The 57,671-nt window shown below is 47.6% G+C and carries 59 protein-coding genes (2 of these 59 cut by a window edge); 28 read left to right on the top strand and 31 right to left on the bottom strand.

The window, feature by feature from the left end; all coding sequences use genetic code 11:
• Positions 1 to 548, bottom strand: the 5' portion of a protein-coding gene (locus DI392_RS12340; protein ID WP_109320293.1) for a glycosyltransferase family 9 protein. Its footprint begins 487 nt before the window's first position; 548 of the gene's 1,035 nt are visible here — the first part of the coding sequence; the start codon lies at positions 546 to 548; the stop codon falls past the left edge of the window.
• A gap of 136 nt (positions 549 to 684) precedes the next feature.
• Here DI392_RS12340 and coaD point away from each other — a divergent pair, with 136 nt between their 5' ends.
• Positions 685 to 1,182, top strand: coding sequence for a pantetheine-phosphate adenylyltransferase (gene coaD, locus DI392_RS12335; protein WP_109320206.1), 498 nt, complete (start codon positions 685 to 687; stop codon positions 1,180 to 1,182).
• A gap of 51 nt (positions 1,183 to 1,233) precedes the next feature.
• Here the strand turns inward: coaD and DI392_RS12330 are convergent, their stop codons facing one another.
• The 6 genes from DI392_RS12330 to radC form a co-directional block, all read right to left on the bottom strand.
• Positions 1,234 to 3,219 (bottom strand): LTA synthase family protein, encoded by a 1,986-nt coding sequence (locus tag DI392_RS12330; protein WP_109320205.1) that lies wholly within the window; start codon positions 3,217 to 3,219, stop codon positions 1,234 to 1,236.
• A gap of 32 nt (positions 3,220 to 3,251) precedes the next feature.
• Positions 3,252 to 4,061 carry a bifunctional DNA-formamidopyrimidine glycosylase/DNA-(apurinic or apyrimidinic site) lyase gene (mutM, locus tag DI392_RS12325; protein WP_109320204.1) on the bottom strand — a complete coding sequence of 270 codons (810 nt, stop codon included), beginning with the start codon at positions 4,059 to 4,061 and terminating at the stop codon, positions 3,252 to 3,254.
• 16 nt (positions 4,062 to 4,077) lie between these two features.
• On the bottom strand, positions 4,078 to 4,542 hold the full coding sequence (locus tag DI392_RS12320) for a hypothetical protein (protein WP_109320203.1): 465 nt from the start codon (positions 4,540 to 4,542) through the stop codon (positions 4,078 to 4,080).
• A gap of 110 nt (positions 4,543 to 4,652) precedes the next feature.
• On the bottom strand, positions 4,653 to 4,820 hold the full coding sequence (gene rpmG / locus DI392_RS12315) for a 50S ribosomal protein L33 (RefSeq protein WP_004728408.1): 168 nt from the start codon (positions 4,818 to 4,820) through the stop codon (positions 4,653 to 4,655).
• Positions 4,821 to 4,833: 13 nt separating this feature from the next.
• Positions 4,834 to 5,070, bottom strand: a complete 237-nt coding sequence (rpmB, locus tag DI392_RS12310) for a 50S ribosomal protein L28 (RefSeq protein ID WP_109320202.1) — start codon at positions 5,068 to 5,070, stop codon at positions 4,834 to 4,836.
• A 274-nt stretch (positions 5,071 to 5,344) separates the two neighbouring features.
• On the bottom strand, positions 5,345 to 6,019 hold the full coding sequence (gene radC, locus DI392_RS12305; RefSeq protein WP_109320201.1) for a RadC family protein: 675 nt from the start codon (positions 6,017 to 6,019) through the stop codon (positions 5,345 to 5,347).
• Between the two features lie 215 nt (positions 6,020 to 6,234).
• Here radC and coaBC point away from each other — a divergent pair, with 215 nt between their 5' ends.
• The 4 genes from coaBC (at position 6,235) to DI392_RS12280 (ending at position 9,735) form a co-directional block, all read left to right on the top strand.
• A complete protein-coding gene (gene coaBC / locus DI392_RS12295) occupies positions 6,235 to 7,458 on the top strand; it encodes a bifunctional phosphopantothenoylcysteine decarboxylase/phosphopantothenate--cysteine ligase CoaBC (protein ID WP_109320199.1) in 1,224 nt (407 codons plus the stop codon).
• Positions 7,459 to 7,576: 118 nt separating this feature from the next.
• Positions 7,577 to 8,032: a dUTP diphosphatase gene (gene dut / locus DI392_RS12290; RefSeq protein WP_109320198.1), complete on the top strand. Its 456-nt coding sequence runs from the start codon at positions 7,577 to 7,579 to the stop codon at positions 8,030 to 8,032.
• A 129-nt stretch (positions 8,033 to 8,161) separates the two neighbouring features.
• Complete coding sequence (gene slmA, locus DI392_RS12285) at positions 8,162 to 8,752, top strand: nucleoid occlusion factor SlmA (RefSeq protein WP_109320197.1); 591 nt, start codon at positions 8,162 to 8,164, stop codon at positions 8,750 to 8,752.
• 29 nt (positions 8,753 to 8,781) lie between these two features.
• Positions 8,782 to 9,735, top strand: a complete 954-nt coding sequence (locus DI392_RS12280; RefSeq protein WP_425445695.1) for a Kdo(2)-lipid IV(A) acyltransferase — start codon at positions 8,782 to 8,784, stop codon at positions 9,733 to 9,735.
• Positions 9,736 to 9,815: 80 nt separating this feature from the next.
• Here DI392_RS12280 and pyrE read toward each other — a convergent pair whose 3' ends face one another.
• Complete coding sequence (gene pyrE, locus DI392_RS12275) at positions 9,816 to 10,457, bottom strand: orotate phosphoribosyltransferase (protein ID WP_109320195.1); 642 nt, start codon at positions 10,455 to 10,457, stop codon at positions 9,816 to 9,818.
• A gap of 64 nt (positions 10,458 to 10,521) precedes the next feature.
• Positions 10,522 to 11,238 carry a ribonuclease PH gene (gene rph, locus DI392_RS12270; RefSeq protein ID WP_109320194.1) on the bottom strand — a complete coding sequence of 239 codons (717 nt, stop codon included), beginning with the start codon at positions 11,236 to 11,238 and terminating at the stop codon, positions 10,522 to 10,524.
• A gap of 172 nt (positions 11,239 to 11,410) precedes the next feature.
• Here rph and DI392_RS12265 point away from each other — a divergent pair, with 172 nt between their 5' ends.
• The 16 genes from DI392_RS12265 (at position 11,411) to recG (ending at position 28,861) form a co-directional block, all read left to right on the top strand.
• Positions 11,411 to 12,277 (top strand): YicC/YloC family endoribonuclease, encoded by an 867-nt coding sequence (locus DI392_RS12265; protein WP_109320193.1) that lies wholly within the window; start codon positions 11,411 to 11,413, stop codon positions 12,275 to 12,277.
• Positions 12,278 to 12,472: 195 nt separating this feature from the next.
• Positions 12,473 to 13,726 (top strand): tyrosine-type recombinase/integrase, encoded by a 1,254-nt coding sequence (locus tag DI392_RS12260; protein ID WP_109320192.1) that lies wholly within the window; start codon positions 12,473 to 12,475, stop codon positions 13,724 to 13,726.
• 340 nt (positions 13,727 to 14,066) lie between these two features.
• Positions 14,067 to 14,264: a helix-turn-helix transcriptional regulator gene (locus DI392_RS12255; protein WP_109320191.1), complete on the top strand. Its 198-nt coding sequence runs from the start codon at positions 14,067 to 14,069 to the stop codon at positions 14,262 to 14,264.
• 299 nt (positions 14,265 to 14,563) lie between these two features.
• Entirely contained in the window at positions 14,564 to 14,749 is a 186-nt protein-coding gene (locus tag DI392_RS12250) for a hypothetical protein (RefSeq protein WP_109320190.1), read from the top strand.
• A gap of 12 nt (positions 14,750 to 14,761) precedes the next feature.
• Positions 14,762 to 17,323 carry a DUF5906 domain-containing protein gene (locus DI392_RS12245; RefSeq protein WP_109320189.1) on the top strand — a complete coding sequence of 854 codons (2,562 nt, stop codon included), beginning with the start codon at positions 14,762 to 14,764 and terminating at the stop codon, positions 17,321 to 17,323.
• Positions 17,324 to 17,465: 142 nt separating this feature from the next.
• The gene (locus DI392_RS12240; RefSeq protein WP_109320188.1) at positions 17,466 to 17,666 is read left to right on the top strand and encodes a hypothetical protein; all 201 of its coding nucleotides are present in this window, start codon (positions 17,466 to 17,468) and stop codon (positions 17,664 to 17,666) included.
• A gap of 67 nt (positions 17,667 to 17,733) precedes the next feature.
• Positions 17,734 to 18,351: a hypothetical protein gene (locus DI392_RS12235; RefSeq protein ID WP_109320187.1), complete on the top strand. Its 618-nt coding sequence runs from the start codon at positions 17,734 to 17,736 to the stop codon at positions 18,349 to 18,351.
• Between the two features lie 62 nt (positions 18,352 to 18,413).
• The gene (locus DI392_RS12230; protein WP_109320186.1) at positions 18,414 to 19,421 is read left to right on the top strand and encodes a major capsid protein; all 1,008 of its coding nucleotides are present in this window, start codon (positions 18,414 to 18,416) and stop codon (positions 19,419 to 19,421) included.
• A 70-nt stretch (positions 19,422 to 19,491) separates the two neighbouring features.
• Positions 19,492 to 19,851 (top strand): hypothetical protein, encoded by a 360-nt coding sequence (locus DI392_RS12225; protein WP_109320185.1) that lies wholly within the window; start codon positions 19,492 to 19,494, stop codon positions 19,849 to 19,851.
• Positions 19,844 to 21,190 (top strand): S49 family peptidase, encoded by a 1,347-nt coding sequence (locus DI392_RS12220; protein WP_109320184.1) that lies wholly within the window; start codon positions 19,844 to 19,846, stop codon positions 21,188 to 21,190. Before DI392_RS12225 ends, DI392_RS12220 begins: the two co-directional genes overlap by 8 nt.
• 10 nt (positions 21,191 to 21,200) lie before the next feature.
• Positions 21,201 to 21,800 carry a tyrosine-type recombinase/integrase gene (locus DI392_RS12215; protein ID WP_109320183.1) on the top strand — a complete coding sequence of 200 codons (600 nt, stop codon included), beginning with the start codon at positions 21,201 to 21,203 and terminating at the stop codon, positions 21,798 to 21,800.
• A 1,012-nt stretch (positions 21,801 to 22,812) separates the two neighbouring features.
• A complete protein-coding gene (gene gmk, locus DI392_RS12205; RefSeq protein ID WP_109320181.1) occupies positions 22,813 to 23,433 on the top strand; it encodes a guanylate kinase in 621 nt (206 codons plus the stop codon).
• A gap of 86 nt (positions 23,434 to 23,519) precedes the next feature.
• Positions 23,520 to 23,792: a DNA-directed RNA polymerase subunit omega gene (rpoZ, locus tag DI392_RS12200; RefSeq protein ID WP_100801344.1), complete on the top strand. Its 273-nt coding sequence runs from the start codon at positions 23,520 to 23,522 to the stop codon at positions 23,790 to 23,792.
• A gap of 72 nt (positions 23,793 to 23,864) precedes the next feature.
• Positions 23,865 to 25,985, top strand: a complete 2,121-nt coding sequence (spoT, locus tag DI392_RS12195) for a bifunctional GTP diphosphokinase/guanosine-3',5'-bis pyrophosphate 3'-pyrophosphohydrolase (RefSeq protein ID WP_109320180.1) — start codon at positions 23,865 to 23,867, stop codon at positions 25,983 to 25,985.
• A gap of 1 nt (position 25,986) precedes the next feature.
• Positions 25,987 to 26,673: a tRNA (guanosine(18)-2'-O)-methyltransferase TrmH gene (gene trmH, locus DI392_RS12190; RefSeq protein WP_109320179.1), complete on the top strand. Its 687-nt coding sequence runs from the start codon at positions 25,987 to 25,989 to the stop codon at positions 26,671 to 26,673.
• Between the two features lie 109 nt (positions 26,674 to 26,782).
• Positions 26,783 to 28,861: an ATP-dependent DNA helicase RecG gene (gene recG / locus DI392_RS12185; RefSeq protein ID WP_109320178.1), complete on the top strand. Its 2,079-nt coding sequence runs from the start codon at positions 26,783 to 26,785 to the stop codon at positions 28,859 to 28,861.
• Between the two features lie 33 nt (positions 28,862 to 28,894).
• Here the strand turns inward: recG and envZ are convergent, their stop codons facing one another.
• The 3 genes from envZ to greB form a co-directional block, all read right to left on the bottom strand.
• Positions 28,895 to 30,208 carry a two-component system sensor histidine kinase EnvZ gene (gene envZ / locus DI392_RS12180; protein WP_109320177.1) on the bottom strand — a complete coding sequence of 438 codons (1,314 nt, stop codon included), beginning with the start codon at positions 30,206 to 30,208 and terminating at the stop codon, positions 28,895 to 28,897.
• A 2-nt stretch (positions 30,209 to 30,210) separates the two neighbouring features.
• On the bottom strand, positions 30,211 to 30,930 hold the full coding sequence (gene ompR, locus DI392_RS12175) for an osmolarity response regulator transcription factor OmpR (protein ID WP_109320176.1): 720 nt from the start codon (positions 30,928 to 30,930) through the stop codon (positions 30,211 to 30,213).
• 134 nt (positions 30,931 to 31,064) lie between these two features.
• A complete protein-coding gene (greB, locus tag DI392_RS12170; protein ID WP_109320175.1) occupies positions 31,065 to 31,544 on the bottom strand; it encodes a transcription elongation factor GreB in 480 nt (159 codons plus the stop codon).
• A gap of 146 nt (positions 31,545 to 31,690) precedes the next feature.
• On the opposite strand from greB, the gene DI392_RS12165 reads away from it, so the two are divergent.
• Positions 31,691 to 34,027 carry a Tex family protein gene (locus tag DI392_RS12165; protein WP_109320174.1) on the top strand — a complete coding sequence of 779 codons (2,337 nt, stop codon included), beginning with the start codon at positions 31,691 to 31,693 and terminating at the stop codon, positions 34,025 to 34,027.
• A 209-nt stretch (positions 34,028 to 34,236) separates the two neighbouring features.
• Here DI392_RS12165 and DI392_RS12160 read toward each other — a convergent pair whose 3' ends face one another.
• A complete protein-coding gene (locus DI392_RS12160; protein ID WP_109320173.1) occupies positions 34,237 to 34,707 on the bottom strand; it encodes an ATP-dependent Lon protease in 471 nt (156 codons plus the stop codon).
• On the opposite strand from DI392_RS12160, the gene DI392_RS19610 reads away from it, so the two are divergent.
• On the top strand, positions 34,706 to 34,855 hold the full coding sequence (locus DI392_RS19610) for a hypothetical protein (RefSeq protein WP_181388418.1): 150 nt from the start codon (positions 34,706 to 34,708) through the stop codon (positions 34,853 to 34,855). The two genes, DI392_RS12160 and DI392_RS19610, sit on opposite strands and share 2 nt — an antisense overlap.
• 21 nt (positions 34,856 to 34,876) lie before the next feature.
• Here DI392_RS19610 and bioH read toward each other — a convergent pair whose 3' ends face one another.
• Positions 34,877 to 35,644: a pimeloyl-ACP methyl ester esterase BioH gene (bioH, locus tag DI392_RS12155; RefSeq protein WP_109320172.1), complete on the bottom strand. Its 768-nt coding sequence runs from the start codon at positions 35,642 to 35,644 to the stop codon at positions 34,877 to 34,879.
• Positions 35,645 to 35,730: 86 nt separating this feature from the next.
• On the opposite strand from bioH, the gene DI392_RS12150 reads away from it, so the two are divergent.
• Positions 35,731 to 36,453 (top strand): ComF family protein, encoded by a 723-nt coding sequence (locus DI392_RS12150; RefSeq protein ID WP_109320171.1) that lies wholly within the window; start codon positions 35,731 to 35,733, stop codon positions 36,451 to 36,453.
• 129 nt (positions 36,454 to 36,582) lie between these two features.
• Positions 36,583 to 37,176, top strand: a complete 594-nt coding sequence (gene nfuA / locus DI392_RS12145) for a Fe-S biogenesis protein NfuA (protein ID WP_181388417.1) — start codon at positions 36,583 to 36,585, stop codon at positions 37,174 to 37,176.
• 66 nt (positions 37,177 to 37,242) lie between these two features.
• On the opposite strand, the gene hemN is transcribed toward nfuA, so the two are convergent.
• From hemN to DI392_RS12125, 4 genes are all read right to left on the bottom strand, one after another.
• Positions 37,243 to 38,616, bottom strand: coding sequence for an oxygen-independent coproporphyrinogen III oxidase (hemN, locus tag DI392_RS12140; RefSeq protein ID WP_425445692.1), 1,374 nt, complete (start codon positions 38,614 to 38,616; stop codon positions 37,243 to 37,245).
• A 262-nt stretch (positions 38,617 to 38,878) separates the two neighbouring features.
• Complete coding sequence (locus DI392_RS12135; protein ID WP_109320168.1) at positions 38,879 to 39,397, bottom strand: DUF2489 domain-containing protein; 519 nt, start codon at positions 39,395 to 39,397, stop codon at positions 38,879 to 38,881.
• A gap of 5 nt (positions 39,398 to 39,402) precedes the next feature.
• The gene (yihI, locus tag DI392_RS12130; RefSeq protein ID WP_109320167.1) at positions 39,403 to 39,978 is read right to left on the bottom strand and encodes a Der GTPase-activating protein YihI; all 576 of its coding nucleotides are present in this window, start codon (positions 39,976 to 39,978) and stop codon (positions 39,403 to 39,405) included.
• Positions 39,978 to 40,616: a class I SAM-dependent methyltransferase gene (locus DI392_RS12125; protein WP_109320166.1), complete on the bottom strand. Its 639-nt coding sequence runs from the start codon at positions 40,614 to 40,616 to the stop codon at positions 39,978 to 39,980. The genes yihI and DI392_RS12125 overlap by 1 nt, the downstream gene beginning before the upstream one ends.
• Before the next feature lie 148 nt (positions 40,617 to 40,764).
• Here DI392_RS12125 and yihA point away from each other — a divergent pair, with 148 nt between their 5' ends.
• Positions 40,765 to 41,430 carry a ribosome biogenesis GTP-binding protein YihA/YsxC gene (gene yihA / locus DI392_RS12120; RefSeq protein ID WP_109320165.1) on the top strand — a complete coding sequence of 222 codons (666 nt, stop codon included), beginning with the start codon at positions 40,765 to 40,767 and terminating at the stop codon, positions 41,428 to 41,430.
• Positions 41,431 to 41,930: 500 nt separating this feature from the next.
• On the opposite strand, the gene spfP is transcribed toward yihA, so the two are convergent.
• From spfP to hemB, 3 genes are all read right to left on the bottom strand, one after another.
• Complete coding sequence (gene spfP / locus DI392_RS20080) at positions 41,931 to 41,978, bottom strand: small protein SpfP (RefSeq protein ID WP_438356636.1); 48 nt, start codon at positions 41,976 to 41,978, stop codon at positions 41,931 to 41,933.
• Between the two features lie 193 nt (positions 41,979 to 42,171).
• Positions 42,172 to 44,970 (bottom strand): DNA polymerase I, encoded by a 2,799-nt coding sequence (polA, locus tag DI392_RS12115; RefSeq protein ID WP_109320164.1) that lies wholly within the window; start codon positions 44,968 to 44,970, stop codon positions 42,172 to 42,174.
• Between the two features lie 606 nt (positions 44,971 to 45,576).
• The gene (gene hemB / locus DI392_RS12110) at positions 45,577 to 46,611 is read right to left on the bottom strand and encodes a porphobilinogen synthase (protein ID WP_109320163.1); all 1,035 of its coding nucleotides are present in this window, start codon (positions 46,609 to 46,611) and stop codon (positions 45,577 to 45,579) included.
• 127 nt (positions 46,612 to 46,738) lie between these two features.
• Between hemB and DI392_RS12105 the strand changes: the two genes are divergently transcribed.
• Positions 46,739 to 47,500 carry a TatD family hydrolase gene (locus DI392_RS12105; protein ID WP_109320162.1) on the top strand — a complete coding sequence of 254 codons (762 nt, stop codon included), beginning with the start codon at positions 46,739 to 46,741 and terminating at the stop codon, positions 47,498 to 47,500.
• 23 nt (positions 47,501 to 47,523) lie between these two features.
• On the opposite strand, the gene tatC is transcribed toward DI392_RS12105, so the two are convergent.
• From tatC to rmuC, 7 genes are all read right to left on the bottom strand, one after another.
• Positions 47,524 to 48,264: a twin-arginine translocase subunit TatC gene (gene tatC / locus DI392_RS12100; RefSeq protein ID WP_109320161.1), complete on the bottom strand. Its 741-nt coding sequence runs from the start codon at positions 48,262 to 48,264 to the stop codon at positions 47,524 to 47,526.
• 44 nt (positions 48,265 to 48,308) lie between these two features.
• A complete protein-coding gene (tatB, locus tag DI392_RS12095; RefSeq protein ID WP_109320160.1) occupies positions 48,309 to 48,680 on the bottom strand; it encodes a Sec-independent protein translocase protein TatB in 372 nt (123 codons plus the stop codon).
• A 3-nt stretch (positions 48,681 to 48,683) separates the two neighbouring features.
• Positions 48,684 to 48,932 (bottom strand): Sec-independent protein translocase subunit TatA, encoded by a 249-nt coding sequence (tatA, locus tag DI392_RS12090; RefSeq protein ID WP_109320159.1) that lies wholly within the window; start codon positions 48,930 to 48,932, stop codon positions 48,684 to 48,686.
• A gap of 68 nt (positions 48,933 to 49,000) precedes the next feature.
• Complete coding sequence (ubiB, locus tag DI392_RS12085; protein ID WP_109320158.1) at positions 49,001 to 50,635, bottom strand: ubiquinone biosynthesis regulatory protein kinase UbiB; 1,635 nt, start codon at positions 50,633 to 50,635, stop codon at positions 49,001 to 49,003.
• 27 nt (positions 50,636 to 50,662) lie between these two features.
• Entirely contained in the window at positions 50,663 to 51,274 is a 612-nt protein-coding gene (locus DI392_RS12080) for a ubiquinone biosynthesis accessory factor UbiJ (RefSeq protein WP_109320157.1), read from the bottom strand.
• A 26-nt stretch (positions 51,275 to 51,300) separates the two neighbouring features.
• A complete protein-coding gene (ubiE, locus tag DI392_RS12075) occupies positions 51,301 to 52,083 on the bottom strand; it encodes a bifunctional demethylmenaquinone methyltransferase/2-methoxy-6-polyprenyl-1,4-benzoquinol methylase UbiE (protein ID WP_109320156.1) in 783 nt (260 codons plus the stop codon).
• A gap of 49 nt (positions 52,084 to 52,132) precedes the next feature.
• Entirely contained in the window at positions 52,133 to 53,671 is a 1,539-nt protein-coding gene (gene rmuC, locus DI392_RS12070) for a DNA recombination protein RmuC (RefSeq protein ID WP_109320155.1), read from the bottom strand.
• Positions 53,672 to 53,973: 302 nt separating this feature from the next.
• Here rmuC and DI392_RS12065 point away from each other — a divergent pair, with 302 nt between their 5' ends.
• Entirely contained in the window at positions 53,974 to 54,861 is an 888-nt protein-coding gene (locus tag DI392_RS12065; RefSeq protein WP_109320292.1) for a DMT family transporter, read from the top strand.
• Here the strand turns inward: DI392_RS12065 and DI392_RS12060 are convergent.
• The 3 genes from DI392_RS12060 to DI392_RS12050 all read right to left on the bottom strand — a co-directional run.
• Positions 54,845 to 56,089 carry an ABC transporter substrate-binding protein gene (locus DI392_RS12060; protein WP_109320154.1) on the bottom strand — a complete coding sequence of 415 codons (1,245 nt, stop codon included), beginning with the start codon at positions 56,087 to 56,089 and terminating at the stop codon, positions 54,845 to 54,847. The two genes, DI392_RS12065 and DI392_RS12060, sit on opposite strands and share 17 nt — an antisense overlap.
• A gap of 72 nt (positions 56,090 to 56,161) precedes the next feature.
• Positions 56,162 to 57,658 (bottom strand): ATP-binding protein, encoded by a 1,497-nt coding sequence (locus tag DI392_RS12055; RefSeq protein WP_109320153.1) that lies wholly within the window; start codon positions 57,656 to 57,658, stop codon positions 56,162 to 56,164.
• Positions 57,648 to 57,671 carry the 3' end of a response regulator gene (locus DI392_RS12050; RefSeq protein WP_109320291.1) on the bottom strand. It continues 696 nt past the right edge of the window, so 24 of the gene's 720 nt are visible here — the last part of the coding sequence; its start codon lies off the right edge, out of view; it ends in the stop codon at positions 57,648 to 57,650. Before DI392_RS12050 ends, DI392_RS12055 begins: the two co-directional genes overlap by 11 nt.

The raw sequence follows: 57,671 nt of genomic DNA, 5'->3' as shown, positions 1-57,671 counted from the left end.
CGCTTATCCGGACAAATATCCAATTGAGTGACGAGCTTTTTCTTTTGCTCAGCCAGTTGTTCTGATTCAAAGCGAAGATAAGGTGCTGACGGCTCGTTTATGTCTACTTTCTGATCGGCTAAAAACTCACGTATTAGATCGAGGTTGTACTGATACTCAGGTTTGGCTGATTGTGACCGTTTCTGGCGAAGACGATGATTATAAAAAATCTGGGCCAGTTTTGTTGCCGGAGCTAAACGATAAGGTATACCAGCCTTCCACACTAAAAGAGCATTGTAGGTGGTAGAAAACAGGTTAATGGAAGCATCAAATTGCTTACTTTTAAGCTCCGTTATTAACGCCTTTTTCTGCTCCTTACTTCCTTTTTTGGTAGGATCCAGTATCACATCATCAATCCATGGGCATAGCTTTGCCAGCTCCACCGTATAGCCAGGAACCAAAGCTGTAATATGACAATCCGGCATTGACTGTTTCAGCATCGCGAAACTTGGCCACGCCAACATAAAATCACCGATTTTGTCATTACGAACCACTAAAATCTTCTGCATCTTGTTCATTGTTTATTGCTGTCCTCTGCAACTAATACTACCCGAATCATGAAATTTAGATAGGTAGAACACCGTGTTTTTGTTAGCATTCGGGCAATAGAACATTCTGTTTCCTATCATTTAAGTGAGTTATGACATGTCTGAAAAACCAACATCAACAGTCATCTACCCCGGTACCTTCGATCCGATAACCAACGGCCATATCGATCTGATCCTGCGAGCCGCCAAAATGTTTGGTCATGTCATCATCGGCGTAGCAGCCAGTCCAAGTAAAAAAACCATGTTCACGCTGGAAGAAAGAGTGGGGATGATCGAAGACGTGTTCAGCGAATATAACAACATTTCTGCGGTTGGCTTTTCAGGCTTGCTGGTCGACTTTGCCAAACAGCAGAATGCAAACCTGCTCGTACGGGGCCTGAGAACAACCATCGATTTTGAATATGAATTCGGCCTGACCAATATGTACCGAAAACTCCTGCCCGAACTGGAAAGCGTCTTTTTAACCCCTTCCGAAGAATATACTTTCCTTTCCTCGACGATTGTTCGGGAAGTCGCTCTACATGGTGGTGACGTGAGTCAGTTTGTACCAAACAGCGTTGAAAAAGCACTTAAAAATAAAGCAATTAATGCTTAGCTGTCTCAACACAAAGAAATGGGCTGACCGCCCATTCCTTATAAAAGCTCATTAGCGTAGACCTTCGGTAATCTGCCAGCGCAGATAGTAATCCTGTAGTTTATGATATTCTGCCGCCAGTTCAGGGGTGGGATTTGGTTCCGGCTGCGTCAGATTATGTAAACCATCACTGGCCCACGGATAAAGCTGGTCTGGCTTCGCCATCAGATATACCCCTTCATCTGAGATAACCTGCCCATTATTATACCCAAAGTTGTGTAACGGCTTAGCAGATAACAAATTTTTTCCACCCAGAGAAATATAATCAGCATCCGACAGACTCGCATGATACAGCGTTGGGAAGATATCCTTATGCGAGCCAATACGCTTTTCATCATAAGTGAAATCCGTATGGCTGCGAATCGCATCAGGCACATACAAATAGAAAGGTACACTAAAGCTGATAGCCAGTTCATCAGGCTGGTTAGGATCGAGATAACGCATACGGTGATCGCCTGTCGCGGCAATCACTGTACGATCTTTCAGAGCGCTGGATTTTACAGAAGCCACAAAATCGCCCAGAGCATTATTGGCATACTGATAAGCGCCTAACAGCGCTTTCCCATGCTCAGCCATTGGACCCAGTAATGTGTTCAGACGCTGACTTGGCTGAACTGGCTTTGGCTGATAGTTCTCCGGAACCATAAAAGGAGAATGGTTAGTCACCGTCAGCAGATAAATCATTAACGGCTTCTCTGACTCTTTCATCAACTTTTCGGCATACTTGAAAGCGAACTCATCCGGCACACCCCAGGTTCCATAATACGCTTCCGACTCAGGGTATTCCCGTATCAAGGTATTTTCGTCAATGATTCGGTCAAAGCCTTGCAACGGCAGGTAATTCAATAAATTACGCCACATCGCATTACCAGCGGTAATATATACCACCTCATAACCAGCCTTTTTGTACGGCAACACTGCCGAGCTTGGCAGTCTGACTTTCTGAGCACTGGAACGACTGATATTCGGTGAACTACTGTGAAACAGCATCATAGCCATGGTGTCGATAGTCGCGGTGGTACCGGCCAGAAAGCGCTTGAAGACAAAGTCATCATGAAAAGCAGGACGCAGCGAGCCCAATAAGTCGTTATTGTTAGCATCATCTTCCACCAAGACATTGGTCCCAAAACCTTCCATCAAAGCCATAACAACATGGGGCTTGTTCTCTGCAAGGTATGAGTTTACCGGAGTAGTATATTCCGGCGTTGGCTGCTGGAGCACTTTCTGCATCTGAGCAACCACCAAATCTTCAGTAACCGGTTCAAAGGTCGCCTGCTTATTATAATCTGCCCGGGCCCATTCCAGAGCAACAAATGCATTCGGCGTGAGCTTATTCAGTACATCATAATCCGACACACTGGCATGATAACGCTTAAGGGGCAATATAGTGAGCGATCCCCGGGCAAGAGAGGCATAGGCCAATACAGTAATAACGACGACCACCGTCATCAAAGACCAGTGCATTGACTTGATACTCCAGCGCTCAGACAGGCGCAGAAAGCGCGAGACAATAAACGTCATCAGGAAAGTAATCGCAGCCACAGCCAGCAAAGCAACCAGAACCGGATAATCACTCCAGACGCTCGTCAGTACCGCTCCGGTATCATCATCAAACAGACCAAAGACAAACACATCAATATAATTACCAAACGTCGTGTAATAGTAGTAATTGCCGATACTAAAAGTAGTGAGTAAGAAAAAAAGAACGGCAGCATAATAAGGAAGTATCTTTCTGAGCTTACTGAACCCAACTGGAAACGCAGCCACCAGCAAACCAAGCAGAAACAGCGGCGCAAACCCTATAGTGGCGACTTTTAAATCAAAGCGGCTGCCTACCCAGAAGGCTCTGAACAGATCGACTTCCCGCCCCGACAGCATATCCGGATCCACTTGCAGATAAAAGAAGATGACCCGCCCAATAAGCAAAAGGACTGCGGAAAGGAGCACCGTAAAGCTGACCGCTCCGGTTATCTGATAAAAATTCTTCTGGAAATTCATAGTGATTAAGTACGTCTACATTAATAAAATAACTAGTGCTGGCAGGTTGGACAAAAATAACTGTTTCTCTGGCCTATTTTTTGTTGCTGGATAATATCACCACAGACAGGACAGGGCTCGCCAGCTTTTCCATACACCTGAAGCTTGAGCGCAAAATAACCCGGTTTGCCATCTGCCTGGGAAAAGTCCTGCAGGGTCGTCCCGCCCTGTTTTATCGCATCGGCCAGAACGGCTTTGATCGCTGCCACCAGTGTTACCCACTGTATTGACGTCAGTTTTCCGGCTGGCGTAGTCGGGAGAATAGCAGAGCTAAACAAAGATTCATTTGCGTAAATATTACCCACGCCGACCACCACTTTGTTGTCCATAATGAACGGTTTGATAGCCACCCGCTTACCTTTGGCTTTCTCCTGCATATAGCTCGCAGAAAACTCGGCTTGCAGGGGCTCGGGCCCTAAGTGCCCCAACAACTCATGTATCGAGCCTTTCTCCTGCCACAGCCATGCGCCGAAACGGCGGGGATCGTTATAACGCAGCCGTTTACCATTCGCCAGAATCAGATCAATATGATCATGTTTACCGTGAGGATGATCAGAATTCAGTACCCGAAGAGAACCCGACATACCAAGATGAACGATAACCGTCCCCTGCTCTGTTTCCAGCAACAGATACTTCGCTCGTCGCCTTACCGCCTTAATGACCTGACCCTGCAGATGGTTAAGCTCCTCAGAGACCATCCAACGTAGCTTCGGCTGGCGGATAACGATAGCCTGAATCGTTTGATTCAGCAGGTGAGGCTCAATACCCATCCGGCTGACTTCAACTTCAGGTAACTCGGGCATAACGACTCCTTACGACTTAAAAAGGAAACAGGTAACTATCTTCAACGGACACCGCTATCCATTTGTTCTGCCAGTTCTTTAACAACCAGAATTTAGGAGTCTGATAATAAGTCACCCTCTGCGGCTCTTCCTGATCCAGATACCACACTTCTATTGTCTCCGGGCTGGAAAGAGAACCTTTAAGCTGAGAAAAAGTATCTTCATCCACCTCAGTTCCAGCCAGAGATATCCACCGCGAAGCCAGATCCGCTGCAGATATCGTGCTTTCCTGATTCATCACCCAGGTTTCACCCTGTCGCTCTAAAGACAACCGGGAGAAATGTAGCTGCTCAACAGTGGCATCAGGATTTAACAGATAAGGATAAGCGGGCCCCTGCTCTTGCAAACGAGATTTAAGCACATTGGGCAGATTCAGAACGACCATAAAAATAATCAGGGCAAAGATCAGCAGGTTATTCCAACCACGGCGGGATAGTTTCATTACAGGTCACCTAAGAATAAGAATTCTTAGTATTTAGCAGGACAAAATATAAGTCAAAAAAAAACCCGGCTATAAGCCGGGTTTTCGCTGTTCTAAAAGCTAACAATCAATTACTTGATTTTTGCTTCTTTATACACAACATGCTGGCGAACTACTGGATCAAATTTCTTGATCTCAAATTTGCCTGGCATGTTACGCTTGTTCTTGTCAGTAGTGTAGAAGTGACCAGTACCAGCAGAAGATACTAGACGAATTTTCTCACGAATGCCTTTAGCCATTGCTCAATTCCTCTTATACGTTCTCGCCACGTGCACGGATATCAACAAGAACAGCATCAATGCCTTTCTTATCGATGATACGCATGCCTTTAGCAGATAGACGTAGTTTAACAAAACGTTTTTCGCTCTCTACCCAGAAACGATGAGTTTGTAGGTTCGGCAGAAAACGACGCTTAGTAGCATTTCGTGCGTGTGAACGGTTGTTACCCGTTACTGGACGCTTACCAGTTACTTGGCATACTCGGGACATGAATGTCTTCTCCAAATCGTTTCAGCTCGATATCAACCTTGCTGGCTGACCTCCTTATTGTTCGAAAAGAACGGAGGTAAAAACCGCTATGGAAAATCCACACAAGGCTATCAAAGGTCGCGCATTATACTAACTTGATATGCATTGCTCAAGACCCGAACAGATCCTTTTTACAAGATTTGCAGATCTTTTTTGAGTATAAAGCTGAATTGTGTTCAAAAATAGTGCGCGGATCATACCAGAATTTACACAGCTCACAACAAAAAAATGCGATTTATATCCAGCCTCTTTCGGCAAAGGAGATAACCTCACCGTCACCAATAACAAAATGGTCCAAAACACGGATATCCACCAGAGCGAGCACATCCGATATTCGGTCCGTAATCCTTCGGTCAGACTGACTGGGTTCGGCTACCCCCGAAGGGTGATTATGTGCCAGAATAACGGCAGCAGCATTATGCTCCAAAGCCCGCTTCAGCACTTCTCTCGGATAAACACTGGCGGCATCAATAGTGCCTTCAAACATCACTTCATCACCGATCACACGGTGCTGATTATCCAGAAACAGAACGTAAAACGCCTCCCGATGCCTGTCCCTCAACATGCTAGAGAGATACATCTGCGTATGCTGCGGACTGGTCAGCGCCCCTTCCTTTTTTAACGTTTCGCCAAGATAACGTTGTGTCATCTCCACGACCGCCTGCAACTGTACATATTTCGCCTCCCCCAGCCCCTTATGCTTGCAGAAATCTTCTTTACTGCAGCTAAACAGCTTTCTCAGAGAGCCAAAGTCCGTCAGCAGATAATCAGCCAGTTCTATCACATTCATACCCCTAATGCCGGTACGCAGAAAAATAGCGAGAAGCTCCGCATCGGACAGTGATTGAGCACCACGGCTGAGTAACTTTTCTCTTGGCTGTGATTCCAGAGGAAGAGATTTGATGGTCATAGACACTCCTGTTTTTCCAATCCTTTTCGCCAATAAAAGGCCTGCCGGAAGAGTAATCAACTCTGATGTTTCATTTCTGGAGACATTTCAGGTTATGACAGCCCTATTATCCGCTGTGTATCTTTTCACTGTGCAAGTGACCACTTACTTATCCCTGTATTATTCACGCTAAAAAATGTGGTAAAGTTTGCACAGAAATTTTGGAGAACCAGACAATGCAAACTCTGACAGGAAAGAATATCCTTCTTGGGATCAGTGGTGGCATCGCCGCTTATAAGTGTGCGGAGCTCACCAGACGCCTTATGGAACGAGGTGCTGAGGTACACATTGTGATGACCGAAGCAGCCAAAGAATTTATTACTCCGCTGACCATGCAGGCCATATCCGGCCACCCGGTTGCGGAAAGCCTGCTCGACCCTAGGGCCGAAGCCTCAATGAGCCATATTGAACTGGCCAAATGGGCAGACATGGTGCTTCTGGCTCCGGCCACAGCAGATCTTATTGCTCGCGTTGCTGCCGGCATGGGGAACGATCTGGTATCAACAGCCGTTCTGGCAACCGATGCCCCAGTGGTTGTGGCTCCGGCCATGAACCAACAGATGTACCAGAATATTGCGACTCAGGAAAATATCGCCACACTGAGCCGACGAGGCATGCATATCTGGGGGCCCGATGCCGGAGAACAGGCCTGTGGTGATGTCGGCCCCGGCCGCATGCTGCAGCCAATGGATTTAGTTGAGCGCTGCGAAGCATTTTTCCAGCCAGAAGCCACTTCTGACTTATTAAAAGGTAAGTCCTTACTTCTTACGGCAGGCCCAACCAGAGAAGCACTGGATCCGGTACGTTACATCACAAACCATAGTTCAGGAAAAATGGGCTATGCACTAGCGCAAACTGCTGCCGAGATGGGGGCGAATGTCACCCTTGTCAGCGGTCCGGTCGCCATTGAAGCGCCTGCAGGTGTCTCCATCATCAATGTCGACACCGCTCAGCAGATGCATCAGGAAGTGATGTCGCGAACCACAGATGCGGATATCTTTATCGGCTGTGCCGCTGTTGCGGATTACCGTCCGGAAATGGTGTCTGAGCAAAAGATGAAAAAAGCCGATGACAGTGACACCCTCACTATCACCATGGTGAAAAACCCGGATATCATTGCATCGGTTTCAGCTCTCAAAACCGACCGGCCATTTACGGTAGGGTTTGCGGCTGAGACCCAGAATGTAGAACAATACGCGCTCAGCAAACTGGAACGTAAAAATCTGGATATGATCTGCGCGAACGATGTTTCCGTAGGCGGACAAGGTTTTAACAGCGACGACAATGCTCTGACTCTTTACTGGAGAGACGGTAAAAAGAACCTGCCTCTGGACAGTAAGCTGGCGTTAAGCCGGGAAATTCTGGTAGCAGTGAGCGAGAGACTAGAGACTAGAGACTAGAGACTAGAGACTAGAGACTAGAGACTAGAGAGAATACAGGGTACAGAAAACATCGTCATCCCTGCGAAGGCAGGGATCGACTTAACTATTTTCAACAACAGCTAAATTAATAAAACTCATGAAACAAATTGACTTAAAAATTTTAGACGAGCGTATCGGTAACGAATTTCCCCTTCCTGCATACGCAACAGAAGGGTCTGCGGGACTGGATCTGCGCGCCTGTCTTGATGATGCATTAACCGTAGAGCCTGGGCAGACTCATCTGATCCCGACCGGCCTTGCTATCCATATTGCTGACCGAAAACTGGCAGCCACCATTCTGCCTCGCTCCGGGCTGGGACATAAGCACGGCATCGTACTGGGGAACCTGGTTGGTCTGATTGACTCTGATTACCAGGGCCAGTTGATGGTTTCTGTATGGAACCGTGGTCAGGATGCTTTTACTATTGAGCCGGGAGACCGGATCGCTCAACTGGTATTTGTTCCCGTTGTACAGGCTGAATTCAGCATTGTTGAAGATTTTGAAGCCACAAAACGTGGTGAGGGTGGCTTTGGTCACTCAGGTAAACAGTAACATTACCTCCTCGGGTGCTCTGTCATACCTTGCTCTATAACCCATTATTCTACAGTCAATAACCGGCAGAGCACTCCCGCAGTTAGAACAAAAATTATAAACCACAGGTTGTCTAAAGGAATCGGAACTATGGCGGGTACAAAAAAATCCAATCGTCGTGAAGAAATACTACAGGCCCTTGCTCATATGCTGGAGTCTAACGAAGGGGCTTCACGTATCACTACAGCTAAACTGGCCAAGCAGGTGGGTGTTTCAGAAGCGGCTTTATATCGGCACTTCCCCAGCAAGGCTCGTATGTTTGAAGGCTTAATCGAGTTTATTGAAGAAGCGATTATGTCTCGCATCAACCTTATTCTGGATGATGAAAAAGATACCCTGCAGCGTATCCGTTTAGTCCTGCAACTTATTCTCGCCTTCTCAGAAAGAAACCCCGGTTTAACCCGAATCCTGTCGGGTCATGCCCTGATGTTTGAAAATGAGCGCCTGCGTGACCGTATTAACCAATTATTCGAGCGCATCGAAACTCAACTCCGTCAGGTCCTGAGAGAACGTAAGCTTCGTGAAGGAAAATCCTTTCCTGTGGATGAAAAAATTCTCGCCGCCCAGCTTCTCGGGCAGGTAGAAGGCAGCCTGAACCGGTTTGTCCGTTCCGATTTTAAATATCGTCCAACCGAAAACTTTGAAGAATACTGGGCACTGCTGAGCGCGCAGATACAGTAATGACAGCGCTCCTGTAAAAGAATCCTGAGATAATAATGAGTAATTACAACGCCCCTGAATTTTCGACCTCTTTACTGACTCCGAAATACTGGCCTGTCTGGTTTGGATTTGGCCTGTTAGCTCTGCTCGTCAATCTTTTTCCTTATTCTCTGCTTTATAAAACAGGGAGAGGACTCGGCATATTAGGAATGAAATTCGGGAAAAAACGAGCTCATATTACCCGGCGTAATCTTGAGCTTGCCTTTCCGGAGAAGACAGAACAAGAAATTGAAACTCTGACAACGGAGAATTTCAAAAATACCGGGCTGGCACTTATCGAAACCGCTATTGCCTGGTTCTGGCCAGACTGGCGTTTTAGAAGACTGATCATTTCTCATGACACATCCCAACTGGAATCCCTTGAAGAGCAGGGAAAAGGGGTGCTGCTGTGTTGCGTCCATGCCCTGAATCTGGAAATTACCGCCCGCGCTTTTACGGTCGTCGGTAAGCCAGGATATGGCATCTACCGCCCGCATAACAACCCAGCTTACAACTTTATCCAACACTGGGGGCGTACCAGAACCGGCAATCAGCTTATCGACAGAAAAGACCTGAAAGGCATGATCCGGGTACTGAGACGAGGAAACCGGCTCTGGTATCTGCCTGATCAGGATTATGGTCGTCGAAAATCCGTCTTTGTGCCCTTTTTCGCGGTAAAAGATGCCTGCACAACGACAGGTACCAGTATTCTGGCTTACACCAGTAAATCCGCAATGGTGACCGGCTCCAGCTTCAGAAATGCACAGGGAAAATACGAGTTAATCGTCAGTGAAGATATTCAGCCAGACTACCCTCAGAAAGATGAAAAAGCGGCGGCAGCCTTTATGAACAAGCAGATGGAACAAGTGATTCTAAGAGCGCCGGAACAATGGATGTGGCTGCATAAACGGTTTAAAACAATGGAAGATCCATCAATACCGATGGGAAGTCGGTATAAGCAGTAAAATACAATACCAAGAATACAGATAACCAGTGGCTATCTGTATTCTTTTATATCAGAACAGATTTAAAATATCCGAAGAGTTTAAACCCCGAACTCAGCCCGATACGCTTTTACCGCTTCCAGTTGTTCCTGGTTGTCACCTTTCTCTTCCAGATAAGTAATCAGATCGCTCAGGCTTACGATAGACACGACTGAACAGCCGAAGTCGCGCTCCACTTCCTGAATCGCAGACAACTCACCCTTGCCTTTTTCCTGACGGTCGATAGCCACCAGCACACCTGCCAGGTCAGCACCATTTGCTTTGATGATTTCCATGGACTCACGGATTGCAGTACCAGCGGTAATAACATCATCCACCAGCATGATACGGCCTTCCAGCGCACTCCCCACCAGATTTCCACCTTCACCGTGGTCTTTGGCTTCCTTACGGTTAAAACAGTATGGGGTATCCACATCATGGTGATCCGCCAGAGCGACAGCGGTGGTCGTTGCAATTGGAATCCCCTTGTACGCAGGGCCAAACAGCACATCATAATCAATGCCGGAATCTACCAGAGCAGCCGCATAAAAACGACCCAGACGAGCCAGATCACGGCCGGTATTGAACAAACCAGCATTAAAGAAGTAAGGGCTCTTTCGGCCTGATTTCAAAGTAAACTCACCAAACTTCAGCACCTCTTTTTCTAAGGCAAACTCAATAAACTCACGCTGGTATGCTTTCATCTCTTGTCTCTCATCCATTTTACATACAAAAAAATAGCCCCTTTACAGGAGCCATTAATAAAAACTAGTCGGCTAAGGCCGCTTTCTGAGCCTTAACAATATCTGCAATACCCTGCTTCGCCAGAGCCAGCAAATCCATCAATTCTTCATGGGAGAAAGGTTCACCCTCAGCGGTTCCCTGAATCTCGATCATACGGCCATCTTCCGTCATCACGACATTCATATCAGTATCTGCTGCAGAGTCTTCCACATATTCCAGATCACAGCGGGCTTCATTATCCACAATACCCACGGATACAGCCGCAACATGGCCCTTCATTGGGTTGGACTTTAGCTTGCCTTCTTTAACCAGGTAATCAAACGCATCCGCCATGGCCACACTGGCACCTGAAATAGAAGCGGTACGAGTACCGCCGTCAGCCTGGATCACATCACAGTCAACCGTCACCATCATTTCACCCATGGCTTCCAGATCGACCACGGCACGCAGGCTACGGGCGATAAGACGCTGAATTTCCATGGTACGACCACCCTGTTTACCACTCGCCGCTTCACGACGGGTGCGGGAATGTGTCGCACGTGGCAGCATGCCATATTCAGCCGTCACCCAGCCTTTCCCCTTTCCTTTCAGCCAGCGGGGAACATTCTCTTCCACACTCGCGTTACAAAGGACTTTGGTGTCACCAAACTCTACCAGCACAGAACCTTCAGCATACGCTGTGTAGTTACGAGTAATCTTGATTGGACGAACTTGTTCCTGCTTTCTGTCATTTGGTCGCATGAAATCTCACCTGAAAATGGGAATAGAATTGGGCGGGGATTATAGCCGAATACGGGGTTAGGGGCGAGAGGCAACACGGGAAAACTTGTTTTCGGAACAAGCGTTTTAGCATGAGTGTGTTAGCATTAAGAAATACATAATGTTTTCACACATGTGATAGAAGGTATTTCGAATGATCTACAGCATGACCGCTTACGCGCGTAAAGAAGTCAAAGGTGACTGGGGAAGCGCGGTCTGGGAAATTCGCTCTGTTAATCAGCGCTATCTTGAAACCTATTTCCGCCTGCCGGAGCAGTTCCGCTCTCTGGAACCGCTTCTTCGTGAACGTTTCCGTCAACGCCTTGCCAGAGGTAAAGTAGAGTGCCATCTGCGTTTTGAAGCCAACCCTGCTGCGAAGGGTGAGCTGACCATTAACAAAGATCTGGCCAATCAGGTTATCAAGGCCGCCAATCAGATCATGCATATGACCGGGGAGCTCAGCCGGGTTAACCCTTTCCAGGTCATGCAGTGGCCGGGCGTGATGGAAACCCCGGAACAGGATATGGACTTAGTCAATCAGGCTCTGCTGATGACTTTTGATGAGACACTGATTGATTTTATCGAAGCACGCGGACGTGAAGGTGAAAACATGAAGTCCCTGATCGAACAACGACTTTCTTCGATTACCGAGGAAGTCGTCAAGGTCAGAGCCCGTATGCCAGAAATTCTGGAATGGCAACGCGAACGTCTGTTTAATAAATTTGAAGATGCCAAGGTTGAACTGGAACCCGGCCGGGTAGAACAGGAGTTGATCCTGCTGGCACAAAAATCAGATGTGGCCGAAGAGCTGGACCGTCTGGATTCACACGTAAAAGAAACCACCAACATTCTGAACAAAGGTGGCTCCTGTGGTCGCCGCCTGGACTTTATGATGCAGGAATTCAACCGCGAATCGAATACCCTGGCCTCTAAATCCATCAGTTCTGATATCACCGCTTCTGGCGTTGAGCTTAAGGTATTAATCGAACAAATGCGGGAACAGATCCAAAACATCGAATAATGTTTTTAGTGGTATCATTAAGTAACAAAAACAACTCAAGCCCCTGTAAAATAGGGGCTTTGTTGTTTCATGAGGTTTCAAAATAATACAGGTAGTAACTCTACATATGGATCCACATACGGATCCATAAAATAATAACGTGTGCAAAAATGCCATTATTTAGCTATTCTTGGATCCAGTTATGGAGGGGTAGCTATGAATAACAAGCAGCTAGATAAGCTAATCAAAGCAGGTGAGCCCGGGCGCTGGGCTATTGGCGAAGGTTTATACTTTAGAATTGCATCCAGTGGGAAACCTCGCTGGGAGGTCAGATATAGTTTTGATAAAAAGCGAAAATGGTTTGCTCTTCCTGAGTGCTATCCAGCATTAAGTATTTCCGAGGCAAAGAAACAAGCCATTGATATAAAATCAAAAGTAAAAGCAGGAATCGACCCACAGATTGAAAAGAAGAAAGCAGAACAAGAGGTAATTCGTTCTGTTGATGATCTTTTTAATGACTGGTTTACTACTGACATTAGTCAAAGGCTAAAACATCCACATATACCAAAGCGCATCTACACTAAAGAAATAGCTCCTGTAATTGGTGGGCTTGCTATCTCCGAGGTAACCCCAAGAGACATAAGAGCAATTATTCATGCTGTAATGAATAGCGGAAGGCCAAGTATTGCCAATGATGTTCTTATGTATGCTAAACAGCTATTTCGTCACGGAATAAAGTTAGATCTTGTGGATAGCAATCCAGCTCAAGCATTCACTATGTCAGATGCTGGAGGGCTAGAGAAAAGTAGAGATAGATACCTGAGCTTAAAAGAGTTATCTATTGTGTTTCAGGTGTTACGCCAGTATCCAGCCGAGTTTACACGAGAAAACTATCTAGCCTGTGCATTACTCGTGTGTCTAGGCGTTCGTAAGGGTGAGCTTATTGCTGCGCAATGGGAAGAGTTTGATTTCACAAAGCAGCAGTGGCGTATCCCTGAAAATCGTAGTAAAACAGGTGTTCCCCTCACTATCCCCCTGCCTAATGCAGTTATTGCTTGGCTTGAAGAGTTGAAAATGCGCTCTTGTGGCTCTGAATATGTATTCCCACCACGCAGAGCAAGTAAAAGTCCGCATATATCCGAAGACACTTTAAACCATGCACTAGCTAAAATGTTTGGCTTAAAAGTCAGGCCGGGACGCACTCCAGAAAATATCCTTGGTAAAGCTGGTCTCGAGCACTTTACTCTCCATGATTTACGCAGAACGTGCCGTAGTTTGCTGGCAGCGAATGGTGTACCTGGTCACGTTGCGGAAAGATGCCTAAACCACAAATTAAAAGGTGTTGAAGGGATCTATAACAGGCATGACTACTTAGACGAGCGTAGAGAGGCATTAACTATGTTAGCTTCTCAAGTCGCCCCATTGGTCAACGGGGTATCAAATGTAGTCACTTTGCTTAAAGCTAACTAATCAAACTCATTGCAATATTTGCACTTTAGAGATACAGTTTAGGCAATGTGGTGTCGTTGCGCCCATACTAATAACCAGCTAATAAGCTGGTTTTTTGTCTATTACGTTTCTGATTGTTGCAAAGTTGGCAGTTAACGGATACAGTTTAGGCAACGTGGTGTTGTTGCGCCCACACTGATAACCAGCTAATAAGCTGGTTTTTTTATATCTGAACCCTGGCTAAATGCCGGGGTTTTTTGTATCTAAATTTTGAAATTAGCAACGATGTATAACCAATTTACTGGCTCAGAACTACGCCCTGACTTTCACAAGTCGGGGCTTTTTTTTAGGAGAACTGGCAATGGAAAATCAAACACATGATCGACTAATCAGAGAAAGAGAGTGCAAAGAAATAACCGGTCTATCTCGTCAAACAAGATGGAGAATGGAAAAGGAAGGGAAATTTCCATCACGAATCCAGTTAAGCGAGCGTGCCATAGCATGGCGTTTATCTGAGGTTTTACAGTGGGTTAATAACGCGATAAGTGTTCGAGCATAATTAGGGGTTGTTTGATGACATCTAATCTATTGATAGTTTCTGGGATAAGTGGCATGATATTTCCTGTTGGACATAAGACACCCAACGACAGGCAGGCGAACTTAAGACACTCGCAAGCTTTGGAAAGCATAGGATTACCCCATACCGAATTTTTTAGCACTGCGCCCGCAGTGTATCCAGAATTCGGGAGCAGAGCAGAGAGCCAAAGAAAAGCTCCCGACCTCTGGGCGCACCTATGCCGCCCATTGTCTTTGCGGCTCTCTGTTCGCCTATGTTTCTACAGCATAGGAAGAATAATAATGATCTATACCTACTTGATCGCCAGTAAAGCCAATGGTGCAAAATTCTCAGATTTAAAGCGCATAAGAACAAAGTCAGTTTTTGCTTCATCAGAAGAAAAAGCTCGTAAGGCTTTATCTGGACTCCCTCTTGTTTTTATCAGCCGAATTCCGGTGAAAGATACTCCAAAGACCATCCTAGCTTAAGGAGGTAGCAATATGACGATTGTAACGGAAGTCTCAATTGCTGCTACAGGCAACTGGCAAAGCATATTGGATGATCTTGGAATACCAGTCCCAAGAAATGGTAAACACGGTCCATGTCCAATTTGTAAGGACGGAAAAACCCGATTCAGATTTGATAATAAAAATGGTCGAGGAACCTGGCTCTGTGGTGATTGCATAGACAAAGGCGAAAAGCAGGCAAAAGCAGGTGACGGATTGTCTTTGGTGGCTGGAGCTATGAATTGTAGTGTTCTAGAAGCTGCAAAACTGGTCGCTCCAATGGTTGGGATCACTAACACTCCATTAGATAAAGAAGCTTTCATCCAAAAGAAAAAACAAATTGCCGAGCAAAAGCAGAAAGATGAGAGATCTCAAAATCTGAGACGAAAAAAGGCTGTTGAAAGAGCTAGTTACATTTGGAAAAGCAGCAAAGAAGCACCAAAAGACCATTTCTACTTAGTTGCAAAAGGGATTCATCCTCACGGAGCAAGAATTTTATCTAAAGCGATTAGCAATGGTTCAAACAGGCCTGCATTTGAGCAAGGAACACTAATTGTTCCAATAAAGAGCGTTCAGGGAATAATTAGTTTAGAGCTTATTTCCCACAACAGAAAAGAGGGTTTATCTGGCGGTCAAAAAGCAGGAGGCTTTTTTGTCCTGGATGAACCGCTCGGAAGCGAACTTTCCAAGGCTCCAAGAATATGGATATCAGAGGGGTTTGCAACAGCAGCAACGGTAAAAGAACTTACTGGTGATCAGTCTGTTTGTGCGTTTAGTGCTGGTCAATTACCTGGTGTAGCCGAAACAATTCGGAAGCTATATCCAAATGTAGAGATCTTTATTGCAGCAGACGCAGATGAAACGGGAATAGCAAAAGCTGAACAAGCTGCAAATATATGTGATGGATATGTCGCAATACCTAAATTCACAGATGGCGATACGGAAACGGGAACAGATTGGAATGATCTTGCTAGCCAGGAAGGAGTTAATTTTGCCAAACAACAATTAATGGCAGCTATCAAACTAAACACTGAACACAAGAAAACTATACCTAACCCTACTAACCTACCTAACCAAAAAGATAATAACATAGTAAATACAGGTAGTTATATAGGGTTAGGTATAAAATCAAATGGGTTAGGACAAAGTAAAATGGTTAGGCCAGATCTAGGAAAAGACTCAAAAGTAGCCTTTTTCCTGGCTAGCAATCTACATGGTCAATTGGCTGTTGATGATGATGAGGGCGAATTGTACAAATGGGATAATAAAGCTGGGTTCTGGAAATCAAACGGTGTGGCCACTAAGCGACTAGAACGAGTTACTTATGACTTACTCAAGAAGCACTATGGTGAGGATGGGTTTGCATCAAGTAAAATTGGTGGAGTGGCTAAAGCTTTAACTTATGAACTCGAATCTATGCCTATGCCGGATTCAAGTAAAATCGTTTTTAAAAATGGAGTGTTAAACCCATTAACCGGTAAATTCACAGCTTGTAATGTTCGCCAGCTATACGCTAGATATTCTACTGGGGTTGACTACTACCCATCCAACGGAACATTAGATGAATGCCCAAACTTTAGGGACTATTTACTGTTTGTTTCAGGACTGAACGACTCCAATGTCGATGATGAACGAGCTCAACGCAGATTCAATATTATCTTAGCCGCCATGCTCATGGTGCTACTAAGGCGCTATGACTGGCAGAAATTCATTGAGGTAGTTGGTCCAGGTGGAACGGGAAAAAGCACTTTAGCCGGTTTGATTGGTTTGCTGGTTGGTGAATCAAGTGTCAGTAGTATAGAAAGCAAAGACTTAGAAACACCTGAGCGTAGGGCTGATATTGTAAATTCAGCTCTGTTATATCTGGCAGACATGGAACACTATCAAGGAGAGGGATCCGGATTAAAGAAAATAACCGGTGGAGATCCTGTTTCTTGCCGTCGTTTATATGGTCAATCGTTCAATGCTTATATCCGAGCTGTTATTTTGGCAGTAAATAATGATCCCATGAGGTTTAGCGATAAAGGCGGTGCTATTGCTAGGCGCAGAGTAATTATTCACCTTTATCGAAAAGTATCAGAACAACAGAAGAAACAAGGGCTAAAAGAGGCGTTACGTCAAGAAGTGCCGGCTATTATCCAATACTTACTTTCATGGATGGCTGATAACGGTGGGGAGCACGCTATGCGAAAAATTCTCCATGATGCGACAAATGGCGATGATGCAAGAGAAGTATTGGCAGAAACTGACCCAATGATAAAGTTTGCATCCGGGCTCTACTACCACCCAGAAGCAAAAGCACAAGTGGGAGGTATGCCAAGTGCAAGTTATCCACTAAGACATGATCAACTTCTTTTTCATGCTTATCTACGTTTTTGCTCGTATGAGGGAATTGACCGCCATAAATCTCCAGGCAGGTTTAGTAGTGAATTTAAAGCCGCTGCGGAACGTTATGGAGAAATTCGAATAGCTAAACCCAAAAATAAAGCCACATTTTACGGTGTATCTGTTACGGGTGGCGATCATAAAAAGCCAGAGTGGATGATTGATTGGTAGCCTAACCTTCTTACTTGGCTAACCATGATCCTAACCGAAAAAATAACTTAAGAATCAATATCTTATTAACAATAGTTAGCAGGTTAGTAGGGTTAGGTAACAAACTTTATATTAAACAACAGACAAAAAGAGAGTCGTAAAAATGAACAACAATGAGTTGGCAAAAATACAAAAACTAGCACGTCAAGTTCGTATCCAAGCAATGCTTAGTCAACAAGGTGGAATAACTGAGCTAAACGAAATGGATCTCGATGAATTGCTATCTCAGCAGGTGGAACGGGCTCAAGAAATTGAACGGCTAACTAATATGTTAATGAGTCAGAAATTAATTAAAGCAGCTTAAGTTAAAAACTGAGAAGCTAGGGAGCTAAATAGCTCCCTTTTTATTCACACAATACTGCGATGATCACATGATATTTAACGATTTCTTTACACATAAGAGTGACAAAATAAAATTTGAAACAGCCGCATGGAGAGGATTCAAGAAACATACTGGCTGGAAAAATAAATTGCGATGGTCTGAAAAGATTCTATATGAGCGCATTGGCTACGTGATAGAAAAGGTACTTTCAACTGGTGATTTATCTGATGCATACCATTCTAATGGAAGCCGCTTTTCGATAATTGAAGCCGCAGAACAATTACGAACATTAGGTAATGAGGAATTGGCGCTGAAATTGCTCGATGATTACGCCCATATTTATACTACATCCCCTTTTGGCCCGTTCCCTTCAAGATGCAATATTCCAAACCGCAAATACCGATATTTTGAAAAGTGGTTTAAACATCATGCTATTAACATGTGGAGAGATAATAAGAGCTATACCTATAAGCAAATTACCACTTTGCTAGACGCAGAAGCTGCGAAATTGGTAAATCAAATATGGTCAGATATGAAAGCAAAAGAAAAGATATCAGAAGAAGACACTAACCTTTACAAAGAGTTAGAAAATTCATGGCCTACAGAAAGAATGCAAGAATACTGGTTACAAGAAATTGAACCAATAGCGAAATACCCTATTTCGTGAATTCACCAGGTATAAAAACGAAACTATCACCACTTTCAAAACTGAACTGAGGTGAAAAAGTTATGTCTTTCTATACCAAAAACTGTGAAGAGCTGATCTCAAACCAAGATATGTTTTCTGTATCAGCCCTTACTGATGCAATCAACCAAAGTGATACTGTTCCTGGTCGAATCAAAGCCCTTAAGTTATTCGAAGAACGAGGTATATCAACTACTGATTTTGCCATCGAATATAAAAATGGATTTGTTAACCTGGTAAAAAACTCTATTCGTGGTTCCGATGGTCAAATGAATGATGATGATAAACGCAAGATCATCAAATTTGCGACTACCCATTTAAAACAATTTGGTAGCTTACTCGCTGACGATTTCCAAAACACGCGCCCGTTTGGTAATCAGTCATACGAAGATTTAGTCCAAGATTTCATGCTTGAACGTTTTGATGTAATGAAAAATAACAATGAAGCTACCATTGAATATCAAAGAGCAGGTGCATTTGTCGGCAAGATTCTTGATGCCGATGGAGAAGTTATCTTAGATATCCATGATGCATTTGGAATTGTACCGGAAGTTGATGAACTTGACGTAACCACAGCCGATACAAAGAAACAGATTCGTGCAATCAAGAAAAAATCCCGTGACGCCCTCAAAGTAACCAATGTTCCTCGCTGGGTTGCTCTGTGTGGCTCTACGTTCTTTGATGCTCTCGAATCAGCAGAAGATGTTAAAGAATCATATAAATATTACAAAGACGGTGAAGTTTTACGTGATGACAATGATTCAATTTTATTCGGTTCCGTAGTTTGGGAAGAATACGATGCATTTGTTGGTGATACTCGTTTTATCGCATCCGATGAAGCAATCTTAATCCCTGTCGTTCCCGGCTTATGTCTAACTCGATTCGCACCAGCAGATTATAACGACACAGTTAACACTATTGGTGTTCCGCATTACGCCAGAACAGAACCAAAGAGCATGAATCGAGGTTTTGATCTCGAGTGCCAATCTAACCCAATCAGCATTATTACGGTTCCTCTAGCAGTGCGCCGTATTAAGTTGAAGTCAGCATAAATATCTCTTCATAACCAAAGTGGGAGCTTTGCTCCCCTTTTATCAATCTATATTGCTTACTGGGGTAAAAATGAAAACGAAACTCGATATAAAACTCAGTCTAAACCTTATGCTCTGGCAAGCTGAGCCGAGGAATATATTGGAAACTGTCCGTGCATACTGTCCCTTTATCAGTGGTGGTGAAGTAGCAAACAGAATTACTGAACTTGCTGTAGATATAAACAATATGTATCAGAGCAACGGTTCAGCCAAAGAGCTGGATACTAAAATGCTAGAACTCAAGCAACTAGCAACAGGGGTATCAATTGAAGATGCAAAAATGTTTGGTTTTATCCAGGATTACAGCGAAACACTTTCATTAATGCCGTATTTCCGAGGACAAATCTTAGTAGATACCCTCCCAGAAGAGGAGCTAACCAGTAATGAGTAAAAAGCTAACCTTTGATTTTTTAGCATCAAACATATGGGCACTGGAAGACGATTTTTTACAACGCATGGCAAAGGTCGCCATGCGAGAAGAAATCGATCCCATTCAAGCACTTGAGGCAAAAAGTGGTAAGCGGATAAGTAACTTAACAGAGCTACGAGGTGATGTTGCCGTAATTCATGTATCCGGTGTTATTAGCCGTTATGCCAACCTATTTCACGCAATATGTGGCGGTGTTTCAACTGAATTACTCAGTAAAGAATTTAACCAGGCATTAGAGAATAAGTCAGTCAAAGCGATTGTTCTCAATGTTGACTCTCCAGGAGGTGAAGCTAGCGGTATCCATGAACTTGGAGAAATGATTTATCAGGCTCGAGGACGGAAACCTATCCAGGCATATGTTGGCGGTATGGGGTGTTCCGCTGCTTACTGGATAGCATCTGCTTGTGAAAAACTGACTCTGGATGCAACGGCAACAGTTGGCTCTATTGGGGTCGTAGCTTCCGTAGTGAAGCGAGATGATCCAGAAGGACAAACGAGTTATGAGTTTGTTTCGAGTCAAAGTCCAAATAAGAGACTTAATATTGATAGCGAAGAAGGCCAGCAGGCCATGCAAAGCCAACTAGACAAAATGGCTGATGTTTTTATTGACCGTGTAGCAAGAAATATGGGAGTCAAAAGAGAAATGGTTCTAAGCGACTTTGGTCGAGGTGCCATCATAATGGGAAAAGATGCCGTGGATCGTGGCATGGCGAACGAGCTTGGTAGCTTAGAGGGTGTTATTGCTTCTCTCAGTAAAAGCAACCAAAGCTATTCAAGTTCAGGAGCTGTAAGCCAAGGAACCAATAGCCTACAAGGTCTATCTGCTTTATCAGCAGCCGTTAGCTCTGGAGATACAGAGCCCGAATTTTTAGCGAACGTGATACGGGAACAATTGCCGGGCGTAGCAGCGTTCCTACAATCAGGAAAAGGATCGGGAGAAGTTGCTTCTTCAATTGGCGCTCAAGCTGCGTTAGACATGGCAGAATCAGTTGAGCTCCCATCAATAGCAAGAAAGCTATCTAACATGATTCAAACAGAAGCTGAAAGCTATATAGCAAACGCCCAGAGTTTACGAGATACGCTAGCAGCAGCCGGTTTAAGCGGGTCATTTGATTACTTGCTTGAACGTATAGATAACCCAGCAGCTTTGGTGGGGCTAGCCATTCATGAAGCCAAAGCAGCACAAGACGAATCTGGGGACGGTTCTCGCCATATTATTAGCGAAGAGCATAGAACTCGTGATGGTTCCTCTTTCAATCCTAAAAATATCTACGCAACACGCTCAAACGCTAATAAATAAGGAGCAAGAATTGCCAAGAGTTCACTCTGCGCGAGATAAAGAAGAATTCACTGTGATATTGGATTCACTAGAACAACGGCGAGGAATAAAGGCCCGTCGTTTGGCTGAACTACTATCTCTTTGGGCATTAAGGGTTAGTGACCTCTTGGCGATAACTTGGCACCAGGTAGAAAAAGCATTTAATACCGGCGAATTCGCAATCATCGAAACAAAAACGGGGAAACGTAAAGTCATTACCTTAACACCTGTAGCAGTTAAGTTATTGAACTCAATGAGAGAAATACGCCCGAATGATACTTATCTGTTCGAGTCAGAATATGGTTCACGAGGAAGACCGATAAGCAGGGTAACCGCTTGGCGTTGGATATCTGAAACAGAGCAAGATGTAATCCGTTATCGCAGAGAGCATGGGCTATTAGGTGGTGTGAACTTAGGTACTCACTCTATGCGTAAAACCGGAAGCCGGTTAAGGCAACAGAAAGGTGTAAAGCTGGCAGAGTTGCAACAACTTCTTAATCACAGCAGCCCAGCAACAACCGTTAATTACTTGGATAACCGAGAGCAAGACCTAATCAATACCTATGCGGTTGGTGATGATGCTCTTTTTTAAGTGGTACAGGCTATAGATTAACTCAACTTCCCATTTTAAATAGTTATTAGGTTAGCTGGGGCAAAAAGCTGTTCTTTTGAAACAGTTTACCAGTTACGTTTCAATTTAATGTAACACACTGATTTTAAGCAATTAAAAGTAAAGCCTCCTAACCCTCATTCTATAGCATTCATAGCTAGGGGTTAAAGGCAATCAAACAGGCACGAGCCCAGTAATCACAAGGGTTAGCCCCTATTTGACTGGCTAGCCAGGACAAGAGGGGACCCTAGAGATTTGATTTTTATACCGCGGGCAACCTACCCGCGGGAAACAACAGATTTTCGGTTTTTCTATGCGTGGTCAGCATGTGATGCACCACTGTGCAGAAAGCTAGGTATAGCAATGGCTAGAGACCGGAAAAATTGAGCATAAACGTGGAAAAAGTGGAAAAGGTGAAATATGAAATTTTCAAACAGAGTGTACAAAACAGCGCAGAAATACACATATAACATAACTGAACTAAGTAAGATGTTTGATATGTCTAGAGACACGGTTAGAAGACGCCTAATTGCAATGGATGTAAAACCCAAGTGCGTAGAGAAAGGAACCCCAGTTTATATCCTGATAGATGCCGCAGCAGCCATTATTAACTATGAAAATATGATTAATCAGAAATGTTGGTAAAGTTAACACTGGTATTCAACAAATGGATCCATAAATGGATCCAAAGCAAAGAGTAAAAACAACACCAGAAAGCCTTAAGGCACTGTTACTTATAGGCTTAATCCACTACACTCTATGAACAGATCCAAAACATCGAATAATCCCTACACTCTCTCGACTGAAAGCTCTGATAGTCACTTTTACACTAACAGAGCTTTTATTTGATCATCACCGATCAGTTGTTAAACAACCCCGGATCGTGCTAATCTTCGCCTCCATTTTTTCGCTGCCTGTAGCGAACTGAAACAGATAACAGTACTATTCTGATTATCCGATATTTCACTCTCTTTCTGAGTAGGAACGAAACGACATGGCTCAAGGTACTCTTTACATCGTATCTGCACCGAGCGGAGCAGGTAAATCCAGCTTGATCTCTGCGCTGCTGGAATCCAACCCGACTTACGCAATGAAGGTATCCGTCTCTCATACCACGCGAGATATACGTCCCGGCGAGCAGGATGGGGTTCATTATCACTTTGTAGAAAAAGAACACTTTGAAGCTTTGATCGAAAAAGGCGAATTTCTGGAGTATGCCGAAGTATTCGGTAACTACTACGGAACGTCCCGGGTGTGGATTGAAGATAACCTGAAAAAAGGCATTGATATTTTCCTGGATATCGACTGGCAAGGTGCTCAGCAAATCCGTGCTCAGATGCCACTGGCAAAAAGTATCTTTATCCTGCCTCCGTCCAACGGTGAGCTAGAGCGCCGCCTCAACTCACGAGGACAAGACAGTGAAGAAGTTATTGCGAAACGAATGAGTGAAGCAAAATCTGAAATTTCTCATTATGATGAATACGATTACCTCATTATTAATGATGATTTTGACTCGGCACTGATGGACTTTAAGGCCATTATCCGGGCAGAAAGACTCAAACAGGATAAACAGGCTGATAAATACAATGGTATGCTGACAGCACTGTTGTCATAATTAAAGCGGAAGATATATTTATCTTTCTCAGTTCAGCTTGTATAATTTCTCGTCATTTAAAATTTTATTAATTAATTGGAGTTCTCATGGCACGCGTAACTGTTCAAGATGCTGTTGAAAAAGTTGGTAACCGTTTCGACCTTGTTCTTATTGCGGCTCGCCGCGCACGTCAGATGCAAACTGGCGGCAAAGATTCACTGGTGCCGGAAGAGAATGATAAGCCAACCGTTATCGCTCTGCGTGAAATTGAAGAAGGCTTAATCAATAAAGAAGTTCTGGATGCTCGTGAGCGTCAGGAACAACAAGAGCAAGAAGCAGCAGAACTGGCTGCGGTAAGCAGCATCGCTCACAACCGTTAATTCCGGTATCAGGAACAGGACTGTTCCATACCCATGTTATTTTCAGAGTAAAGAACCTGTCGGGACAGAAATTTGTATCTATTCGATAGTCTCAAGGACGTTGCCCAGGAATACCCCTCAGAGCCTCAGTTAGAGGCTCTGCGTCAATCTTACGTAGTGGCAAAAGAAGCCCACGAAGGGCAGACCCGCTCAAGTGGCGAACCGTATATCATCCACCCCGTTGCTGTTGCCCGAATTCTGGCCGAAATGCATCTCGACCATGAAACACTCATGGCAGCTCTTCTGCATGATGTGATTGAAGACACAGAAGTATCTAAAGAAGATCTTGCCCGGCAGTTTGGCGATACGGTTGCCGAGTTGGTGGATGGTGTCTCCAAGCTGGATAAGCTGAAGTTCCGGGATCGGAAAGAAGCTCAGGCAGAGAACTTCCGTAAGATGGTGCTGGCAATGGTGCAGGATATCCGAGTTATCCTGATCAAACTGTCCGACCGTACCCACAATATGCGTACGCTTGGGGCTCTGCGTCCTGATAAACGCCGCCGTATTGCCCGGGAAACTCTGGAAATCTACTCCCCTCTTGCCCACCGTTTAGGTATCCACAATATCAAAACCGAGCTGGAAGAGCTTGGCTTTGAGGCGCTGTATCCAAACCGCTACCGGGTCCTGAAAGAGGTGGTACGCTCTGCCCGCGGTAACCGTAAAGAGATGATCCAGCGTATCCACTCAGAAATTGAGGGACGCCTGGAAGAAGCGGGACTCAAAGCCCGGGTTCAGGGCCGGGAAAAAAACCTGTACTCCATCTATAACAAGATGCGTGGTAAAGAGCAGCGCTTCCATACCATTATGGATATCTATGCTTTCAGGGTCATTGTGGACAACATTGATACCTGTTATCGGGTACTCGGCCAGGTACATGGCCTGTATAAGCCACGTCCGGGCCGCATGAAAGATTATATCGCCGTTCCTAAGGCGAACGGCTATCAGTCACTGCACACCTCAATGGTGGGGCCTCATGGTGTTCCAGTTGAGGTACAGATCCGTACGGAAGATATGGATCAGATGGCTGATAAAGGTGTCGCCGCACACTGGTCGTATAAATCCGGCAGTGATAAGACTGGCACCACCGCGCAGGTCAAAGCCCAGCGCTGGATGCAAAGCCTTCTGGACCTGCAGCAAAGCACGGGTAACTCCTTCGAATTTATCGAGAACGTTAAATCGGATCTGTTCCCGGATGAAATCTTTGTCTTTACCCCTAAAGGCCGGATTGTGGAACTGCCGGCGGGTGCGACTCCGGTCGACTTCGCGTATGCCGTGCATACCGACATTGGTAACTCCTGCGTTGGAGCCCGTGTCGATCGCCAGCCTTATCCCCTGAGTAAATCACTGAAAAACGGTCAGGCGATTGAGATCATCAGCGCACCGGGCGCACGTCCGAATGCGGCATGGCTGAACTACGTGGTCACATCTCGGGCGCGGACCAAGATCCGTCAGGTGCTGAAAACCATGCGCCGGGAAGAATCCGTTGCGCTGGGTCGCCGACTGCTGAATCACGCGCTGGGCCGCCACTCTGTCGATACCATTTATCCGGAAAACATTGCCAAGGTACTGGAAGGCTTACGTATGAAGTCTCTGGATGACCTGCTGGCCGCCGTTGGTCTGGGTGAACTCATGAGTATTGTGATAGCCAGACGACTGCTGGGTGATACCGACGCTCTGACCGAAACCAGTTCTGTCGGTAAAACCTCAGAACAGAAGCTGTCGATTAAGGGCGCTGACGGTATCCTGCTGACGTATGCGAAATGCTGTTATCCGATCCCGGGTGACCATGTTATCGCTCATGTATCGCCGGGACGGGGGCTGGTTGTGCACCGTGAAAGCTGTCCGAACGTACGCGGCTATCAGAAAGAGCCGGATAAATACATGAATGTCGAATGGGCTGACGAGCATGATCACGAATTTATCTCGGAAATTAAAATCGACATGCAGAATCAGCAGGGGGCTCTGGCCTCACTGACTAACGTGATTTCCCGAACCGGATCGAATATTCACGGTATTACCACCGAAGAAAAAGATGGCCGCCTGTACACCGTTTCAGTCTCTCTGACAACGAAAGACCGGGTTCATCTGGCTGGTATCATGAAGAAGATCCGTGTCATGCCTCAGGTACTGAAGGTTCGCCGCCGCAGAAAGTAATATGAATTTAGAACGTTATCACCGTATTCAGACCGTGCTGACAGCGCGTCAGCCGGATCTGACCCTCTGCCTGGAAGAAGTCCACAAACCCAACAACGTATCAGCGGTTATCCGTACCGCTGATGCCGCTGGCCTGCATAAGATCCATGCGGTATGGCCGGACGAAAAAATGCGCACCCTGAGCCATACCTCTGCCGGTGCCCGCAACTGGGTGGAAGTAGATACTCACGACACAATCGAAGACGCAATCACTGAGCTAAAAAGCCAGGGCATGCAGGTACTGGCTACCAACCTGTCAGATACCGCTGTCGATTTCCGTGAAATTGACTACACCAAGCCGACTGCAATTATTCTCGGCGGAGAGAAACACGGCATTACCGACAAAGCCCTGCAACTGGCGGATCAGGATATCATCATCCCGATGGTCGGCATGGTGCAGTCACTGAATGTCTCCGTCGCCAGCGCTCTGATCCTGTTCGAAGCCCAAAGACAACGAGAACTGGCCGGGATGTACAGCCGGAAAGTCTCCGCCCTGCCGGAAGAGACTATCCACCGTATCCTGTTTGAACGCGGCCATCCGGTACTGGCAAAAGTCGCGAAACGCAAAAAGCTACCTTACCCGCCTCTGGATGACGAAGGCCAGATCCTTGCCGATAAAAGCTGGTGGGCAGAGATGCAGCGTAAGTAAACCGTATTGTTTCTCTACGCGTCTCACTACATCAGCCTCGATTTAACCTGTACAAAAAGACAGTAAAATGCTTGAATAACGACATGTTATTCAAGCTGAATGTGCCGCCATGTCCCAACTGCTATCTGCTGTTCCCGTAACCTCCCTGTCTGGTGTCGGAGCCAAAGTCGCGGAAAAACTCGCTAAGGTCGGACTGCATACCGTTCAGGACATTCTGTTTCACCTCCCTCTGCGCTACGAAGACCGGACCCGGATCTACCCGATGGCCAAAGTGCATGCCGGACTCTGGGCGGCGGTACAGGGAAAGGTGATGAATGTGGACACCGTTTTCGGCAGAAAGAAGATGCTGACGGTCAAAATCAGCGACGGCAACGGCACCATGACCCTGCGCTTCTTTAACTTTACTGCCGGGATGAAAAACAACTTTTCAGAAGGCAAACAGGTTTATGCCTACGGGGAAGTGAAACGCGGCAACTACGGGCTGGAGATCATCCACCCGGACTATAAATTCTTTGCATCTAGCCAGAAACCAGATATAGAACAGACCCTTACTCCGGTCTATCCGACCACAGAAGGCTTGCGGCAGAATACGCTGCGCAATCTGACCGATCAGGCGCTTGCGCTGCTGGATAAGGCTGCAGTCGAAGAGCTTCTGCCAGAGGGGCTTTATCCAAACCAGATGACCATGGGACAGGCACTGCACACCATCCACCGTCCGCCTCCGGATATCAATTTGGAAGAGTTCGATCTGGGTCAACATCCAGCGCAACAGAGGCTGATACTGGAAGAACTGCTGGCTCAGAACCTGTCGATGCTGTCGGTCAGAAGCAAAGGCCAGCAGGATACAGCGCTTCCTTTGTCACCGGTAAACCAACTGAAAGACCAACTGCTCAATCAACTGCCCTTTTCTCCGACCAACGCGCAAAGCCGGGTGGTCAGTGAAATCGAAACCGACCTTGCCAAACCACACCCGATGATGCGACTGGTGCAGGGGGATGTCGGCTCAGGTAAAACACTGGTTGCGGCCCTGGCGGCCGTAAGAGCAATAGAGCATGGCTATCAGGTGGCGCTGATGGCTCCGACTGAGCTGCTGGCTGAACAGCACGCTATCAACTTTTCTGGCTGGCTGGAGCCATTAGGTATCAAAACCGGCTGGCTGGCTGGCAAACTCAAAGGGAAAGCCCGGGAAGCCGAACTGGAGAAAATCGCCTCTGGGGAAGCGCAGATGGTGGTCGGGACTCATGCCCTGTTTCAGGATCAGGTCCGTTTCAACCATCTGGCACTGGTTATCATTGACGAACAGCACCGCTTTGGCGTGCATCAGCGGCTCAAACTCCGTGAGAAAGGTGAAACTCAGGGCGCTTTCCCTCACCAGTTGATCATGACGGCCACCCCTATTCCTCGTACGCTGGCCATGACCGCCTATGCGGATCTGGAAACCTCGGTGATTGATGAGCAGCCACCAGGCCGGACCCCGATCACTACCGTTGCTATTCCGGACACCAAACGTGACGATATTGTCGACCGGGTACGCCATGCCTGCCTGAATGAAGGCAAGCAGGCCTACTGGGTCTGTACGCTAATTGATGAGTCTGAAGTGCTGGAAGCACAGGCCGCCGCCGATACGGCAGAAGAACTGCAGCGCCAGTTGCCAGAACTAAAGATCGGACTGGTACACGGACGCATGAAGCCGGATGAGAAACAAGCGGTGATGCAGCAGTTTAAAGATAACCAGTTACATCTGTTGGTTGCCACCACAGTTATTGAGGTCGGTGTGGATGTGCCGAATGCCAGCCTGATGATTATCGAAAACCCGGAACGGCTGGGGCTTGCCCAGCTCCACCAGTTGCGGGGACGAGTCGGGCGTGGCTCAGTCGCCAGCCACTGTGTGCTACTCTACCACTCTCCCCTGTCGAAGACGGCTCAGAAGCGGCTGGGCGTACTCAGAGAGAGTAACGATGGCTTTGTGATTGCTCAGCGGGATCTGGAAATCCGGGGGCCGGGAGAGCTGCTCGGCACGAAACAAACCGGTCTGGCGGATTTTAAGATTGCTGATCTGGTTCGCGACCAGCGTATGATTCCGGAAGTACAACGCATCGCCCGACATATTCATGAGCGTTATCCAGATAACGCGCAGGCGATCATTGAGCGCTGGCTGGGCAACCGGGACCTGTACGCCAAAGCCTGATCGGCTTATACCTTCCTCAACCCATTCTCTGAGCTATTTCTGTCGGGCCCGGAAGCTCACCTGTACTTTCAGTCCGCCTTCAGAGCGATTATTCACCACCACGGAACCGTCATGCTGACTGACGATTCTTTTCACGATAGCCAGTCCCAGCCCCGTGCCTTCACTGCCCCGGGCGGTATCACCACGAACAAAAGGTTCACACAACTTATTTAACTGATCCGGCGGAATACCCGGACCATTATCTTCCACGCTCACCCAGATCAGCTCTTTATCTGCACTGAGGCCAGAGCTGATTAGCACCCAGCCATGGCCGTAGCGCACAGCATTGACCACCAGATTCGTGACTGCACGTTTTATGGCAACCGGGTTCCCCTGAAACAGCGGCAATTCTTTATGCAAAGAGCCATTAATAATAATGTCACTGCACTGCTCTGCTCTGATAATGTCATCAATCACGCCATTCAAATCAATCGCTTCGAACTTATCTTTATTGACCGGCTGAAGATAATCCATAAACTGATTGATAATCTGATTACACTCCTCCGTATCCTGGATCAGACTGTCGGCCAGAAACTGCTCTTCCGGAGGCATCATTTCAGTCGCCAGACGAATACGGGTTAAAGGGGTTCGCAGGTCATGGCTGACACCCGCCATCAGCAGAGTCCTGTCTTCTTCGAGCTCCTTAATACCTTTTGCCATCTGGTTAAACGCTTTGGTGACCGCCTGAATTTCCGGAGCCCCCTGTATCGGCAAAGGCGGAGGGACTTCACCTTTACCGACTTTTTGGGCGGCTTTCTCCAATGCCATAAGGGGGCGGTTACGTAACCGGATATACCCCCAGCCGCACACAATCACAATACATGCCATCAGAATGCTGTTATAAAACAGCGGGGCAAAGTCGTCCTCCTGCAGTTCAGAGAGAGGAATACGCAGCAAATAATCAGGAAATGCGTGAATACGAACCCACAATACATAACTCTCAGAGCCCAACACCAGCCTGACTTCTGCCGGAGAGTCTAAATCCCGACTCATCTCTTTACTGAGAAATTCAACCGGCTTTGCCTTCTTAAACTCTTCTCCCAGAGGATCGGTGCTTTTGTGTATGGTGAGCCCCAATTGCTTTAAAAGATGTCGCCTGAGGGGGGCATCCGCATCCAGCATACGCTCGTGCTCTTCGGCCTGATCCAGCATCAAATCCACTTCGTAAGCAAGAATGCGGTTAAATTGCTGCAACCCGGGCAAGAAGGCATAATGAAAAACGGCATAGAAAGCGAAGCCCTGGCTACCGATAAGCACCAGAGCAAACAACAGAATCGTTTGAGTTCGGGAACGACGAACCCTAAGCATAATTAACTCTTTTTACCTTCAGGAACAAACACATAACCAAGCCCCCAAACCGTCTGAATATAACGGGGGTGACTCGGATCGTCTTCCAGCATTCTACGCAGCCTGGAAACCTGAACATCAATGGATCGCTCCATGGCGGAATATTCTCGACCCCGTGCCATATTCATCAGTTTGTCTCTCGACATCGGCTCCCGGGGGTTGGTCACCAGTGCTTTCAGAACGGCAAACTCACCGGAAGTGAGCGGCATGAACTCATCCCCTTTGTACATTTCACGGGTCCCGAGGTTCAGCCTGAACTGACCAAATTCGACGACATCTTCCTTTGCACTCGGCGCTCCGGGAGCCTCAATAGTCTGACGACGCAGCACGGCTTTAATACGAGCCAGTAATTCTCTGGGGTTGAACGGCTTAGGCAAATAATCATCGGCCCCGACTTCCAGCCCAACGATACGGTCAATTTCGTCACCTTTTGCCGTTAACATCACGATAGGTAACATATTTCCTGCACTGCGTAACCGGCGACAGATAGACAAGCCATCTTCACCCGGCAACATCAGGTCAAGGATCATCAGATGAAAGTTTTCCCGCTTCAGTAACCGATCCATCTGTTCACCATTGGCAACACTGCGGACCTGAAACCCCTGCTCAGAAAGGTAACGTTCTAACAATGCTCGCAGGCGGGCATCATCATCAACCACTAGGATTTTATAATTTTCATGCATAACCGGATTCCGATACTTTCTTTGGGGGTGACAAATTTATCATTATAAAAAGCAAAATCGCGCAAAGAATTGTTAAGGTTTGTTTCACTTATTTATTAGCTGATAAATCCGGTTAATGCCACTATCCAGCTAACTTATTCTTTTTCATACTCTATCGAATTGATAAACCATTCTTTATAGCCTTCGGGGGTTTTTACCTGAACCTCGTCATCCACTTCTTTTTTTAATAACGCCCTGGCCATTGGTGAGTCGATAGAAATATAGTCTTTTTCCTCTCCATAAATCTCTTCAGGGCCCACGATACGGAATTTTTTGACCTCACCCGCTTCATTTTCGATCTCCACCCAGGCACCAAAGAAGACTTTGCCTTCCTGCTGCGGGGAATAATCAACAATCGTGACCTCAGGCAGGAATTTTCTCAGAAAGCGGATCCGGCGATCAATCTGCCGCAACAAACGTTTATTGTATTGATAATCCGCATTCTCGGAACGATCGCCAAGACTTGCCGCCCAGGTGACTATTTTAGTGACCTCCGGGCGCTGCTCATTCCACAGATAATCGTGCTCTTCTTTTAACTTGTTATACCCGGTGCGGGTGATCAATTTGGTTTTCACGTGTTGTACTCAGTTCTTTCATTTTTCTTTCTGAATCCAGTATAACCTGCCTTGCCACTCTCTCAACAGAGTTCGCCGTCAGACCTAGAAATTTCAGTATTTGCCCCCATCTAATTGGACAGATATTTGTAACAAGAGATACCCGGATGAGCCAAGCGACCTCTTCTCAAAACACGATTTGCCACCAGATAGCCCAAGAACTGAATGTCCGTTCAGAACAGGTTAATGCTGCCGTCACCCTGATTGACGACGGTAACACAGTCCCGTTTATTGCCCGTTACCGTAAAGAAGTTACCGGAGGGCTGGACGACACTCAGCTCCGGACTCTGGACAGTCGCCTGACCTATCTGCGGGAAATGGATGAACGCCGCCAGACCATCCTGAAATCCATTCAGGAACAGGGCAAGCTGACCGCCGAACTGCAGAAGGAAATCCAGGACGCTGACAGCAAAACCCGCCTGGAAGATTTGTATCTGCCCTATAAGCCAAAGCGCCGCACCAAAGGGCAAATCGCTATTGAAGCAGGGTTAGAACCGCTAGCCGATACCTTGTGGACTCACCCGCAAACGGAACCTGAATCGGAAGCAGCAAACTATATCGACACCGACAAAGGCGTGGCTGACACCAAAGCGGCACTGGATGGTGCCCGCGCTATCGTCATGGAACGTATCGCTGAAGATGCCAACCTGCTGGAAACCATCCGTCGTTACCTGAATACCAATGCCGAGTTATGTGCCAGGGTGGTCGCGGGTAAAGAGCAGGAAGGTGAGAAATTCAAAGACTACTTTGAGCACAATGAACGCATCAGCAAAGTGCCTTCTCACCGCGCACTGGCGATGCTGCGTGGCCGTAATGAAGGCGTGCTGCAACTCTCCCTGAATGCTGATCCAGAGCAGGAAGAAGGGGCCCGCAACTCCTACTGTGAAACCCTTATCGCCAACCACTATGATATTCACCTGAGCGATGCACCTGCGGATAGCTGGCGCAAGCAGGTGATCAGTTGGGCGTGGCGAATCAAGGTATCCATGCATATGGAAACCGAACTGATGGGGGCAATGAAAGAGCGTGCCGAAATCGAGGCGATTGAAGTCTTTGCCACCAACCTGAAAGATCTGCTGATGGCGGCACCAGCCGGACCAAGAGCCACTCTGGGTCTGGATCCGGGACTGCGTACCGGCTCTAAAATCGCCGTGGTGGATGCGACCGGTAAACTGCTGGCCACTGACACGATTTACCCTAATCCACCACAAAAACAGATTGAAAAATCTGCCCGTGTCGTCGAACAGCTGATCCGTAAATACAACGTCGACCTGATTGCCATTGGTAATGGTACCGCCTCCCGTGAAACGGATGCTTTTGTTGCCGACACGCTGAAAAGAGCCAACCTGAAAGTACAAACAGTGGTAGTCAGTGAGGCCGGAGCCTCAGTGTATTCAGCTTCTGAACTGGCAGCTAACGAATTCCCTAATCTGGATGTTTCCTTGCGGGGTGCGGTCTCTATCGCCCGTCGTCTGCAGGACCCACTGGCAGAGCTGGTGAAGATTGATCCGAAATCCATCGGTGTTGGTCAGTACCAGCATGATGTGAGCCAGAATATGCTGGCTAAGCGTCTGGATGCGATTGTGGAAGACTGTGTAAACGCCGTGGGTGTGGACGTAAACACAGCGTCTCCGGCGCTGCTGACTCGCGTTGCCGGACTGTCATCGACCATCGCCCAGAACATCGTGAACTACCGTGATGAAAATGGTCGCTTTGAGGCACGTACGGCCCTGAAGAAAGTCGCCCGCCTTGGCCCTAAAGCGTTCGAACAGTGCGCCGGTTTCCTGCGGATCATGGATGGTAAAAACCCGCTGGATGCCTCTGCGGTGCACCCGGAAGCCTACCCTGTGGTGAAAAACATCGCCGAAAAGAACCAGAAAGCAGTTAAGGGACTCATTGGCAACAGTGACTTCCTGCGCAGTCTGAAAGCGGTCGACTACACCGACGACACTTTTGGTGTGCCCACCGTCTCCGATATCATCAAAGAGCTGGATAAGCCGGGCCGCGATCCGCGACCTGAATTTAAAACGGCCACCTTTGCTGACGGTATTAACGAGGTTTCCGATCTGGAACCTGGCATGGTTCTGGAAGGTGTCGTCTCCAACGTGGCGAATTTCGGTGCCTTTGTGGATATCGGTGTCCATCAGGACGGACTGGTGCATATCTCAGCCCTGACTGATCGTTTCGTTTCGGATCCGCGTGAAGTGGTTAAAGCCGGTGACATCGTGAAAGTCAAAGTCATGGAAGTTGATGTACAGCGTAAGCGTATCGCCCTTTCCATGCGCCTGACCGATGAGCCAGGACAGGATAACCGCGCAACCCGCAGTGACAGAGGTGCTAAACCGAAAGGACAACCGCGCAACCCGCGCCAGCGCTCTGAACCACAGGGCAACAGTGCCATGGGCGGGGCTTTTGCTGCCGCATTTGCCAAGGCGAAAAAGTAGTAAAACCATCGAAACCCAGCTTCGGAACATCTAGGTGGGTACGGTGGAACAAACGTACAAAGACATGGATGGCCTTGTTTTAGCGTACAGGGAAGTCTTGAGCGGTTTGTGGAACCATATCCATTAGATTCGTTTTGGAAAAATAAAAGCCCATGGGAGCATATCCCGTGGGCTTTTTTACAGGAGACTAAATCCTGAGATTCAGCTTTTTACAGCACCGCTATCACCTCAGACGGTGAATTAGGTGCGACAGCATGACCATAGTGATACTTAATCACTGTACGGCGTCGCTCCATCTTTCCCTCAGTAATCGCTGCGAGCAACAGGCTCTTCGGTAACCGGAACCGGATCGTGTAGCCCATTCCCTCCTTTGCGGCGTATGTCTGTAATGCAATCAGTTCAAACAGCCGGGTCAGGTGGTCTTTCGGGTCTTCATGATAGTCCGACGACGCATTTCGCTCATTGTCCAGTTCATAATCAGGGTGGTCAGACGGATCCCAGGCAGTTTGTTTCCGGCGTTTATCTCCCGCCTTCACTTTTTTCTCTGCCGCGGTTTTCGTCAGTTCCACTGGCGGGCGTACGGGTTCTCTAATACGGTTATCCCGGGCGACCTGCTCAGTTGGCACATTGACCGAAGGGGCAATCAGTGGCACGTTCACATTGGTCGGCGACACAATCATGACAAACCTCCTTCATTACCTATCAGCCGTTCCGCTTTACCGTAGGATACTGCAAATCTTCCCGTCTGATACCTCCGGACGGGCGGTGCTTCTGCATAGGGAAGTCACCGTCCGACTGGTCATATTCTATATCGGCCGTATTGGTTAATTATTTACCACTAAAACCCGATTATTTCTTCCCAAAGTCTATTAACTGCGAACAAAATTCTTCCGGTTCAGTCATAAAAGGCGCATGCGAGGACTGAGAAAAAATATGGCTTTCACTACCAGCGTGTAAAATATCCATATCTTTCGCCACCTTAGCAGGTACCAATCCATCCAGCCGACCGTACAGGCGCAGAAACGGCATACTGATGTCGCATAACTGAGAACGAAGGTCGACTTCTGCTAATAATTCTAATCCGGTCATTAAAGCATCCGGATTCGGAGCCGGGCGGGTCAGAACCGCGTCTTTCAACAACTTAATATCCTGTTTGGCTGTCGGGCTTCCCATCGCCTGTAATGCCATAAAGCGCTCCACCGTCGCCGAAAAATCCTGTGCCAGTTGCTCAGTAAACGCTGCCAGTACATCCGGCTGAATGCCCCGCCATGGCCTTTCGGCTGAAAATTTCGGGGAACTGGCCACCGTGACCAACTTTGTCACTCTCTGCGGATAGTGCAGTGCAATATGAGTGGCAACCAAACCACCCAGCGACCAGCCAAGCCAGATAGCCTGATCCGGTGCATCTGCCAGCACTTTTTCTGCCATTTCCTGCAAATCACCAGCATGGCTGTCCGCACTGTAACCATACCCCGGCAAGTCCACAACATGCACACGAAAATGGGAGGAAAGCGCTTCTACGGTCTGTTTCCATACGGCTCCGTTCATACCCCAGCCGTGGATCAGTACCAGGTCCTTACCCTCGCCTTCTCTCTGCCAGTATAAAGATGTGCTCATGCTCTAAACCCCTACAACTTTGATCATACTGATAACTAATAATGATGATGTAACCTATTGAAACCCTAGTAATACATAACCCACTCATGCTCCGGTTTCCGTTACGACATCTGATTCACCGCCATTGTACCTCACTCTGCCACTTGTGTGGGCTGCCGATCACCACACTGAACCAGACTATCTGGTGTGAGCACTGTCTGACCTATTTTCAGCCGACAGCCCGGTGCCAGCGATGCGGGCTGCCAACACTGACCAGCCACTCACTCTGCGGGCAGTGCATGACCAACCCGCCCCCCTGGCAGCGCCTGTTTTGTGTCGGTGATTACCACTATCCGTTATCCGGATATATTCGTCAGTTAAAACATCAGAACCAACCCCAACTGGCCAGGGATCTGTCCTGGCTTCTGGCAAAACAGATTCCATCTCCGGCACCTTTCATCACCAGTGTCCCTTTACACTGGCAACGTCAGCTCAAACGCGGGTTTAACCAAAGTGCTCTGCTGAGTACACATCTGACCCGGCACCTTAACCAGTCAGGCCATCAGGTTCGGTGTGATAACCGGTTATTCAGGCGCATTAAAGCGACTCAACCACAACAAACGCTGGATAAGCAACAGAGGCTCCGCAACCTGAATGGTGTCTTTCGCCTGAATCATAAACCCGCCGTCTCTCACATCGCCATTGTGGATGATGTCGTAACAACAGGCAGTACACTCCGTTATTTATGTCAGCAATTACTTGATATTGGCATTGAGTCCATTGATATTTATTGTATCTGCCGTACTCCGGAACCTTCTTCATCGATATAGAGGATGAAACAAGCCTGTATAAAACGACCGAAACAAACAGCTATAAGAGATGAAAAAAAAGACTGGAAACCAGATGCGGCAAGAGTAGAATGAAGTTCAATAACCTACGAAAACAGTCAGGTATTTATCGTGTCAGAAACTAATACAATTACTATCACTGAAGCAGCCCAGGCGCACTTCGGCAAACTGCTGGAGCAACAGCCTGAAGGAACCAATATCCGGGTCTTTGTCGTCAACCCCGGCACCCCGAACGCCGAGTGTGGCGTTTCTTACTGTCCAACAGAGGCAGTAGAAGCCAGCGATACCGAGTTCAAATATGATGCTTTGTCCGCCTTCGTAGACGAAGTCAGTCTGCCGTTTCTGGAAGAAGCAGAGATCGACTATGTCACCGATAAGATGGGTTCACAGCTCACTCTGAAAGCACCGAACGCCAAAATGCGTAAAGTTAACGACGACGCACCTCTGATGGAACGGGTCGACTACGCCATTCAGAGCCAGATCAATCCACAGCTGGCCAGTCATGGCGGCTTTATCAGCCTGCATGAAATTACTGAAGATGGGATCGCAGTGATCCAGTTTGGCGGCGGTTGTAACGGTTGTTCTATGGTCGATATGACCCTGAAAGAGGGTGTGGAAAAAGAGCTGCTGCAAATGTTTGAGGGAGAGCTAACCGCAGTTCGCGATGTTACCGAGCACGCTCACGGCGATCACTCTTACTACTAAACAGCCCTTACTTTAAGAATTCAACAAGCAGGTATCGAACGCTGATACCTGCTGTTTTTGATCGCCCTAGATAACCCGTGAAAACTGCTGCTGTCTTGCTCTGTCACGCAGATATTTATCAAAACACATACAGATATTACGGATCAGCAACCGGCCTCGTGCTGTCACCCTGATACTCTGCTCTGTCACTTCGACCAGCTCATCCGCGATGAAGTTTTTCAGCAAAGCCAGATCCTCAGCAAAATACTGATCGAACTGAATACCAAATTGCTCTTCAATCGCCAGCTTGTCCAGACTGAAATTGCAGATCAATGACTTGATGACTTTACGGCGCAGCAGATCATCGTCATTCAGGGAAACCCCTTTCCACAGCGCATGACGCATCTCATCCACCTGCTGGTAATACAACTTCAGGTCTTTCTGATTCTGCGCATAGCAGTCACCAATCATGGAAATAGCGGAAACGCCAAACCCAATCAGATCACAATCGCCTTGTGTGGTATACCCCTGGAAGTTCCGGTGCAGAACACCGTTACGTTGCGCAGTGGCCAGTTCGTCATCCGGTAGCGCGAAGTGATCCATACCGATAAACTGATAACCGGCATCCGTCAGCGTTTCAATGGTCTGCTGTAGGATAGCCATTTTCTCTTTCGCTTCCGGCATCTCTGATTCTTTCAGCTTGCGCTGGGCCGCAAATAGCTGCGGCATATGGGCATAATTAAATACCGACAAGCGTCCGGGCTTCATCTCCAGAACCTGCTGCAGTGTTTCAGCGAAAGATTCCTGAGTCTGTTTCGGCAAACCATAGATAAGGTCAAGATTGGTAGACCGGAAACCTAATTCGCGCGCCCTTTCCACCATTGCAATGATGAAATCTTCATCCTGCTCCCGGTTAACGGTTTTCTGTACCTCTTTACTGAAATCCTGAACCCCGATACTCAGACGGTTAAAACCTTCAGAACGCAGGTGGTCCAGCATATCCAGCTCAAGCTCGCGGGGATCAACCTCAATGCTGATCTCGGCATCCGGCTCAAAATAGAATTCGGCGCGCAGAATGGCCATCAGACGGGTGAACTGTCTTTTCGACAGGAACGTTGGTGTTCCCCCGCCGAAGTGTAACTGAGTCACCCGACGCTGATTAAGCAAAAAGGCACGCTGGCGAATCTCATGCTCCAGCGAATCCAGATATTCATCTGCCTTGTGCGAATGACGGGTAATCACTTTATTACAGCCGCAGAAATAGCACAGCTTATGGCAGAAGGGTATATGTATATAAATGGACAATGGACGCTCAGGATACTGAGTGCATGCCATATCGAATTCAGCACTGGTGAATGCTTCATGAAATTCCAGCGCTGTCGGATAAGATGTGTATCTCGGCCCCGAATAATTGTATTTATCTAAAACAGCCTGATCCCAGACTATTTTCTCACTAGACATAATGGTTGGTCCCATTTCTATTTACTACTTTTGTGCTGACTTTTTGTGTAGTTATTATTTGTCTTTCCGGCATATCGTTTTTACCGATATTTTGCCATATCAAGATTACTATCGTGGGGTAGTCAAAGGTTTTCGGATAAAAAATGTTCAGAAATGTAAGCAAGATCACTAACACAGCTGAATTTATAGAATTTTTATAGTTTTACTTACCTGAAGAAAAAACGTCCTCAAAGCACAGAAACACCACAATAAAATCCGTCAGTTATGCACAAGAAGATTTTGTTCGCTGAACAACGGATATGTTGTCTTCCGGGCCCTGAATCAGAGGCTGAATATGCTGTTTAAGTTGTTCCAGCTCTTCGGTAATAGCGGCCGTTAAACGCGATTCGGCTTTATGTCTGGCAAAGTCTTGTTTCATACGTTCTTGTTTTTCCAGAGCCGTTCGGGCATCTCCGCGAGCCATATCCCTTACCGTCGAATACAGCTCATAAATGGCCGGATACTGCTTCTCGACATCAATACGGTGTTCTCCCTGTACAAATTCAAGCATACCACACAGGCGAATGCTGATTTCGGCAAGGTCACACTGTTTCTGGATACCCACCAGACAGAGGGTATCCACGTTGCTAAAGATATTCGCATTGCGTTTCGCGATGGCGATGGTCTGAAACTCCAGCTTAAGCGCATTCTGTTTTTTAACCTGCCACCATAAGTAACCCGCATACACCGCCAGAGCCAAAATGACCACAGCACCAACAGAGATTAATACGGTTACGTTCATTGCTTTTATCCTTTAAAGTCGTTCAAGTCGATATCTTCAAACTGAGACAACAGGTCATCATCAGACGCTGCCTTCTTCGGTTTTACAGGCTTCTCTGATTGAACAGACCCAGTTTCCGGCTCTTGTTGATCTTCGGTTTCATCTTCCGGCTCATAAATGCCCAACTGCTTCATCAGCGCTTCGATCCGATCCAGCTTTTGGTCGACATAACTCTGCAGCCCGGCACCCAGCTTCTCACCATTATCGATACGCTCAAGCAATACGTTCAGCTGCGCATCATTTTCCAGCATCTCCAGCTCTTTCTCAGCTGACAGGCGGCGCTCCTGCTTGGTCGGCTTTTTCTTCGCCTCAACCACCAATGGAATTTTCTTCTTGCTACCTAAACGCGGGTCTTTTGCCTGACGGTTTCCAACCACTCTGGCTTCTTCAGCCTCTGAGTGACGGCTGCCGGTTTTCAGGCCCTTACGCTTTTTATCTTTTTTACGCAGACGGCCTTCTACATCCGACTGCGATCGGTTACGGGTTACGATAATATCAGCGTTCGCTGATCCCGGTTTTCTGGATTTCTTACTTCGACTCATTACTGGGGTTTCCTCAGTAAAATTACATCATTGCCAATAAATTCAAGTTGGAGCTTATCCCGCTCTGCCAGATACTGGAACGTTTGGCGGCTATAGAAACAGACATGGGTAATGTCATTCTTATAGTGCCATCCAGCAAACGCTTCCACACCCTTGACCTGCTTCGTCATCAGACCAAGCCAGCCACCCGGCTTAACTAAATTTAACCATTGTTGCCACACCACATCGGGTTGATAGAGGTGCTCTATCACTTCAGTGGCCGTGACAAAATCGTACTGCTTTTCCAGTACTTTCTGCTCAGGATAGTAGTAGACGTCATACAACGCCATGGTATGTCCTGCTTCTTCCAGCATCAGCGACAGGGTTGGTCCCGGCCCGCAGCCAAAGTCCAGCCCTTCTGAGTCTGGTGATATTCTTTCCAGCAGAGGGGTTGCTACCCGTGACAAAAACCGGCGATAGCCCGGATCGTCCGGTCGGTTCTCGTGCAGGTCGTACATCGACTTTTCGGCTTTCGCATCCAGACGCATTTCCGGCGGCACAAAGACCAGATCGCAATTCAGGCACTGGTAATACTGCCGACGATGATCCTCAAAGTAAAAACGGCTATTAGTCTCTTTGCATAAAGGGCACGAGTGCATAAGTACATCCTCTGACTGGGAGGGGAAATTTACCAGATACCGCAAATAGAGTAAAAGATAAACGCGATTGTCGTGCTATAATCTCCGCCCTCTGGGACGGTTGATGTTCCCAGTCAGTCTGACAGCACCAACGCAAGCGGAGTAAACTTTGAGCGTAACCATCCATTATCAGAATACCCATTTTATCACCAGTGCCCCTGATATCCGTCACCTGCCTGAAGATGCGGGGATTGAAGTTGCGTTTGCAGGGCGTTCAAACGCCGGAAAATCCAGTGCGCTGAACCGTCTGACTAATCAGCGCAACCTGGCGAAAACCAGTAAAACCCCGGGCCGTACTCAGTTGATTAACCTGTTTAAAGTGGAAGACGATTGTCACATTGTCGATCTGCCGGGATACGGTTTTGCTCAGGTTCCGGTTGAGATGAAACTCAAATGGCAAAAATCACTGGGTGAATACCTGCAGAAACGAGAATGCCTGAAAGGGCTGGTGGTACTGATGGATATCCGCCATCCGATGAAAGACCTGGACCAGCAACTGATTTACTGGGCAGTGGATAGTGGCATCCCGGTACAGGTACTGCTGACCAAAGCCGACAAACTAAAATCAGGTGCCCGGAAAGCACAGCTACTGAAAATACGTGAAGCCTCTATGGCGTTCTGCGGTGATGTCAGTGTGGATGTATTTTCATCCCTGAAAGGCATAGGGGTAGATCAATTGCGCCGTAAGCTGGATGAATGGTTTACACCGGCGATTGAAGCTCGCCTGGCAGCGGACACGGATGAAGCCGACGACGTTACAGAAGACGAAGAATAACGCCCGGCACATAAGACAACGAACAACGCATAAAAATCCCCACCATTTAGGTGGGGCAACGGGAGAGAATTAGGAGGTATTATTATTATGCGATGAATAATTCATCATTTAGCCCAAAAACTCAAGTCCGCGTCTCAAAAATGTCACCTCTCCGACAATTATTATTCCAAAACCCTTTTTGTTGCTCACCTTTACTCTGCGTTACATTTTGTTACTTGTTTTTCTGTGTAAATTATTTTCTTTATAACGTACAAAAATTTCAGCCGCTATTTTTCCTTATTGAACGTCAAAATCACCCTTTCAATGAAAAGATTTCGAACAAACACAGTTAAAAAACGGGAATAACCATTAGGATAAGGAAAGAGAGTCTTAAGAATACAAACGGAAGGGTTAAGTAAAATACGATTAAAAACAATGGGATAGATAAACACTAATGTGGATGAAATTTTCTTTCGCCCAATAAAAAACGCCCCGATCAAAAACTGACCGGGGCGGCTGAATCAGCCTAATCCAATAACGTGAAACAAAAGGTCTGAAAGATAGAACATCTTACCTCTGTACCCTACGAGAGTTAATGTACAACAATTGGCCGTCCTTGCAAAGTTTTTTTGTAGTTTTTTTTCATTAGATTTTTATTAAAGTACATAACTTGCTGAAGAAATAGGACTTTATTTTTAACAATAAAAAGCCAGCAATTGTGCGCTGGCTCATGTTATTTACCAATTTGTTATTCGAAAGTGTCTAGTGCGCCTGATCCCAGTTCTCTCCGTGGCCAGCATCAGCCACCAGAGGGACATTCAGTGAGGCCGCCGACTCCATCAGATTTTGTACTTTTATTTCAATTTCAGACAAAGCGGACTCTTCTACTTCAAATACCAGTTCATCGTGTACCTGCATCAGTAGCTGCACGCGCCCGGCCCCCTCAGCCTGAATCCACTCATCCACCAACAGCATGGCCTTTTTAATGATATCCGCTGCCGTTCCCTGCATCGGAGCATTGATCGCTGCGCGTTCAGCGGCCTTACGACGCATACCATTGCGCGACTTAATCTCCGGCAGATACAAACGACGACCATATAGTGTTTCCACATAGCCCTGTTCAGATGCCTGAGAGCGGGTATCTTCCATATACTGCATCACGCCCGGATAGCGCTCGAAGTACGTATCCATATACGATTGGGCCTCACCACGCGGGATCCCCAGCTGTTTAGCCAGGCCAAACGCACTCATGCCGTAGATCAGACCAAAGTTGATCGCTTTCGCCCGGCGACGCTGTTCAGAACTGACCTGATCAATACCAACACCCATGACTTCCGCAGCGGTCGCCGCGTGGATATCTTTGCCTTCTTTAAAGGCATCCAGCAATGCTTTGTCTCCGGACAAATGCGCCATAATGCGCAGTTCAATCTGTGAGTAGTCCACGGCCAGAATTTTCTTACCATGCGGAGCAACAAAAGCCTGACGGATACGACGCCCCTCTTCATTACGAATTGGAATATTCTGTAGATTAGGATCGGTCGATGACAGGCGGCCTGTGGCCGTTACCGCCTGATGATAAGAGGTATGCACCCGGCCGGTTTCCGGATTAATCATCTTCGGCAGTTTATCAGTATAGGTTGATTTCAGCTTAGCCAGGCCACGGTATTCCAGAATGCATTTCGGCAACGGATAATCCAGAGCCAGCTCCTGCAGCACTTCTTCATTGGTCGATGGCGCGCCTGATGGTGTTTTCTTGATCACCGGCAGCCCCATCTTCTCAAACAGGATCGCCTGCAGCTGTTTTGGTGAGCTCAGGTTAAATTCCTGGTCGGCAATATCGAAAGCCTTCTTCTCCAGTTCATCCAGACGAGCCGCAATTTCCTGCGACTGGGCACCCAGCAACATATCATCGATCAATACCCCATTGCGCTCCATGCGGGACAGTACCGGTACCAGTGGGATTTCTATCTCTTCGTAAACAGACTTAAGCTTGTCGTCCTGTTCAATATTGCTGAACAGGCGGTTATGCAAACGCAGAGTCACATCGGCATCTTCCGCGGCATAAGGTCCGGCCTGCTCCAGGTCAATCTGGTTAAAGGTCAGCTGTTTTTTGCCCTTACCCGCGACAGACTCAAAGGAAATGCAGCTGTGCTGTAGGAAACGCAGCGCCAGACTGTCCATATCATGTTTGCCGCCCACGCTGTTATAAACGTAAGAGGCCAGCATGGTGTCGTGTTTGATACCGCGCATTTCAATGCCGTAACGAGCCACGATACTGGCATCGTATTTCAGGTTCTGACCGACCTTGGCTTTCTGCTCATCTTCCAGCAGTGGCTTCAGCTGCGTCAGTACCCAGTCCCGTTCAAGCTGATCCGGCGCATCCAGATAGTCATGCGCCACCGGCACATAAGCTGCGACCCCTTCTTCCGTAGCGAATGACACGCCCACCAGATTAGCCACCATGTAATCCAGACTGTCGGTTTCGGTATCGAAGGCGAAAAGGTCAGCCTCTTTCAGCTTCTCCAGCCACTGGTTAAAGGTCTCTTCATCCAGAATGGTGACGTACTGGCTGCGATCAATCGTCACTGCCGAGGTATCGGCTTCCGTCACCGAAGACGATGCCGAAGAGGAAGAAACGATACGCCCGGATTTTTCATCCGCCGGCACACTGCCGTCACCACCTTCCAGCAGTTCATTCAGCCAGGACTTAAACACCAGCTGTCCATACAGCTTGATCAGCTCGTCTTTATCCGGCTGAGCTTTGGTCAGGGTTTCTGGCTTCTCTTCCAGTTCGACATCCCGCTTAATGGTTGCCAGTTGATAAGACAGATAAGCATTGTCCTGATTCTCCGTCAGCTTTTTCGCCATCGTTTTTGAGCCACGAAAACCCAGAGGGGCAATATCATCTAAATTCGCATACAACTTGTCGATTCCGCCAATACCCTGCAGCAATGCGGTGGCGGTTTTATCCCCAACACCCGGTACTCCCGGAATGTTATCCACTTTATCGCCCATCAGCGCCAGATAATCGATGATCAGCTCTGGCGGGATACCAAATTTTTCTACCACGCCTTCTCTGTCCATCACAACATTGGTCATGGTATTGATCAGGGTGACATTATCATCCACCAGCTGCGCCATATCTTTATCACCGGTACTGATCAGCACAGGAATACCCGCTGCTGAAGCCTGAGTCGCCAGTGTGCCGATCACATCATCCGCTTCGACGCCCGGAGTACAGATCAGCGGTATCCCCATCGCCCTAATTACATTGTGCAGCGGCTCTATCTGACAACGCAGGTCATCCGGCATTGGAGGACGATGAGCTTTATATTCAGGGTAAAGATCGTCTCGGAAAGTCTTCCCTTTGGCATCAAAAATGACAGCCATACGGTCAGCCGGAAACTGGCGCATCATACTGCGTACCATATTGACCACTCCGTACACCGCGTTAGTCGGGATCTCACCATTACTCATGGTGCCGGGATAAGCGTGAAAGGCACGATATAGATAAGAAGAGCCATCAATTAGAATAAGTGGGTTTTCAGGAATACTTGCCATGCGAGTTGATATCCGATGATATGAAAAAATTTCGGTTAGGATGCCATGAACCCAGCTTTTATTCCATGAATGCATTCCTCAGAACAACAATCCTCCATACAAAACCAAGCGCATAAAAACATCACTCTCCTGTGGATAAGTCTGTTTGTATTTTATGATCGTCTAATTATCAAGCAAATAGGCAAAGATAAGATCGCAGTAAAAACACTTTAAATACATCAAGTTAAACAAACAAAGATCCTTTTTGAAAAGATCTGTTAACGATCGTGATGTGTGGAAAAGTTTATGATGTACCCAAAGCTGACAGTACAAATCACTACCAGGCTGGTATAAGACAGAGGATAAAAGAAAGCGACACCTTTCGGTGTCGCGTAGCAGAATGGGCAATCACTGAAGCATCGGAGAATGTATTCAGTCTAGCCTGATAAGCTAAATTACACTGGAAGCAATGTGAGCAATGTCGTGTCATTCAGGAATGCCGTGTTAGTAACGAGAAAACCCTTAAGGGTAACCCCTTGAACTTTCACCTTATTCCCTAAGACGCTTTAATAATAACAATTCTCATTCGCAGGTCAAGCATTAAATGAGAAAAAATATCATTTAATTTTATTGCTCTTCGTCGGACTTCACATTGTCTTCCGCCAGCCAGATAGCCACATCTTTGGCAAAGTAAGTCAGTATGCCGTCAGCACCAGCCCGCTTAAAGCAAAGTAACGATTCAAGCACCGTTTCCTTTTCCTTCAGCCAGCCGTTCTGGATAGCAGCCTTGTGCATCGCATATTCACCAGACACCTGATAGGCAAAGGTCGGTACCTGTAGTTCGGTTTTTACCCGGCGTACCACATCCAGATATGGCATGCCCGGCTTCACCATGACCATATCGGCACCTTCATTGATATCCATCGCCACTTCATGCATGGCTTCATCACTGTTGGCCGGATCCATCTGATAATTTTTCTTATCACCACCTTTCAGGTTTGACGCCGAGCCAACGGCATCCCGGAATGGTCCATAATAATGAGATGCATATTTCGCCGAGTAAGCCATGATCTGAGTATGAATGTATCCCGCCTCTTCCAGTGCTTCTCGGATTTTACCGATACGGCCATCCATCATATCCGACGGTGCCACCACATCGGCTCCGGCTTCTGCATGCGACAGTGCCTGTTTGACCAGCACTTCAGTGGTCTCTTCATTTTGCACATAGCCTGTCTCATCAATAATGCCATCCTGACCATGGATGGTGTACGGATCCAGAGCCACATCAGTGATCACGCCCATCTCCGGCACATGCTCTTTCAGGCCACGAACCGCGCGCTGAACCAGACCTTCCGGGTTATACGCTTCTTCTGCATTCAGACTTTTTGCATCCTGATTAACGACAGGAAATAAAGCAATCGCCGGTACGCCCAGTTTCGCCAGCAGTTTCGCTTCTTCAATCACCAAGTCAATAGACAAACGTTCGATCCCCGGCATGGAGTCAACGGCTTCACGGCGGTTTTTACCCATGAGGACAAACATCGGATAAATCAGGTCACTGACCGACAGTTGATTTTCTGCCATCAACCGGCGGCTGAAATCGTGCTTACGCATCCGGCGCATCCGGCGCGCCGGAAATTGTCCCTGAACAGGTACCGTCATAATCTTCTCCTAATCTTTTCTTTTGGTTTAAATTAATCATATCACCACATCTCTCAGATACGAGGTTTATCCACACAAAATCAGATATACTGAGAGATGTCAGTCTCTAACAGGTAACGGAAGCATTATGATCGACACCCATGCCCATCTCTATAATCACCGTTTCGACAGCGATCGGGACGAAGTTGTTCAACGCGCTTTAGAGCTGGGTATCAACAAAATACTTATGCCCAATATCGATCTGGATTCCATTCAGCCGATGCTGGAGGTTGAAGCGCAATATCCGGATATCTGCCACTCCATGATGGGGCTGCATCCCTGTGATGTTAACGCCGACTATAAAACGACGCTCAACACCATCCATAGCTGGTTTGCTAAGCATAAATTTATCGCCGTGGGTGAAATCGGTATCGACCTGTACTGGGATAAAACCTATTTCGAACAACAAAAAGAAGCATTTATTACCCAACTGAACTGGGCCAAAGAGATGGATTTACCGGTCGTGATCCATACCCGGGATTCTATCGAACAGACCCTGCCGCTGATCCGTCAAGAACAGAACGGACAGTTAAAAGGTGTCTTCCACTGTTTTGGCGGCAGTGTGGAAGAAGCGAAAGCGATTACCGATCTGGGTTTTCATCTGGGACTGGGTGGTGTCACCACCTTTAAAAATGGCGGTATGGATAAGGTGCTCCCTCATCTGGATATGCAGACCATCATCCTGGAAACCGACTGCCCGTATCTGACTCCGGCCCCACACCGCGGTAAACGTAATGAACCGGCCTACACCGCACTGGTACAACAACGGATTGCAGAGCTAAAAAAGATCAGTCCGGAAGAGGTGGATAGGGTGACCACTGAGAACGCGAAGACGTTGTTCAGAGTGTAAAGCGAAACGGGAGAATCAGACTTCTACTCTTCTGCTTCTCCTTCCTTACGGACATAAAAGCGGGAAAAGAACAGCCCGACCTCGAACAGCAGGCACATAGGAATAGCCAGCAGGGTCTGCGAAATCATATCCGGCGGAGTCAGCATCATGCCGACGACAAATGCTCCGACAATAATATACGGGCGTTTCGCTGCCAGGCTTTGTGGATCGGTCGCGCCAGTCCAGCAGAGCAGAATAATGGCCACCGGCACCTCAAAGGCAATCCCGAACGCGAGAAACAGCGCCAGTACAAAATCCAGATAGCTGGTGATATCGGTAGCAAACTCCACCCCACCGAGAGAAATAGCGGTAAAGAAACTGAATACCAGCGGGAACACCACAAAATAAGCAAACGCGACACCGCAGTAAAACAGCAGTGAACTGGAAAACAGCAGCGGCAGGATCAGCCGGCGCTCATGCTTATACAGGCCGGGGGCCACAAATGCCCATACCTGATACAAAATGACCGGAACCGCAATAAAAATGGAGGTGACCAGCGTAAGCTTCAGCGGAGTAAAGAAAGGGGATGCCACATTGGTTGCGATCATTGTTGCCCCTTCAGGCAACCTTTCTACCAGAGGGGCTGAGACAAACTCATAGATATCGTTGGCAAAATAGATCAACCCAAGGAATACGACAATAATCGCCACAATGGCCTTAAGCAGTCGGTTGCGCAGTTCCAGCAGATGACTGATCAGTGGCTGAGTTTGTTCCGTTGACGACATAAAGAAACCCCTACTATGCCAAGACGAAGAATAGCCTGGCCAGGCTATTCTGATTTATTATCGGCTTTATTCTGAGTAGTAGCTTCATCAGTCACCGACTCAGCAGAGGAGGAACGGGACGTGTTGTTTACCGTTTCGTCCACATCCTGCCTGGCCTGCTTAAAAGTGTCAGCTGCGCCATCCAAATCAGGCTTCAGCTGCTCCTCCATATGCTTCTGTTTCTGCTTGAGCTGCTCCTGAAGTTCCTGAATTTTCAGCTCATGTGACAGTTCATCTTTCACACCATTCGCCATCGTTCTGGCACTATGGATGAACCTGGCCACCGTCCGAATGGCAACGGGCAGACGTTCCGGCCCCAACACTACCAGGCCGACAACAGCGATCAGGACAAGCTCCCAAAAACCGATATCAAACACGGGTTAGCCCTGTTTTTTCTCTTTTTTACTGTCGGTTTCTGAAGACGCGGTGTCTTTCTTCTCTATATTTTGTTGCTCAAAGTCTGCATCTTTGTCTTTTTTATCCGCATCTTCATCATCATTCATGGCGTTCTTGAACCCTTTTACCGCGGATCCCAGATCTCCGCCGATATTACGCAGTTTCTTGGTTCCAAACAGTAAAACAACAATGACAGCAATGATCAGCAGCTGCCAGATACTAATTCCACCCATATCATCTACTCCGAAGATTTATTCTCGTTAACTTACCTTAAGATACGAATTTCCACGAGATTTTTCGACTATTTACGGTGTACCCGCCAACTAAACAGCCAAAGTGTGATCCCGGCAAGACTGCAACCCAGCGTCAGCCCGGTATACGGTGTTGTCGTCAGTATCGCCGAACACACCACCAACGTCGCCCCCATACCAAACAGTAGCTTGCCGGTGGCATGCTGTTTTTTCGTATCCCGGTATCCCTGATAAAACTCGCTCATTTTCTGGTTAACGGCCTTACTCTGCTTCAGGCTGTCATACAGCAGCTCCGGCAACTCCGGTAACTGCTCTGCCCAGAAAGGCGCTTTCTCCTTTATCGCCCGGATAACCGCCTGAGGCCCGACCTGATTAGCCATCCAGTTTTCCAGAAACGGCTTGGCTGTGGTCCATAAATCGAGTTGTGGGTACAGCTGTCGGCCCAGCCCCTCTATATATAATAGAGTCTTTTGCAGCAAAACCAGTTGCGGCTGCACTTCCATATCAAACCGGCGAGCCACATTAAACAGATTCAGCAATACATGCCCAAAAGAGATCTCTCCCAGCGGTTTGGCAAAGATCGGTTCGCAGACAATACGCAGAGCTGCAGCAAACTCATCAATATTGGTATCTGCCGGAACCCAGCCGGAATCGACATGCAACTGAGCCACTTTACGGTAATCACGGTTAAAGAAGCCTAGCAGGTTTTCTGCCAGATAGCGTTTATCTTCACTATTCAGAGTACCGACAATACCGCAGTCCAAACCAATCCATTGCGGATTTTCCGGATGCTCAGGGTTCACAAATACATTCCCCGGATGCATATCGGCATGAAAAAAACTGTCCCGGAACACCTGAGTAAAGAAGACGGTCACGCCACGTTCCGCCAGCAGTTTCATGTTGGTACCGTTGGCTCTCAGGCCTTCGATATCAGACACCTGGATCCCGTAAATACGTTCGGAAACCATCAGGGTTTCACTGCTCAGGTCAGTGATCACCTCGGGGACATACAGCTCTTCACTGCCTTCAAAGTTACGTCTTAGCTGGATAGCGTTGGCCGCTTCCCGGCGCAGATCCAGCTCATCAATCAGAGTCTTCTCATATTCACGCACCACCTCAACCGGTTTCAGCCGGCGGCTATTGGGCAGAATTCTGGCGATAATTCGGGCCATACGGTGCATCAGACGAATATCCGCATCAATCACCGGGCCGATATCCGGGCGAATGATCTTCAATACCACTTCCTGACCGGTCTCTTTCAGTCTGGCGGTATGCACCTGAGCAATCGATGCCGAAGCAAGCGGCTTAATATCAAAGTCAGTAAACCAGTTTTCCAGCTTACCGCCCAATGCCGCTTCCATCTGCTGCCTGGCCAGTTCCCCGGCGAAAGGCTCAACACGGTCCTGCAGCAGCGCCAGTTCATCCGCCAGGTGAGGCGGAAACAAGTCACGCCGCGTCGACATCATCTGGCCAAACTTTATCCAGACAGGCCCGAGCTCCTGTAAAGCAAGGCGTAACCTTACTCCCAGAGGTTTATCCCCATGTTTATTCTTTATCCAGAACAGGGCTTTTCTGACCAGCTTAGGCAGTTTGGTCAGTTGGTGCTGAGGAAGAAACTCGTCCAGACCGTACTCCAGCTGAACGTGAATAATGCGGCATAAACGGCGTAATTCTGTAGGCGTCATAGGTATTATTAGCTGCGTCTTCTTATGTTAACTCAATATCTTGTCAGCCAGCTGCCGTAACCGGTTATCCGCTTGCTCGACCTGTTTGGTTAGCTCATCGACCTGATCGCAAAAATACGCGATCTCCAGTGGCGGCGGAGCAATTTTCCACTCTTCCGTCAGTGCTTCAGCAAGATGCCGTTGCTTCCGCTGCGCCTGCTGCTTCAGCCAGCACCCCGTATCCCGGGCTCCCTGCATCAGAGTATGCGCAACCACATCGCCAGTGATACGGGAAAGCCATTCTTCCAGATCCGGCTTACAGTCGGACATCAACTGAGCAAACTGCTGCGCCAATTGATGATCACCTTTGAGGTCCAGCTTATCTTCTTTAATCAGCCGGGTAATCTCCGGTTGCTGGCGGAATTCCGGCAGAACGGCTAGGCTCAGAGAGATAAAACAGTCCGGCTCTCCCTCATAGGCTGCCAGTACATCCACCTGATGACTGAACACAAACGTCAGTGTTTGTTTCAGTTCCAGAATATATAACTGCAAGACTTTTCCTTTTAACCGGGCCAGCTGTCTGCGATACGCTGGCTGGTCATTAATCAGAGTATTCAGTGCGGTTTCCAGTATTCCGGTAGCAAGAGGCTCAAATGGCATAAGCGGTCATCTCAGGCAGTGAAGGATCAGAATTTATAGCCGCGATGAAGAGCGACGATTCCACCTGTTAAATTATAGTAACGAGTGTTTTCATACCCGGCCTCATCCATCATTCCCTGCAGTGTATCCTGATCAGGGTGCATACGAATAGACTCCGCCAGATAGCGATAACTCTCGGCATCTCGGGTGATAAGTTTGCCCATTTTTGGTAACAGATGGAAAGAGTACGCATCATAAATTTTAGATAATGCTTTGAATTTTGGCTTAGAAAATTCCAGCACCAACAACCGGCCACCCGGTTTCAGTACCCGGTACATAGAACGCAGAGCTTTCTCTTTGTCTGTCACATTGCGCAAACAAAAACTGATGGTAATACAGTCAAAATAGTCATCCGGAAACGGCAGCTCTTCGGCATTGGCCTGAACATAATGCACATTACCCACAATGCCGCTGTCGCGCAGCTTATCCCGGCCGACATTCAGCATAGAATTATTGATATCCGCCAGAATAACCTGACCTTTATCACCCACAATACGGGAGAACTTCGCGGTCAGATCGCCTGTACCGCCACCTAAATCAAGAATACGTTGTCCCGGACGAGCCCCACTGCAATCAATGGTAAAGCGTTTCCAAATCCGGTGAATACCACCGGACATTAAATCATTCATCAGGTCATACTTGCTTGCCACAGAATGAAATACGTCCGCTACTTTCTCTGCTTTTTGTTCTTTTGCAACGGTTTGAAACCCAAAGTGGGTCGTATCTTCAGCCTGAACGGCAGCACCTGAATCTACACTGATATCTGTCATGTTTTCCTCACTAGACTCCCTTTGTCCTTAATTAAGGGATTATGGCCGCTCAGTTTACTGGATCCTGATCCGGTTGTCTTTCTGTATGCGCGTTATTTAGCCGGGGTTTCTGCTCCATTGACTGGTGCTGCTGCATTATACTCTCCGGGATAGGACGTTTTACCTCAACCCCAAGCTCCTTAAAGCTTTCCGCCTGACGTAATACGTTGCCCCGGCCGGTGAGCAGTTTGTTCATCGCGCCCTGATAATTCTGACTGGCCTTATCCAGAGAAGTACCGATCTGCTCCATGTCCGTCAGGAACAGGCGCAGCTTGTCATACAGCCTGGCTGCCCGTTCTGCGATAAGCTGGGCATTCTGATTCTGCCGTTCATTGCGCCATAGATTGTCTATCGTACGCAGGGCCACCAGCAGAGTCGTTGGACTGACCAGAATGATATTCTTTTCCATGGCATCGCTGACCAGGCTCGGATCAGCCTCAATCGCCAGTTGAAAAGCCGGTTCGACAGGAATGAACATCAGCACATAATCCAGGCTCTGAATCCCTTTCAACTGATGATAATCTTTCTGGCTCAGCCCCTTAATGTGCGCACGCAGCGCCGTAAGGTGATTGTTCAGAGCCTGCCGGCGCTCTTCATCGGTGTCGGCATGGAAGAAACGCTCGTAAGCCACCAGGGCCATTTTGGAATCCACCACCACCTGCTTATCATCCGGTAAGTGAACAATCACATCCGGCTGATAACGCTTGCCAGATTCATTTTGCAGACTCACCTGTGTTTCGTATTCATGCCCTTCCCGCAGGCCGGATTCCGCCAGCACACGGGCAAGCACCACCTCACCCCAGTTCCCTTGCTGTTTATTATCTCCTTTCAGGGCCTGAGTCAGGTTGACGGCCTCACGGGACATCTGCTCATTCAGTTTCTGCAGGTGGCGGATTTCATGCACCAGTGTATGTCGCTCTTTCGCTTCGGCACCAAAGCTATCGCTGACCTGCTTTTTGAACCCTTCTAACTGCTCTTTCAGTGGCGTCAACAGTCCTTCAAGGCTCAGTTTATTCTGCTGATCGACCTTGGCAGTTTTGGCTTCAAACAGCTGATTAGCCAGCTGTTCAAACTCTTGTTTCAGACGCTGCTCCGCCTGTTCCAGTAACTGCAGCTTTTCCTGTGCCGCTTTACTTTCTTCCTGATGCCGGGCTTCCTGCTCACGCAAATCTGCTTTCAGTCGCCCCACTTCTTCCCGCGCGGTTTCCAGCAAACCGGATAACTGCTGCTTTTCCTGACTAACCGCATCAAAGTAACGCAGTTTTTCCATTGCCGCCATCAACTTACCGTGCGACTGCTTTAATTCGAATACGGATTTGTCCCTTTCCCGATCCAGTTGATGCAGCTCGGTTTCAGCCTCCTCCAGTGAAACCTCTAAAGTGGCTACTTTGCTGATCAACAGTTTTTGGTCCGCTTCTGCCTGCTGTTCCAGTAACTGATACTGAAAACACATTTTCTGTTTCACCCACCAGCCCGCCGCCAGAGCGGAAATGCCTCCGCCAGCCAGTACACTGAGCACTATGTTCTGATATTCGATTATCCACTGCATCGTTTCAGCCTGAATCTGTTTGTACTGGTTTGATGGTATTAATGTACTGGATGGATGTCCAGTTTTTCTCGAAGATAGAGGCTAGAGAAAGAATACAGAGCGCTACGCTTCGAGAATACAGAAACCCCAATGATTGCACTCACGGATCAATACATTGGGTTTTATAGTTTCTAGCTTCTTGCAGTAAAGCAATCTGGTCTCTTTTCTGTATTCTCACAGGGAGCCTGCGAGCGCTCTGTAATCTGCATTCTCACTACAAACAGAGTAAACTAACCAGCTAAAGAGAAAGGAGAGATCAAATGATCAACGAACGCCGGGCATTTGGCTTTGCTCTTGCGGCTGTACTGCTGTGGTCAACGGTCGCCACCGCTTTTAAGCTGACACTGGAAGCCTTTACCCCTATTCAGATGCTGACAGTGGCCAGTGCGGTATCGGTTCTGGCGCTTGGGGTCATTTGCGGCGTTCAGGGCAAGCGAAGTCAGGTATTACCTACATTTTCAGCTAACCCTCTATTTTTCTTATTATTGGGGCTGATTAACCCGCTTGGCTATTACCTGATCCTGTTTAAGGCCTATGACCTGCTGCCTGCCTCACTGGCGCAACCGCTCAACTACAGCTGGGCCATTACTCTGACCTTCATGGCAGCACTGTTTCTGGGGCAAAAGATCCGTAAGCAGGACTGGCTGGCCTGCCTGCTGGGATACTCTGGTGTGGTGGTGATTGCCACCAAAGGTGATCTGCTGGCACTGAATTTCGACAGCCCGGCGGGGGTAGGGTTAGCTCTGTTGTCTACCCTGCTCTGGGCCGGTTACTGGATTCTGAATACCAAAAATACCGCTGATCCCGTGGTGAGTGTGTTTCTGGGCTTTACGCTGGCGCTGCCTTTTGCCGTCGCCCTGACGCTGTATGAAAATGCACACTGGCCATCAGCATTAAATAAATGGGCCGCCGTCAGTTATGTGGGACTGTTCGAGATGGGGATTACCTTCGTACTCTGGCTGACCGCTTTAAAGTCCACCCAAAATACATCGCGCATCAGTAACCTGATTTTTGTCTCACCCTTTATTTCCCTGTTTCTGCTGGCTCAGATCATCGGGGAAGTCATTCACCCGTCAACGATTATCGGCTTATGTCTTATCGTTGGCGGGCTGGTGATACAACAATTGAAAAAGCCTACAAGGCGGCCTTAACGGCCCGGGCCAGGCGGTCCGCGGCTTTTTCCGGATCCGAAAACGGGTCGTGGAAGAAGTTGGTCACCACATCCGAAATCGCACTCAGGACGTAAGTCGTGGTTGCCATACTCTGAGACAGGCTCGGGACCAGATTATCGTGATTGTGGGCCTGTTTATAAGCGGAAACCGAAGACTTGGAACAGCGGTCAAATGAGTCTAGCGGAATATCCGTCCGTACAGGAAGGGACCCCTTAGCCGCGTTAAATTCTTTCTGAAACGGCTTGGCCATAATCGACTGGGCTAATGCTTCCTGAGCTTCTTTCTGAATACCGTCCGGAGATTTAAAAAAGACAAAGCTGTCGATATTGTAGCTAAAGATTCCCCCGGTTCCGGGAGCAGGCAGACATACATAGTCTTTTCCCGCCACTTTACCCGTAGCAGTAAACTCCCCTTTGGCCCAGTCGCCCATTAATTGCATGGCGGCCTCTCCATTGCCCACCATACTGGTCGATACAAACCATTCCCGGCCTTCTGCCTCCGGGTCAATATAATCACGGAATTTCTGAAAATAACGGAATACTGCCACCATCTGCTCTCCGGAAAGGGTATCCATATCCAGATCAACAAATGCCTTGCGGTATTTCTCTTTACCCAGTACCGCCAGCGCCACACTTTCAAACAGCGTGACGTCCTGCCAGGATTCACTACCATGAGCCAAAGGCAGATAGCCTGCCGCTTTGATGGCATCCGCTGCCACAAAAAATTCATCCAGCGTACTGGGATAGTCAACTCCAACCTTGTGGAAAATCGCCGGATTGGCCCATAGCCAGTTGGCGCGGTGAATATTTACCGGCACCGCAACATACTTTCCCTGATATTTCATCAGGTCAGAGACCAGGTCAGGTAACAAGGCATCCCACTGATCTTGCTGAGCGACCCCATCCAGATTGGTTAAAAAGCCCAGCTTTGCCCATTCCTGAATATCATGGCCTTTGATCTGAGCCGCCGTTGGCGGATTACCGGAAACCGCTCTTGCCTTCAGTACCAGCATCGCGCTTTCACCACCACCACCGGCGACGGCGAAATCTTTCCAGGAAAAGCCCTGCTCTTCCATCATACTCTTTAACAACTGTGCGGAACGGGTTTCCCCTCCGGATGTCCACCAGTGCAACACCTCCAGCTCTGTAGCGAGTGCTGATATGCTGAAACACATCATACTCAATAACGATAATAGCCTGACAAACATACTTTACTTACCTACAAATTACTTACCTAAAAAAACACTAACTAAAAATACGTTTTACTTAAAAAACAATGGTTAACTTTCCGATGCCCTTGGCAGGCTGACCCGTACCTGCAGTCCGCCCTCCATACGGTTCTGAATACTCATCTCCCCACCGTGGGCATGCACAATACTTTTCGCAATCCCCATGCCCAGACCATGCCCGTCTTTATCCGTCGCCAGACGAAAATGCGGTTTAAACACATCCTCCATCTGCTCCTCGGGAATACCGGGACCTTCATCCTTAATCACCAGCTCCAGCGCTTCCGGCGTATCATAAGGGATCACCGTTACGTAATAACCGTATTTGACCCCGTTATCGATCAGATTCGACAGACAACGCTTCAGGGCCAGCGGCTTGCAACGGAACGGAAACAGCAAGGCCGGATGGACATACACTTTCTGGTGCCCAGCATTATGAGATTCCGCGATACTACTGAGCATTTCCATGACATCCACTTCTTCAATGTTTTCATGAATATCGGTATCTTTTACCGCCTGCAGCGCACCTTTCACCATCATTTCCAGCTCATCCAGATCACGGTTGAATTTCAGAGTTCGCTGCTCATCTTCAATCAATTCAGCCCGAATCCTCAGCCGGGTGATGGGGGTTTTCAGATCATGGGAAATAGAGCTGAACAGGCGCTCGCGGTCTTCAATATACCGCCGCAAACGCATCTGCATTCGGTTAAAGGCCTGAGTTGCTGTCACCAGCTCCGATGCTCCCTGCTCTTTCAGAGGAGGCTGGTCAATGTCCATACTTAAAGCATTGGCGGCCTGAGCCAGACGTTTCAGCGGCTTAACCTGCTTGCGTACCATGGTATAGGTAAAGGTCATCAGCAGGGCGGTAATAAACAGAATAAAAAAGATCTGCTGGTTCGAGATCACTTCATCTTCCATCATCACATAAGGGGATGGTAACAGTGCTGCGATATAAAACCACTCATCTTTGGCCAGCTCTATCTGCACCACCAGTATCGGCGGGTTCAGAGGCTCCAGACTCAACGTATAGTGTGCCCAGGATTTAGGGAGGTCGGTCAGCAGAATATCGTTGCTCAGCACGTGCAGGCTTTCCGGCTTGGAGAACTCGACATTAATATGCTGCAGCCGGGGTAATTTCTTATGTAACACCTCCTGAAACACTTCTACCGCTGCCTGCTTGGTTTCATTATTCGGGATAGGCTCGATATCGATTTCTTCTTCGTTAAAAGAAACGAAAAAGCGGGTACCCCCCATATTGCGCAGCTGTTCTAAAATAATATGCCGGTATTCGGTCGGCAGTGACTGGAAGTAGTTGACCGTAGAGGCGAAGTTATTCGCCATACTGGCGGAGGTAGAACGCAGACCTTCCAGCTCTCGGTATTTGGTCTGGGTATACCAGATCCCGGTAGCGATAAGCTGCGCGAGGATAACCGACAACAACGTCAGCCACAGTGTACGGGAAACCAGAGAACGAGGTATCAGAGGCGCTATCTGGTCCCTAAGCAGCTGCCACCCGTCCTGGTACCATTCAGAGTAATCTTCAATTTTCATGGGTTACATCAGC

Origin of the sequence: Vibrio albus (assembly GCF_003144035.1) — a bacterium.
Lineage (GTDB): Bacteria > Pseudomonadota > Gammaproteobacteria > Enterobacterales > Vibrionaceae > Vibrio > Vibrio albus.
The sequence above is the reverse complement of the archived record's forward strand: the minus strand, read 5'-3'. Positions and strand labels throughout refer to the sequence as shown.

Coding starts and splice junctions, on each gene's coding strand:
- DI392_RS12260 (WP_109320192.1), top strand. CDS start 12,473: ATGAATAACAAGCAGCTAGATAAGCTAATCAAAGCAGGTGAGCCCGGG.
- rpmB (WP_109320202.1), bottom strand. CDS start 5,070: ATGTCCCGAGTATGCCAAGTAACTGGTAAGCGTCCAGTAACGGGTAAC.
- DI392_RS12225 (WP_109320185.1), top strand. CDS start 19,492: ATGAAAACGAAACTCGATATAAAACTCAGTCTAAACCTTATGCTCTGG.
- coaD (WP_109320206.1), top strand. CDS start 685: ATGTCTGAAAAACCAACATCAACAGTCATCTACCCCGGTACCTTCGAT.
- hemB (WP_109320163.1), bottom strand. CDS start 46,611: ATGACGGTACCTGTTCAGGGACAATTTCCGGCGCGCCGGATGCGCCGG.
- DI392_RS12160 (WP_109320173.1), bottom strand. CDS start 34,707: ATGATTGTGTCGCCGACCAATGTGAACGTGCCACTGATTGCCCCTTCG.
- DI392_RS12165 (WP_109320174.1), top strand. CDS start 31,691: ATGAGCCAAGCGACCTCTTCTCAAAACACGATTTGCCACCAGATAGCC.
- tatA (WP_109320159.1), bottom strand. CDS start 48,932: ATGGGTGGAATTAGTATCTGGCAGCTGCTGATCATTGCTGTCATTGTT.
- DI392_RS12330 (WP_109320205.1), bottom strand. CDS start 3,219: ATGAATTTCCAGAAGAATTTTTATCAGATAACCGGAGCGGTCAGCTTT.
- DI392_RS12255 (WP_109320191.1), top strand. CDS start 14,067: ATGGAAAATCAAACACATGATCGACTAATCAGAGAAAGAGAGTGCAAA.
- yihI (WP_109320167.1), bottom strand. CDS start 39,978: ATGAGTCGAAGTAAGAAATCCAGAAAACCGGGATCAGCGAACGCTGAT.
- DI392_RS12220 (WP_109320184.1), top strand. CDS start 19,844: ATGAGTAAAAAGCTAACCTTTGATTTTTTAGCATCAAACATATGGGCA.
- DI392_RS12125 (WP_109320166.1), bottom strand. CDS start 40,616: ATGCACTCGTGCCCTTTATGCAAAGAGACTAATAGCCGTTTTTACTTT.
- recG (WP_109320178.1), top strand. CDS start 26,783: ATGTCCCAACTGCTATCTGCTGTTCCCGTAACCTCCCTGTCTGGTGTC.
- DI392_RS12080 (WP_109320157.1), bottom strand. CDS start 51,274: ATGCCATTTGAGCCTCTTGCTACCGGAATACTGGAAACCGCACTGAAT.
- rmuC (WP_109320155.1), bottom strand. CDS start 53,671: ATGCAGTGGATAATCGAATATCAGAACATAGTGCTCAGTGTACTGGCT.
- DI392_RS12245 (WP_109320189.1), top strand. CDS start 14,762: ATGACGATTGTAACGGAAGTCTCAATTGCTGCTACAGGCAACTGGCAA.
- DI392_RS12265 (WP_109320193.1), top strand. CDS start 11,411: ATGATCTACAGCATGACCGCTTACGCGCGTAAAGAAGTCAAAGGTGAC.
- radC (WP_109320201.1), bottom strand. CDS start 6,019: ATGACCATCAAATCTCTTCCTCTGGAATCACAGCCAAGAGAAAAGTTA.
- mutM (WP_109320204.1), bottom strand. CDS start 4,061: ATGCCCGAGTTACCTGAAGTTGAAGTCAGCCGGATGGGTATTGAGCCT.
- hemN (WP_425445692.1), bottom strand. CDS start 38,616: ATGTCTAGTGAGAAAATAGTCTGGGATCAGGCTGTTTTAGATAAATAC.
- dut (WP_109320198.1), top strand. CDS start 7,577: ATGAAACAAATTGACTTAAAAATTTTAGACGAGCGTATCGGTAACGAA.
- DI392_RS12055 (WP_109320153.1), bottom strand. CDS start 57,658: ATGAAAATTGAAGATTACTCTGAATGGTACCAGGACGGGTGGCAGCTG.
- DI392_RS12230 (WP_109320186.1), top strand. CDS start 18,414: ATGTCTTTCTATACCAAAAACTGTGAAGAGCTGATCTCAAACCAAGAT.
- tatC (WP_109320161.1), bottom strand. CDS start 48,264: ATGTCGTCAACGGAACAAACTCAGCCACTGATCAGTCATCTGCTGGAA.
- DI392_RS12320 (WP_109320203.1), bottom strand. CDS start 4,542: ATGAAACTATCCCGCCGTGGTTGGAATAACCTGCTGATCTTTGCCCTG.
- DI392_RS12060 (WP_109320154.1), bottom strand. CDS start 56,089: ATGTTTGTCAGGCTATTATCGTTATTGAGTATGATGTGTTTCAGCATA.
- DI392_RS12105 (WP_109320162.1), top strand. CDS start 46,739: ATGATCGACACCCATGCCCATCTCTATAATCACCGTTTCGACAGCGAT.
- bioH (WP_109320172.1), bottom strand. CDS start 35,644: ATGAGCACATCTTTATACTGGCAGAGAGAAGGCGAGGGTAAGGACCTG.
- DI392_RS12135 (WP_109320168.1), bottom strand. CDS start 39,397: ATGAACGTAACCGTATTAATCTCTGTTGGTGCTGTGGTCATTTTGGCT.
- DI392_RS12240 (WP_109320188.1), top strand. CDS start 17,466: ATGAACAACAATGAGTTGGCAAAAATACAAAAACTAGCACGTCAAGTT.
- DI392_RS12150 (WP_109320171.1), top strand. CDS start 35,731: ATGCTCCGGTTTCCGTTACGACATCTGATTCACCGCCATTGTACCTCA.
- rpoZ (WP_100801344.1), top strand. CDS start 23,520: ATGGCACGCGTAACTGTTCAAGATGCTGTTGAAAAAGTTGGTAACCGT.
- ubiE (WP_109320156.1), bottom strand. CDS start 52,083: ATGACAGATATCAGTGTAGATTCAGGTGCTGCCGTTCAGGCTGAAGAT.
- trmH (WP_109320179.1), top strand. CDS start 25,987: ATGAATTTAGAACGTTATCACCGTATTCAGACCGTGCTGACAGCGCGT.
- pyrE (WP_109320195.1), bottom strand. CDS start 10,457: ATGAAAGCATACCAGCGTGAGTTTATTGAGTTTGCCTTAGAAAAAGAG.
- envZ (WP_109320177.1), bottom strand. CDS start 30,208: ATGCTTAGGGTTCGTCGTTCCCGAACTCAAACGATTCTGTTGTTTGCT.
- slmA (WP_109320197.1), top strand. CDS start 8,162: ATGGCGGGTACAAAAAAATCCAATCGTCGTGAAGAAATACTACAGGCC.
- DI392_RS12235 (WP_109320187.1), top strand. CDS start 17,734: ATGATATTTAACGATTTCTTTACACATAAGAGTGACAAAATAAAATTT.
- rpmG (WP_004728408.1), bottom strand. CDS start 4,820: ATGGCTAAAGGCATTCGTGAGAAAATTCGTCTAGTATCTTCTGCTGGT.
- rph (WP_109320194.1), bottom strand. CDS start 11,238: ATGCGACCAAATGACAGAAAGCAGGAACAAGTTCGTCCAATCAAGATT.
- polA (WP_109320164.1), bottom strand. CDS start 44,970: ATGGCAAGTATTCCTGAAAACCCACTTATTCTAATTGATGGCTCTTCT.
- ubiB (WP_109320158.1), bottom strand. CDS start 50,635: ATGACGCCTACAGAATTACGCCGTTTATGCCGCATTATTCACGTTCAG.
- coaBC (WP_109320199.1), top strand. CDS start 6,235: ATGCAAACTCTGACAGGAAAGAATATCCTTCTTGGGATCAGTGGTGGC.
- ompR (WP_109320176.1), bottom strand. CDS start 30,930: ATGCATGAAAATTATAAAATCCTAGTGGTTGATGATGATGCCCGCCTG.
- gmk (WP_109320181.1), top strand. CDS start 22,813: ATGGCTCAAGGTACTCTTTACATCGTATCTGCACCGAGCGGAGCAGGT.
- DI392_RS12250 (WP_109320190.1), top strand. CDS start 14,564: ATGATCTATACCTACTTGATCGCCAGTAAAGCCAATGGTGCAAAATTC.
- DI392_RS19610 (WP_181388418.1), top strand. CDS start 34,706: ATGACAAACCTCCTTCATTACCTATCAGCCGTTCCGCTTTACCGTAGG.